At 63.5% G+C, this 55,015-nt stretch carries 62 protein-coding genes and 1 tRNA gene (1 of these 63 running past the window's edge); 34 read left to right on the top strand and 29 right to left on the bottom strand.

What is annotated here, in order from left to right:
• Positions 1-776 precede the first annotated feature (776 nt).
• The 10 genes from NEK97_RS13040 to NEK97_RS12995 all read left to right on the top strand — a co-directional run bounded on the left by NEK97_RS13040 (position 777) and on the right by NEK97_RS12995 (position 7,068).
• Positions 777-1,127: a nuclear transport factor 2 family protein gene (locus NEK97_RS13040; RefSeq protein ID WP_257370320.1), complete on the top strand. Its 351-nt coding sequence runs from the start codon at positions 777-779 to the stop codon at positions 1,125-1,127.
• A gap of 148 nt (positions 1,128-1,275) precedes the next feature.
• On the top strand, positions 1,276-1,785 hold the full coding sequence (locus NEK97_RS13035) for an amino-acid N-acetyltransferase (protein ID WP_257370319.1): 510 nt from the start codon (positions 1,276-1,278) through the stop codon (positions 1,783-1,785).
• A 160-nt stretch (positions 1,786-1,945) separates the two neighbouring features.
• Positions 1,946-3,394 (top strand): FAD-binding oxidoreductase, encoded by a 1,449-nt coding sequence (locus tag NEK97_RS13030; protein ID WP_257370318.1) that lies wholly within the window; start codon positions 1,946-1,948, stop codon positions 3,392-3,394.
• Between the two features lie 25 nt (positions 3,395-3,419).
• On the top strand, positions 3,420-3,596 hold the full coding sequence (locus tag NEK97_RS13025) for a hypothetical protein (RefSeq protein WP_257370317.1): 177 nt from the start codon (positions 3,420-3,422) through the stop codon (positions 3,594-3,596).
• A gap of 148 nt (positions 3,597-3,744) precedes the next feature.
• Positions 3,745-4,746, top strand: coding sequence for a dihydroxyacetone kinase subunit DhaK (gene dhaK, locus NEK97_RS13020; RefSeq protein ID WP_257370316.1), 1,002 nt, complete (start codon positions 3,745-3,747; stop codon positions 4,744-4,746).
• A gap of 2 nt (positions 4,747-4,748) precedes the next feature.
• Positions 4,749-5,402 (top strand): dihydroxyacetone kinase subunit DhaL, encoded by a 654-nt coding sequence (gene dhaL / locus NEK97_RS13015; protein ID WP_257370315.1) that lies wholly within the window; start codon positions 4,749-4,751, stop codon positions 5,400-5,402.
• Positions 5,399-6,088 carry a dihydroxyacetone kinase phosphoryl donor subunit DhaM gene (dhaM, locus tag NEK97_RS13010; protein ID WP_257370314.1) on the top strand — a complete coding sequence of 230 codons (690 nt, stop codon included), beginning with the start codon at positions 5,399-5,401 and terminating at the stop codon, positions 6,086-6,088. The genes dhaL and dhaM overlap by 4 nt, the downstream gene beginning before the upstream one ends.
• Before the next feature lie 89 nt (positions 6,089-6,177).
• A complete protein-coding gene (locus NEK97_RS13005; protein WP_235520350.1) occupies positions 6,178-6,354 on the top strand; it encodes a CsbD family protein in 177 nt (58 codons plus the stop codon).
• An 87-nt stretch (positions 6,355-6,441) separates the two neighbouring features.
• Complete coding sequence (locus tag NEK97_RS13000) at positions 6,442-6,702, top strand: DUF4235 domain-containing protein (RefSeq protein WP_257370313.1); 261 nt, start codon at positions 6,442-6,444, stop codon at positions 6,700-6,702.
• A gap of 3 nt (positions 6,703-6,705) precedes the next feature.
• Positions 6,706-7,068 carry a VOC family protein gene (locus NEK97_RS12995; RefSeq protein ID WP_257370312.1) on the top strand — a complete coding sequence of 121 codons (363 nt, stop codon included), beginning with the start codon at positions 6,706-6,708 and terminating at the stop codon, positions 7,066-7,068.
• Positions 7,069-7,086: 18 nt separating this feature from the next.
• On the opposite strand, the gene NEK97_RS12990 is transcribed toward NEK97_RS12995, so the two are convergent.
• Entirely contained in the window at positions 7,087-7,599 is a 513-nt protein-coding gene (locus NEK97_RS12990) for a glyoxalase/bleomycin resistance/extradiol dioxygenase family protein (protein WP_257370311.1), read from the bottom strand.
• Positions 7,600-7,684: 85 nt separating this feature from the next.
• Here NEK97_RS12990 and NEK97_RS12985 point away from each other — a divergent pair, with 85 nt between their 5' ends.
• A complete protein-coding gene (locus NEK97_RS12985) occupies positions 7,685-8,479 on the top strand; it encodes a helix-turn-helix domain-containing protein (protein ID WP_257370310.1) in 795 nt (264 codons plus the stop codon).
• Here NEK97_RS12985 and NEK97_RS12980 read toward each other — a convergent pair.
• From NEK97_RS12980 to NEK97_RS12970, 3 genes are all read right to left on the bottom strand, one after another.
• Positions 8,433-9,824: a cation:dicarboxylate symporter family transporter gene (locus NEK97_RS12980; protein ID WP_257370309.1), complete on the bottom strand. Its 1,392-nt coding sequence runs from the start codon at positions 9,822-9,824 to the stop codon at positions 8,433-8,435. The genes NEK97_RS12985 and NEK97_RS12980 overlap by 47 nt on opposite strands.
• Before the next feature lie 407 nt (positions 9,825-10,231).
• The gene (locus NEK97_RS12975; RefSeq protein WP_257370308.1) at positions 10,232-10,714 is read right to left on the bottom strand and encodes a hypothetical protein; all 483 of its coding nucleotides are present in this window, start codon (positions 10,712-10,714) and stop codon (positions 10,232-10,234) included.
• Positions 10,715-10,736: 22 nt separating this feature from the next.
• Positions 10,737-11,687: an A/G-specific adenine glycosylase gene (locus NEK97_RS12970; RefSeq protein WP_257370307.1), complete on the bottom strand. Its 951-nt coding sequence runs from the start codon at positions 11,685-11,687 to the stop codon at positions 10,737-10,739.
• Between the two features lie 136 nt (positions 11,688-11,823).
• Between NEK97_RS12970 and NEK97_RS12965 the strand changes: the two genes are divergently transcribed.
• Positions 11,824-12,531, top strand: coding sequence for a hypothetical protein (locus NEK97_RS12965; RefSeq protein ID WP_257370306.1), 708 nt, complete (start codon positions 11,824-11,826; stop codon positions 12,529-12,531).
• 40 nt (positions 12,532-12,571) lie between these two features.
• On the opposite strand, the gene disA is transcribed toward NEK97_RS12965, so the two are convergent.
• From disA to NEK97_RS12940, 5 genes are all read right to left on the bottom strand, one after another.
• Complete coding sequence (gene disA / locus NEK97_RS12960) at positions 12,572-13,648, bottom strand: DNA integrity scanning diadenylate cyclase DisA (RefSeq protein ID WP_235520341.1); 1,077 nt, start codon at positions 13,646-13,648, stop codon at positions 12,572-12,574.
• Between the two features lie 282 nt (positions 13,649-13,930).
• Positions 13,931-14,554: a Pr6Pr family membrane protein gene (locus NEK97_RS12955; protein ID WP_257370305.1), complete on the bottom strand. Its 624-nt coding sequence runs from the start codon at positions 14,552-14,554 to the stop codon at positions 13,931-13,933.
• Complete coding sequence (locus NEK97_RS12950; RefSeq protein ID WP_257370304.1) at positions 14,551-15,795, bottom strand: glycosyl hydrolase; 1,245 nt, start codon at positions 15,793-15,795, stop codon at positions 14,551-14,553. The genes NEK97_RS12955 and NEK97_RS12950 overlap by 4 nt, the downstream gene beginning before the upstream one ends.
• A gap of 83 nt (positions 15,796-15,878) precedes the next feature.
• On the bottom strand, positions 15,879-17,261 hold the full coding sequence (gene radA, locus NEK97_RS12945) for a DNA repair protein RadA (RefSeq protein ID WP_235520338.1): 1,383 nt from the start codon (positions 17,259-17,261) through the stop codon (positions 15,879-15,881).
• Positions 17,262-17,308: 47 nt separating this feature from the next.
• Positions 17,309-18,436 carry an aromatic acid exporter family protein gene (locus NEK97_RS12940; protein WP_257370335.1) on the bottom strand — a complete coding sequence of 376 codons (1,128 nt, stop codon included), beginning with the start codon at positions 18,434-18,436 and terminating at the stop codon, positions 17,309-17,311.
• Between the two features lie 237 nt (positions 18,437-18,673).
• Here NEK97_RS12940 and pstS point away from each other — a divergent pair, with 237 nt between their 5' ends.
• From pstS to pstB, 4 genes are all read left to right on the top strand, one after another.
• Positions 18,674-19,795, top strand: a complete 1,122-nt coding sequence (pstS, locus tag NEK97_RS12935; protein WP_257370303.1) for a phosphate ABC transporter substrate-binding protein PstS — start codon at positions 18,674-18,676, stop codon at positions 19,793-19,795.
• Between the two features lie 138 nt (positions 19,796-19,933).
• Positions 19,934-20,866, top strand: a complete 933-nt coding sequence (gene pstC, locus NEK97_RS12930; RefSeq protein WP_235520335.1) for a phosphate ABC transporter permease subunit PstC — start codon at positions 19,934-19,936, stop codon at positions 20,864-20,866.
• Positions 20,867-21,970, top strand: a complete 1,104-nt coding sequence (gene pstA, locus NEK97_RS12925; RefSeq protein WP_257370302.1) for a phosphate ABC transporter permease PstA — start codon at positions 20,867-20,869, stop codon at positions 21,968-21,970. It abuts the gene before it with no gap.
• Between the two features lie 62 nt (positions 21,971-22,032).
• Positions 22,033-22,812 carry a phosphate ABC transporter ATP-binding protein PstB gene (gene pstB, locus NEK97_RS12920; protein WP_235520333.1) on the top strand — a complete coding sequence of 260 codons (780 nt, stop codon included), beginning with the start codon at positions 22,033-22,035 and terminating at the stop codon, positions 22,810-22,812.
• A 95-nt stretch (positions 22,813-22,907) separates the two neighbouring features.
• Here pstB and NEK97_RS12915 read toward each other — a convergent pair whose 3' ends face one another.
• A complete protein-coding gene (locus NEK97_RS12915; protein WP_257370301.1) occupies positions 22,908-23,930 on the bottom strand; it encodes an inorganic phosphate transporter in 1,023 nt (340 codons plus the stop codon).
• Position 23,931: 1 nt separating this feature from the next.
• Entirely contained in the window at positions 23,932-24,549 is a 618-nt protein-coding gene (locus NEK97_RS12910) for a DUF47 domain-containing protein (protein ID WP_257370300.1), read from the bottom strand.
• Positions 24,550-24,747: 198 nt separating this feature from the next.
• Between NEK97_RS12910 and NEK97_RS12905 the strand changes: the two genes are divergently transcribed.
• Positions 24,748-25,479, top strand: a complete 732-nt coding sequence (locus tag NEK97_RS12905) for a hypothetical protein (protein ID WP_257370299.1) — start codon at positions 24,748-24,750, stop codon at positions 25,477-25,479.
• A 232-nt stretch (positions 25,480-25,711) separates the two neighbouring features.
• Here NEK97_RS12905 and NEK97_RS12900 read toward each other — a convergent pair whose 3' ends face one another.
• On the bottom strand, positions 25,712-26,371 hold the full coding sequence (locus NEK97_RS12900) for a hypothetical protein (protein WP_235520328.1): 660 nt from the start codon (positions 26,369-26,371) through the stop codon (positions 25,712-25,714).
• Positions 26,372-26,505: 134 nt separating this feature from the next.
• Here NEK97_RS12900 and NEK97_RS12895 point away from each other — a divergent pair.
• Positions 26,506-26,578: transfer RNA gene (locus tag NEK97_RS12895), tRNA-Lys, on the top strand.
• 95 nt (positions 26,579-26,673) lie between these two features.
• Here the strand turns inward: NEK97_RS12895 and NEK97_RS12890 are convergent.
• Together NEK97_RS12890 and NEK97_RS12885 are read right to left on the bottom strand one after the other, a co-directional pair.
• Positions 26,674-27,294: a class I SAM-dependent methyltransferase gene (locus NEK97_RS12890; RefSeq protein WP_257370298.1), complete on the bottom strand. Its 621-nt coding sequence runs from the start codon at positions 27,292-27,294 to the stop codon at positions 26,674-26,676.
• 59 nt (positions 27,295-27,353) lie between these two features.
• The gene (locus NEK97_RS12885) at positions 27,354-27,728 is read right to left on the bottom strand and encodes a hypothetical protein (RefSeq protein WP_257370297.1); all 375 of its coding nucleotides are present in this window, start codon (positions 27,726-27,728) and stop codon (positions 27,354-27,356) included.
• A gap of 212 nt (positions 27,729-27,940) precedes the next feature.
• On the opposite strand from NEK97_RS12885, the gene NEK97_RS12880 reads away from it, so the two are divergent.
• Entirely contained in the window at positions 27,941-28,348 is a 408-nt protein-coding gene (locus NEK97_RS12880) for a RidA family protein (protein WP_257370296.1), read from the top strand.
• A gap of 90 nt (positions 28,349-28,438) precedes the next feature.
• Positions 28,439-29,539, top strand: a complete 1,101-nt coding sequence (locus NEK97_RS12875) for a D-TA family PLP-dependent enzyme (RefSeq protein WP_257370295.1) — start codon at positions 28,439-28,441, stop codon at positions 29,537-29,539.
• Here the strand turns inward: NEK97_RS12875 and NEK97_RS12870 are convergent.
• Complete coding sequence (locus tag NEK97_RS12870) at positions 29,536-30,057, bottom strand: flavin reductase family protein (protein WP_235520324.1); 522 nt, start codon at positions 30,055-30,057, stop codon at positions 29,536-29,538. The genes NEK97_RS12875 and NEK97_RS12870 overlap by 4 nt on opposite strands.
• Before the next feature lie 199 nt (positions 30,058-30,256).
• Between NEK97_RS12870 and NEK97_RS12865 the strand changes: the two genes are divergently transcribed.
• From NEK97_RS12865 to NEK97_RS12830, 8 genes are all read left to right on the top strand, one after another.
• On the top strand, positions 30,257-30,559 hold the full coding sequence (locus NEK97_RS12865) for an urease subunit gamma (protein ID WP_235520323.1): 303 nt from the start codon (positions 30,257-30,259) through the stop codon (positions 30,557-30,559).
• A gap of 9 nt (positions 30,560-30,568) precedes the next feature.
• The gene (locus NEK97_RS12860) at positions 30,569-30,937 is read left to right on the top strand and encodes an urease subunit beta (protein ID WP_257370294.1); all 369 of its coding nucleotides are present in this window, start codon (positions 30,569-30,571) and stop codon (positions 30,935-30,937) included.
• A complete protein-coding gene (gene ureC / locus NEK97_RS12855) occupies positions 30,934-32,664 on the top strand; it encodes an urease subunit alpha (protein WP_257370293.1) in 1,731 nt (576 codons plus the stop codon). Before NEK97_RS12860 ends, ureC begins: the two co-directional genes overlap by 4 nt.
• A gap of 7 nt (positions 32,665-32,671) precedes the next feature.
• Positions 32,672-33,148: an urease accessory protein UreE gene (gene ureE / locus NEK97_RS12850; RefSeq protein WP_257370292.1), complete on the top strand. Its 477-nt coding sequence runs from the start codon at positions 32,672-32,674 to the stop codon at positions 33,146-33,148.
• On the top strand, positions 33,129-33,809 hold the full coding sequence (locus NEK97_RS12845; RefSeq protein WP_257370291.1) for an urease accessory protein UreF: 681 nt from the start codon (positions 33,129-33,131) through the stop codon (positions 33,807-33,809). The genes ureE and NEK97_RS12845 overlap by 20 nt, the downstream gene beginning before the upstream one ends.
• 21 nt (positions 33,810-33,830) lie before the next feature.
• Complete coding sequence (gene ureG, locus NEK97_RS12840; protein ID WP_257370290.1) at positions 33,831-34,448, top strand: urease accessory protein UreG; 618 nt, start codon at positions 33,831-33,833, stop codon at positions 34,446-34,448.
• Between the two features lie 158 nt (positions 34,449-34,606).
• Positions 34,607-35,440 carry an urease accessory protein UreD gene (locus NEK97_RS12835; RefSeq protein WP_374111534.1) on the top strand — a complete coding sequence of 278 codons (834 nt, stop codon included), beginning with the start codon at positions 34,607-34,609 and terminating at the stop codon, positions 35,438-35,440.
• On the top strand, positions 35,440-36,483 hold the full coding sequence (locus NEK97_RS12830; protein ID WP_257370288.1) for a HoxN/HupN/NixA family nickel/cobalt transporter: 1,044 nt from the start codon (positions 35,440-35,442) through the stop codon (positions 36,481-36,483). Before NEK97_RS12835 ends, NEK97_RS12830 begins: the two co-directional genes overlap by 1 nt.
• Here the strand turns inward: NEK97_RS12830 and NEK97_RS12825 are convergent.
• Positions 36,480-37,457, bottom strand: a complete 978-nt coding sequence (locus NEK97_RS12825; protein WP_257370287.1) for a serine hydrolase — start codon at positions 37,455-37,457, stop codon at positions 36,480-36,482. The genes NEK97_RS12830 and NEK97_RS12825 overlap by 4 nt on opposite strands.
• A 119-nt stretch (positions 37,458-37,576) precedes the next feature.
• Here NEK97_RS12825 and NEK97_RS12820 point away from each other — a divergent pair, with 119 nt between their 5' ends.
• The 4 genes from NEK97_RS12820 (at position 37,577) to NEK97_RS12805 (ending at position 39,694) form a co-directional block, all read left to right on the top strand.
• Positions 37,577-38,086, top strand: a complete 510-nt coding sequence (locus NEK97_RS12820) for a sigma-70 family RNA polymerase sigma factor (protein WP_257370286.1) — start codon at positions 37,577-37,579, stop codon at positions 38,084-38,086.
• Between the two features lie 59 nt (positions 38,087-38,145).
• Positions 38,146-39,120, top strand: coding sequence for a hypothetical protein (locus NEK97_RS12815; protein WP_257370285.1), 975 nt, complete (start codon positions 38,146-38,148; stop codon positions 39,118-39,120).
• A 149-nt stretch (positions 39,121-39,269) separates the two neighbouring features.
• On the top strand, positions 39,270-39,467 hold the full coding sequence (locus tag NEK97_RS12810; protein WP_235520313.1) for a hypothetical protein: 198 nt from the start codon (positions 39,270-39,272) through the stop codon (positions 39,465-39,467).
• Positions 39,464-39,694, top strand: coding sequence for a hypothetical protein (locus NEK97_RS12805; RefSeq protein WP_257370284.1), 231 nt, complete (start codon positions 39,464-39,466; stop codon positions 39,692-39,694). The genes NEK97_RS12810 and NEK97_RS12805 overlap by 4 nt, the downstream gene beginning before the upstream one ends.
• Positions 39,695-39,766: 72 nt before the next feature.
• On the opposite strand, the gene NEK97_RS12800 is transcribed toward NEK97_RS12805, so the two are convergent.
• Genes NEK97_RS12800 through NEK97_RS12780 form a run of 5 tightly spaced genes read right to left on the bottom strand, consistent with a single transcriptional unit; the run spans position 39,767 to position 44,511 of the window.
• Positions 39,767-40,810 carry a lactonase family protein gene (locus tag NEK97_RS12800; RefSeq protein WP_257370283.1) on the bottom strand — a complete coding sequence of 348 codons (1,044 nt, stop codon included), beginning with the start codon at positions 40,808-40,810 and terminating at the stop codon, positions 39,767-39,769.
• A 2-nt stretch (positions 40,811-40,812) separates the two neighbouring features.
• Complete coding sequence (locus NEK97_RS12795; RefSeq protein WP_257370282.1) at positions 40,813-41,643, bottom strand: aldo/keto reductase; 831 nt, start codon at positions 41,641-41,643, stop codon at positions 40,813-40,815.
• Between the two features lie 15 nt (positions 41,644-41,658).
• The gene (locus NEK97_RS12790; protein ID WP_257370281.1) at positions 41,659-42,690 is read right to left on the bottom strand and encodes an NAD-dependent epimerase/dehydratase family protein; all 1,032 of its coding nucleotides are present in this window, start codon (positions 42,688-42,690) and stop codon (positions 41,659-41,661) included.
• Complete coding sequence (locus NEK97_RS12785; RefSeq protein ID WP_257370280.1) at positions 42,687-43,658, bottom strand: aldo/keto reductase; 972 nt, start codon at positions 43,656-43,658, stop codon at positions 42,687-42,689. The genes NEK97_RS12790 and NEK97_RS12785 overlap by 4 nt, the downstream gene beginning before the upstream one ends.
• A gap of 31 nt (positions 43,659-43,689) precedes the next feature.
• Positions 43,690-44,511, bottom strand: a complete 822-nt coding sequence (locus NEK97_RS12780) for an aldo/keto reductase (RefSeq protein WP_257370279.1) — start codon at positions 44,509-44,511, stop codon at positions 43,690-43,692.
• Positions 44,512-44,697: 186 nt separating this feature from the next.
• On the opposite strand from NEK97_RS12780, the gene NEK97_RS12775 reads away from it, so the two are divergent.
• Positions 44,698-45,576, top strand: coding sequence for a helix-turn-helix transcriptional regulator (locus NEK97_RS12775; RefSeq protein ID WP_257370278.1), 879 nt, complete (start codon positions 44,698-44,700; stop codon positions 45,574-45,576).
• 51 nt (positions 45,577-45,627) lie between these two features.
• Here the strand turns inward: NEK97_RS12775 and NEK97_RS12770 are convergent, their stop codons facing one another.
• Positions 45,628-45,837: a dodecin gene (locus NEK97_RS12770; protein ID WP_257370277.1), complete on the bottom strand. Its 210-nt coding sequence runs from the start codon at positions 45,835-45,837 to the stop codon at positions 45,628-45,630.
• A 112-nt stretch (positions 45,838-45,949) separates the two neighbouring features.
• Entirely contained in the window at positions 45,950-46,756 is an 807-nt protein-coding gene (locus tag NEK97_RS12765; protein WP_257370276.1) for an SDR family oxidoreductase, read from the bottom strand.
• A gap of 159 nt (positions 46,757-46,915) precedes the next feature.
• Between NEK97_RS12765 and NEK97_RS12760 the strand changes: the two genes are divergently transcribed.
• The gene (locus NEK97_RS12760; protein ID WP_257370275.1) at positions 46,916-47,347 is read left to right on the top strand and encodes a universal stress protein; all 432 of its coding nucleotides are present in this window, start codon (positions 46,916-46,918) and stop codon (positions 47,345-47,347) included.
• 80 nt (positions 47,348-47,427) lie between these two features.
• Here the strand turns inward: NEK97_RS12760 and NEK97_RS12755 are convergent, their stop codons facing one another.
• The 6 genes in view from NEK97_RS12755 to NEK97_RS12730 are tightly spaced (at most 36 nt apart) and all read right to left on the bottom strand, a layout consistent with a single transcriptional unit that may run on beyond the window.
• Positions 47,428-49,104 carry a thiamine pyrophosphate-binding protein gene (locus NEK97_RS12755; RefSeq protein ID WP_257370274.1) on the bottom strand — a complete coding sequence of 559 codons (1,677 nt, stop codon included), beginning with the start codon at positions 49,102-49,104 and terminating at the stop codon, positions 47,428-47,430.
• Positions 49,101-49,877 carry a cyclase family protein gene (locus tag NEK97_RS12750; protein WP_257370273.1) on the bottom strand — a complete coding sequence of 259 codons (777 nt, stop codon included), beginning with the start codon at positions 49,875-49,877 and terminating at the stop codon, positions 49,101-49,103. The genes NEK97_RS12755 and NEK97_RS12750 overlap by 4 nt, the downstream gene beginning before the upstream one ends.
• A gap of 7 nt (positions 49,878-49,884) precedes the next feature.
• Positions 49,885-51,489 carry an NAD(P)/FAD-dependent oxidoreductase gene (locus tag NEK97_RS12745; RefSeq protein WP_257370272.1) on the bottom strand — a complete coding sequence of 535 codons (1,605 nt, stop codon included), beginning with the start codon at positions 51,487-51,489 and terminating at the stop codon, positions 49,885-49,887.
• A gap of 25 nt (positions 51,490-51,514) precedes the next feature.
• A complete protein-coding gene (locus NEK97_RS12740) occupies positions 51,515-53,242 on the bottom strand; it encodes a flavin reductase (RefSeq protein ID WP_257370271.1) in 1,728 nt (575 codons plus the stop codon).
• 27 nt (positions 53,243-53,269) lie between these two features.
• Positions 53,270-54,508, bottom strand: coding sequence for a styrene monooxygenase/indole monooxygenase family protein (locus NEK97_RS12735; RefSeq protein WP_257370270.1), 1,239 nt, complete (start codon positions 54,506-54,508; stop codon positions 53,270-53,272).
• 36 nt (positions 54,509-54,544) lie between these two features.
• Positions 54,545-55,015, bottom strand: partial view of an SDR family oxidoreductase gene (locus NEK97_RS12730; RefSeq protein WP_257370269.1) — the 3' portion only. Its footprint extends 318 nt past the window's final position; the window shows 471 of its 789 coding nt (coding positions 319-789); its start codon lies beyond the right edge, outside the window; it ends in the stop codon at positions 54,545-54,547.

Raw genomic sequence — 55,015 nt, 5'->3', positions numbered from 1 at the left:
GCCATTCACCTTCGCGTGGTGCTCACGCACACAAACTTTTCTGATCTCGGATGGCGACCCTACGCGTGGTGGATCCTGGATCAAGAGGCCAATTTGCGCCGCGTGAGTATGTTTACGAGGAACAAGAAACAGAGTCATGCCACCATAGCGAGCCAGAATGGTTACTCGACATTTCCTGACATGCTAACTGGTCATGACCGCAGGGCGGCGCGAATGGCGGCCCTCGCCACTGATCGAGCTTGGTGTTACATCAACCTCATGGCCAGCATCGAACGGTCCTGCGGGTTCTCAGCTACCTCGAGGACAATCTATGTCCGGTTGGAGTGGTTGGTTGAGGCCGCTTTGGAAGTCGCCGGCGACTTGACCAGCACGGGTGTGTGGATGCGCGCCCTTCTCGAATTGGCCGACGGGGCACGGGTGATAGGGGCCGGGGGGCGACTTCGGGCGGCTACGAGTGGTGAGACACCATTCGTCTACAGCAACGCGATAAACCTGGCGGTCTTGGCGGCTCTGCCCTCCGCGGAAGTACTTGGCGGCAAGAAGATGGAGTCCTACTGGCCAGAGGTCCAAGCTCGAATCGGACAGGCCGCAAGGAACAGCAAAAGCCCGGCGCCCCTACTCAAGCGTTTGCTTGTTCCCGAACAAGCGCGGGAGGAAGGCGCCCCTCCGTCGCCGCGATTGAGAAGGCAACTCTCAGAGGCGGGCATCCAGTACTCACAAGGCATGGCCTTGTCGCTGCACGGGTCCCTGAACCAAACGATATGAAAGGGGCGGCGGTGGCAAGTATCGATGAATTGGTTCGCAATTATTATCTGCGCGTGGATGAGGATCCCGCCACTGTGCACGAACTATTTTGTCAGGACGCCGCCTATCACCGGCCTGGTTACGGGGCGCTTGTCGGACGTGAGCGCCTGCGCCAGTTTTATGGCCAAGAGCGGGTAATAGCTTCCGGAAACCACCGGCTCAAAGAGGTCCTGATTGCCGATCAGTCAGCAGCTGTGCGCGGTGATTTTGAAGGCAAGGGGCATTCCGGTGAGGACTTGCGGGTCTCGTTTGCAGATTTCTTTACCTTCAAGGAGGGATTGATTCAGGACCGCACGACATATTTTTTCATGCCGAAGGTATAGATTCCTTCGGCTTGGAAAAAGTTCTAACGCTTCGGCAGGTTTATCCACCCACAGCACAGTGACCACCGGAACGGACGTGTTATGGGAACAGCACTAACTGGCAAGTGCGGAGGCTCAGTTGAGGTTGCGGCCTCGCTAGTATAGGGGAGTGGATTCGACCTTCAGCCTTCGCCCTGCCCGCACCAGTGACGTGGCGGCGATCAAGAGGCTGGTGGCTCCTCTGGCTGAGGAACGGATCCTCATGGCCAAGGAGACCGTGGCGTACTACGAGAGCCTGCAGGAATTCCGGATTGCCGAATCCAATACCGGCGAGGTCATTGGCTGCGGCGCCTTGCACGTGATGTGGGAGGACCTGGCCGAGATCCGCACGCTGGCCGCGGCCGACTCCTGGCGGGGCCGCGGCGTGGGCCATGTCCTGGTGGAGAACCTGCTGGAAGAGGCAAAGGCGCTGGGCGTGAGCCGGGTGTTCTGCCTGACGTTCGAGGTGGACTTCTTCAAGCGCCACGGCTTTGAAGTCATGGCGGACCAGTCGGCCGTTGATCCGCAGGTGTATTCGGAACTCCTGCGCTCGCATGACGAAGGCGTGGCCGAGTTCCTGGACCTTGCCCGCGTGAAGCCCAACACCCTGGGCAATACGCGCATGATCAAGCAGCTTTAACCTGCGCCCAAACCCCTTTTAGAACCCAGCTCCGACGGGTGGCTGGGCCCTGCCCGATTATGGGTGATTTAAACCTCTTCTCTTATCTAAAGTTGATGGATAAACTGATAACGGCTTGCTGGGGAAGCTTCCGCCACATCGGTCAATTTGAGAGAAGATCATGCAGTCCCACGCCTCGTTCCCAGATGTTTCACAACTCCAACTCAGCGTGCGCGGTCCAGTGTTCACGCCTGCCGATCCCGGCTTCGCCGCCGAAGTAGCGGCCTTCAATTTGTCCACACAGCACCAACCGGATGTTGCCTTCGGCGCCCTCGACGCAGAGGACGTTTCGGCGGCAGTCCGCTGGGCCGGAGAACGCGGAATGCCCGTCTCCGTCCAATCCACCGGCCACGGGGCCACCAACGCCATTGAGGGCGGCCTGCTCATCAGCACGCGTCGAATGCTGGAGCTCAGTATCGATCCCGTCGAACGGACGGCCCGCGTTGGCGCCGGCGTCCGCTGGAAGGCCGTCGTGGAACTGGCATCCACGTTCGGGCTCATGGGGCTCTGCGGTTCCACCACCGACGTCGGCGTGGTGGGTTACACCTTGGGCGGCGGCTTGCCCATCATGGGTCGAAAGTACGGGTTCGCATCGGACCATGTGATCGCCTTCGAGATCGTCACTGCTGACGGCACGCACCGACGGGTAACCAAGGACGAGAATTCGGAGCTTTTCTATCTCCTGCGCGGAGGCAAGGGAAACCTTGGCATTGTCACGGCCATGGAATTCCACTTATTCCCGGGCACTGACCTCTTCGCCGGTGGGCTGTACTTCGACGGTGAGCATGCTCCGGCGGTCCTCCAGCAGTTCAGCGAATGGGTTCCGTCGCTGCCCCAGGAGGCGTCGGCGTCGTTGGCCTTCCTTCGATTGCCGGACATGGAGTTCATCCCCGAACCTTTGCGGGGCAAGTTCGTCGTGCATCTGCGTTACGCGTACCAGGGCGACGCGGCCGTGGCGACGCAATTGCTGGAGCCGATGCGACGGAGTGCGCCTTTGATGATGGATGGGACCGGCCCCCTGGACTCCACCCAGCTGGACAGTATCCACCAGGACCCGGACCAGCCTGTGCCCGTGCGCGAGCGTGGCTTCCTGCTGGACCGTTTGGACGGCGGAGCAAAGAGCGCGATCCTGCGCCACTTCGGACCAGGCGTGCAGAGCCCGGTGCTGATGGCGGAGGTGCGGCTGCTCGGCGGCGCCTTGGCCAAGAGCGCCGACGGCGAGGACACGGTTGGGGCGCGCGACGCCGCGTTCAGCTTCTTCATGGCGGGCATGGCTGTCCCTCCTCTGGTGGAGCTGCTTCCCGTAGTGTTCGACGCCGTTCGCGACGACCTGCGCGATGCCTCCAGCGGCGGGACTTTTGTTAACCTCCACGGCCACTTCGTCGACGCCGAGGACAGGGAGCGGCCCTGGGGTCCCACTGTCCGCGAACGGCTCCGGAAGGCGAAAGCCGAGCTTGACCCGAAGAACATGTTCAGCTTCGGGCACGTCGTGGGTCTTCCGGTCATCGACCAGACGGTGCTTCTCGAAGACGTTGTGACCGCCGGTGGCGACGCCGTGCTGAACAGCTAGGGAGCTGACGGCAATGGACCATCGGGTGATTTTTCCTGATTTCTCTGCTTTCCAGATCGACATTCCGTATGGATCGTTGCCGAACGGGGAGTCGTGGGCGGGGGAGCGGTATCCGGATCCGGACCTCTACTCGGCCTTCTGGCCGGAAGTACGTCCCCGGGACGAATCCGCGTTGACTCCGGCGCCGGGTGCCGATGACTGACCCGTGAACAGAAGCGCAGGTGGAGGGGCGGTCGAAGGGCTGCCCCTTCCACCATTTAACTGCCGTCCCTTCGCCTCGGGACCTACCGTGGGCCCGCCCGCCGGTAGTAGGGTCAGAGCACCAGCCACAGCATGCCCAGGAGCATCCAATGAAAAAGCTCATCAATGATCCACGCGCCGTGGTGGACGAGTCCGTCGAAGGTTTTGGCATGGCCCATGCCGACATCGTGGACGTCCATCCCGACCCCAAATTCGTTGTCCGGAAGGCAGCGCCGGTAGCGGGCAAAGTTGCCCTGGTTTCCGGCGGAGGCAGCGGGCACGAACCCCTTCACGCAGGCTTTGTGGGACTCGGAATGCTCGACGCCGCTGTGCCCGGCGCGGTCTTCACCTCTCCCACACCCGACCAGATCATTCCAGCGACTGTCGCCGTGGACTCAGGTGCCGGCGTCGTCCATATCGTGAAGAACTACACCGGTGACGTGCTGAACTTCGAAACCGCTGCGGAAATGGCCCAGGCTGAAGGCGTTCGCGTCCGTTCGGTGCTGGTGAACGACGACGTCGCCGTGGAGGACTCGCTGTACACGGCAGGACGCCGCGGGGTGGGCGGAACCGTCCTGGTGGAAAAGATCGCCGGAGCGTCCGCCCAGCGCGGGGACGACCTGGATACTGTCACCGCAATCGCCGAACGTGTAGTAGCCAACGTGCGGACCATGGGCGTTGCTCTGTCCGGCTGCACTGTGCCGCACGCGGGTACACCGAGCTTTGAACTGGCCGATGACGAAATTGAAATCGGAATCGGCATCCACGGCGAGCCGGGCAGGCACAGGATCCCCATGGAAGGCGCCGACGCCATCACGGACCGGCTGCTGGAACCTGTCCTGGAGGATTTGGGGATCGCATCAGGTGACCAGGTCCTGCTGTTCGTCAACGGCATGGGCGGAACCCCGCAGAGTGAGTTGTATATCGTGTACCGCCGGGCTGCGCAGGTCCTCGCCGAACGGGGCGCCACGGTGGAGCGCTCCTTGGTGGGCAACTACGTGACGTCCCTGGAAATGCAGGGCTGTTCAGTATCCGTGCTGCGCCTGGACGACGAGATGACCAGGCTCTGGGACGCGCCCGTCCACACGGCAGCCCTGCGGTGGGGTGCCTGAGCATGGGATTGGGCGTCGACTGGGCCGTGGACTGGCTGAAACTCTCCGCCGACTCCATGGCCCGGCACCGCACGGAACTGATCGAACTGGATCGCGCAATCGGCGACTCTGATCACGGCGAAAACATGGACCGGGGTTTCCAGGCGGTTGTTGCCAAACTGGAGGAAGCCGCACCGGAGACGCCGGGTGCGGCACTCAAGGTGGCGGCGATGACCCTCATGTCAAAGGTGGGTGGTGCGGCCGGACCGCTCTATGGAACGGCGTACCTGCGCGCGGCCACCTCGCTGGGCGATCTGGCGGACGTGGACGCCGAGGCCCTGGCCGCGGCGCTCGCCGCAGCACGGGACGGGGTAGTGGCCCGCGGCAAGGCGGAACCCGGCGACAAAACCATGATCGACGCCTGGACTCCAGCTGTCGAAGCCGCACAAAAGGCAGCGGCCGCTGGCAAAGACCCAAGGGAGGTCCTGGACGCCGCCGCTGAAGCCGCCCAGGCCGGAGCCGAATCCACGGACGAACTGGTGGCCCGGAAGGGTCGGGCCAGTTACCTGGGGGAGCGCAGCGTCGGTCACCGCGACCCCGGTGCCGCATCAACAGCGCTGCTCCTGCGGGCAGCCGCAACAGCTGCCGGCAACGGCACAGGAACCGGGGACGCATGACGGTGGGAATCGTGGTGGTTTCGCACAGCAGCAAAATCGCTGAAGGTGCAGTGGAACTCGCCGCCCAGATGGCGCCCGACGTCGAACTCGTCGCCGCCGGGGGAACCGACGACGACCGTATCGGTACCAGCCTGGAGAAGGTGCTGGCCGCCGTCGAGCAGTCACTGGTTGATTCGGGTGGTGACGGGGTTGTGGTGCTCACGGACCTGGGCTCGGCCGTGATGACGGCTGAGTCTGCCGTGGAATTCGCCAGCGCTCCCGACGCTGTGCGGCTGGCCGACGCGCCCCTGGTCGAGGGACTGGTTGCCGCGGCCGTCGCCGCCCAGGGAGGGGCCGGCGTCGAGGATGTGCTCAAAGCGGCCGAAGCCGTAACTTTCAGTGGAAGTTCAGTGGCTGCACCCCAGGCTGCCGACGCAGGCACTGCTGAACCTGACGCCAGCGGGACTTTTACCCTGATCAACCCCCTGGGAATGCATGCGCGTCCGGCGGCGAAGATCGCCGGCGGCCTGTCCGGAATGGACGCGGACGTGACCGTCAACGGAGTGGATGGCATGTCCATCATGGCGTTGATGGCGCTCGCAGCGGGGCAGGGATCCGAGCTGCATGTGGAAGCCCGTGGGAAGGATGCCGAGAGGGCTGTGGACTACGTGCGGAAGCTGGTTGAAGAGGGGTTTGGCGAGCTCTAACTAAACGGTTTTTCGACCAAGATATTGCTAAGTATGCTGATTAGTGATGTTGTAGAGGTACAAGGTTCCTACGAAGAAAGAGGTGCGACATGGGTGCTGACGACAAGATCGAGAACACCGGCGAGAAGCTGGGCGGCAAGGCCAAGGAAGCTGCCGGCAAGCTGACGGACGACAAAGGCCTCGAGGCTGAGGGCAAGGGCGACCAGGTCAAAGCCGACCTCAAGGGCGCAGGCGAGAAGCTGAAGGACGCCTTCAAGAAGGACTAGGAATGTGGACAGGGCCGCTGCGGTTGCAGCGGCCCTGTCTTGCTGTGGGAGGCCTCGCTTCGAGGCACTATTTGATGGAGGATCTTCGTGAACATACTGGTAAAACTGTTCGGCATTGCTGTTAGCCTCGGCGCAGGTGCCATCGCGAACAAGACTTTGGAAGGCCTCTGGGAGAAGAAGACCGGCAAGCCCGCCCCGAAGGACGGAACGGACCTGAACGACTCCCTGCCGGGCGTCCTGGTTTTCGCCGTGGTCTCCGCCGGTGTTGGCGCAGTTGTTCACGTACTTACCCAACGGGGCACCAAGAGCGCCCTGGCCCGCATGAAGAAAACAGCAGACGAGGTCTAGAACATGGCTATTGCCAAGCACCCCAGCGTTGTCATCGACTGCCCCGACGCGGCAGCGCTCGCAGCTTTCTACGCCGAATTGCTCGGATGGCACGTTTCCAACGAGAACGGCGACTGGTACGACGTGCGCCCGGAGGACGGCAGCAACTGCATCTCCTTCCAGCAGGTTGATGTGTACCAGGCGCCCGTCTGGCCGGGCCAGACAATCCCGCAGCAGATGCACTTTGACGTCGTGGTGGACAACCTGGACAAGGCTGAAGAAGAAGTCCTTGCCCTTGGCGCCAGCAAGGCCGACCACCAGCCAGGCGAGACGTTCAGGGTGTTCCTTGATCCTGCCGGACACCCGTTCTGCCTCTGCCTGAGCTAGGGCCTGCCCTTTTTGGGCCTAGCCCTGCTGCGCCGCCCACTCGTCGACGCGACGGTTGCTCTCCTCCTCTGAAAGGTCCTCGACGCGGGTCATGATGGACCACCGGACCCCGAACGGATCCCGGATGCTGGCATAGCGGTCACCGGAAACGAAGGTGCTCAACGGCTCCCTGATGGTGGCGCCGGCTTGTTCCGCTATGCGGACCAGAGCGTCTGCATCGGAGCAGTAGAGTCCCAGGGAATAGCAGTCGTCCTCGCCCTCGGGCGACGGGACCAAGTGGTATTCGGGGTTGGGCTCGCCGAGTTGCAGGTGACCGTTTCCGAAGTCGAGCTCCGCGTGGACCACCACCCCGCCCATCTCGGTTTCGCCCACCACCCTGGCGCCGAACACGTCCCGGTAGAACGCGATCGCTTCCTTGGCGTTGGACACCGCCAGGAACGGCGTGAGGCTGGTCAACCCTTTCGGGACGCCGTGCGTGGTGTGCTCGCCGTTGGCGGCGGGGGCGGCTTCTGTGCTTGTAGTATCTGTCATGGATATGACGCTACGTGCCTGGTAGGGGCCAGCGCTTGGAGATTCGCGACGGGTTCGCGAGGGGTTGGGTTCCGGGAAGGCTCCAATGACGGATTCGTTCAAAGGCATCCTCTATCCCGCCCGGCTGCCCACCTTCCACCGCCTTCCTGCGCCGGAGCCGGTGGCGGACCTCGTCCAGTGGTTCTGGATTCCCGAGTGGGACATCGAACCCGGCCGATCGTCCCGGCAACACGTGATCGCCTACCCCACCTCCAATCTGGTGGTGCAAGGTGATGTGGTTGAATTCTCCGGCCCCACCACCCGCGCCGCTTACCGTGACCTGAGCGGAAAGGGATGGGCAGTGGGAGCCCTGCTCCGACCGGCCGCGGTTCCGCTGTTCAGTGATGCTCCGGAGACCCTCCGCGACACAGGTCTCGCGCTGGACCTGCATGACCTCCACACCGCCGTTTCAGCGGCCATGGAAACGCACGACGGCGGCACCCGCCGCGGGCGGGCAGCGGAAGCCTTTGTTGCGTGGCTGGTTTCCCTGGATGTGACGTTGTCCGAAGAGGCGCTGCTCGCGAACCGGATGATGGACCTCATTGCGACCGACCCTGAGGTTGTCAGGATCGAAGATGCGGCATCCCTCCTTGCGGTGTCCCCGCGAACGTTGCAACGGATCGCGAAAAAATACATCGGGTTGAGTCCCTCCGCCCTTATCCGTCGCCGAAGGCTGCAGGACGCGGCCGAGCGCACCCGGTCCGATCCATCAGCGGACCTTGCGGTGATCGCCGTCGAACTTGGCTATGCGGACCATGCGCACCTGACCAACGACTTCCGGAAGTTCCTGGGTTTCACGCCGAGTTCGTACCGGCGGTCAGCCGGGGCTGCGGACTGCTGAGCGTTGGCACAGTCGGTTCGGTGACTGCGTCCCCTTCCTCTGGGGTCGTGGTCTCCCCGCGGAAAGCTGCCAGCATTGCCTCGCGATCGAATTGCCCCTCCCATTTGGAGACCACAAAAGTGGCGACGCAGTTGCCAAGCAGGTTGACCACAACCCGCATGGAGTCCATGAGCCGGTCGGCCCCCAGCAGGAGTGCCACGCCTGCAACCGGGAAGATTCCCAGGGCTCCAGCGGTGGCCGAGAGGGCCAGGAAGGCTGATCCCGGGACTCCGGCCATGCCCTTGGAGGTCAGCATGAGAATGCCCAGTGCGGCCAGTTGCTGACCCAGATCCAGGTTGTGCCCGAAGGCCTGTGCGAGGAATAGGAGGGAGATCGACAGGTAGAGTGCCGCGCCGTCGAGGTTGAAAGAGTATCCGGTGGGAACCACCAGTCCCGTGGTTGCCCGGGAGCAGCCGGCGTTGGTCAGCTTGGTCATGATGCGAGGGAGGACGGATTCGGTGGACGCCGTGCCCAACGCCAGCATGAACTCTTCGCGCGAGTATTTGATGAACTGCCACAGGGGAACACGAGGGTAGGCCCAGGCCACCACAAACAATAAGCCGATGAAGATCAGGGCAGAGCCATAGCATGCTGCCACCAGAAGGGCGTAGGTGCTCAGGGAGCTGAGCCCGTATTGGCCGATGATGAAGGCCATGGCGCCAAACGCACCCACTGGAGCCACCCGCATGACCCAGGCCATGATCCTGAAGAAGATTTCCAACGTGGTTTCCATGATGTCAATGACCGGCTTGCATTTCTCCCGCCCCACCACCACGATTGCTGCTCCAAAGAAGACGGCGAAGCACAGCACCTGCAAGAGTGAGTTTGAGGCAAATGCCCCCACCACGCTTGTGGGGATGATGCCCAGCAGGAACTGTCCGGCATCCTTGGGTGGGGCCGTGGTGATTTTGGCGTTCACGGCATCCTCGGACAAGGACGCGGGGTCAATGTTCAGGCCGGCGCCCGGCTGCACGACGTTGGCCACTACCAGCCCAAAAGCAAGCGCGAAGAGTGTAGCGGCGGTGAAGTAGACCAGGGCCTTCACGCCCACCCGACCGACGGCTCTTACGTCTCCCACGGCTGAGATCCCAGTGACGATGACCAGGAAAATCAGCGGCGCGATGATCATCTTGATGAGTTGGATGAAGCCATCGCCCAGCGGGCGAAGCGCGGACCCGATGTTGGGCCACAGGTACCCGATGACGATTCCCGCTACCACCGCCATCACGATTTGGAAGAACAAGGACTTGTATAAGGGCTTCTTCGCAGCTGGAGTTGAGGCTGTTTCAGGTGCATGGATCTTCAAGGAGTGCGCCTATCTGTGCATGGGGCCGTGCAGGGTCACGGCCGGGATCACACAAGACGCTATGAGTGCCTTGTTTCCGGATTGCTAATTCCAGAGGCGCTCTGTGTTTAATATCGGAATCAAGTTTTCACGATGCGAAATTGACCGGGGATAAGGGACGGCAGCCCTCCGCGGCAACCTCCGCAGGCTTCGGGACCGGCCTATGCGCTGCGTCGAGGAAGACCCTGTAGGACACCACTCCCTCCCCGGCTGGAGGTGTGCGGTACCCGGCATCCTTCCGGTGGGCCGCGAAGGACACTGTGACGCAGGTGCCGGCAGGGGCAGGCCCGGCGGCGACTCGGGCGGAATGACACGGGAATACCGCTGGCTAAATCAAATCGCTAGAGGAACGGCGCCGTTCGATACTGCTACCCCTGCCGCAATCCCGCCGCATCAAGGACCACCGCCGCCGAAATCACCCGCCCGCACTGTTCGCCGAACGGGTAGTCGCCCCTGGGAGTGAATGTCAGGGTACGCACTGGCAAGGCGGCACCGGAAATCGATGTGCCGCTCACCGTCGCATCCAGGGGCGCTTCGGATAACGCGCTCAACTCCATGAAGCCCTGCAGGGTCCCGTCAGGGGAGGACGTCGCTGAGCAGACACCCTCCGGCGAGCAGCCCTGGTCGACGGCAGCTGAGCCCGGCTGCAGAACCAGATCCTTCTCCGTGCAGCTACCGTCCTGGCAGGCCTTCAGCCGAAGAGAACCGACGTCGCCTGCATAGGATGCGGCCACGGTCAGGGACACCCCGGTAGCCCGCGCAATGGCCGGGCACGCCACAGGCTCCGGATAACACGCGGACAGCAATCCCGCAGTGCACGCAAGCGTCAAGGCCAACCCAATTCTGCCCATGCTTCAGGGTAGGGCCCGATGCCTACGCCGGTAGCCGCAAACCGCCGTCGTGCATTTCCGCGAGACCATCGGTCAGCAAGCCGTCCAAGGCGCGTTCCAACTGTTCGGGTGCCGAGTTGAGGCGGTGCAACGCCGCGAGTGGAATGCCGACGCCGGAGGGCGCGAAGCCGAGGTCGGCGGGCGCCTGTTCGAACATCTCCCGCGGGACAGGTGTGGCAGCCTCACGGAGCACCGCCATCACGGCTCCGCGAACCTGACGGTCGGTGCCGTGCCAGGACTGGCCCTTGGGCGTGTACGACGGCGGCGGCTCACCGGCGGCGAGCCATGCACAGCTTGCGCGGACGGGACAGTCGGCGCACTTGGGGCTGCGGGCGGTGCAGACCATGGCGCCAAGCTCCATGACCGAAGCGTTCCAGCGCACGGACAGTTCCGGATCGAGGGGGAGCAGCGACTCGGCCAGGCGCATCTCCGCGGCGGTCAGCGTTGGTGCCGGAAGGGCGCTCCCGGCAAAGAGCCGTGCGTGGACGCGGCGGATGTTGGTATCCACCACGGTCTCCCGGCGGCCAAAGGCAAAGGCTGCGACGGCGGCGGCCGTGTAACTGCCGACGCCGGGAAGCCCCAGGAGCTCGTCGTAATTGTCGGGCACCGAACCGCCGTGCTGATCCCGGATGGCGACGGCGGCCGCGTGCAGCCGCAAAGCCCGGCGCGGATAACCGAGGCGGCCCCAATGGCGCACGGCTTCTCCGGACGGCTCGTTGGCGAGGTGGGCCGGTGTGGGCCAGCGTTCCATCCAGTCGAACCACACCGGAAGGACGCGGACCACGGGGGTCTGTTGGAGCATGACTTCGCTGACCAGGATTCCCCACGCGCTGCAGTCGGGTTCGCGCCACGGGAGGTCCCTTGCCGTGTCCTCGAACCACTGGTCCAGGGCGTTGTGGAGCGAGGCCAGCTGGAGGGTGTTGGGAAGTGTCATACTGCCAACAACTCTAGTGGATTCCCGCCCGGAGCCGCCCGCCCGCAATCGCATGGCCGACGTCACACAGCCCTGGATTGGGCGCCAGCGGCGTGGAGGTTAGGCACCCCGGCCGCTGCGAGCCTAGCCTAGAACCATGTCCACCAAGGGTAAGCAGCAATCCACCGCGCGCTCATCAGCGCCGGCGAAAGGTGCTGCCCGCGGTTCGTCACCCCAAAGCACCTCCACGAACCGTCGCCGGCCGAGCCCTGCCGTGTACCGCCGTCGTCGGCAGGTAGTCTTCGGTGCCCTGCTGCTGGTGATCGTGCTGCTCGTAGCTGGCATAGTTGCCGTCACCGGGGCGCTTTCCGGGAAGTCAGAACCGCAAGCGGTCGCGTCTCCCGACACAACGCAGGCACCGACGCAAGGGACCGCACCGTCGGGAACGCCGTCGCCTTCGGCTTCCGCTACGCCCGTGTGCGACTTCAACCTCATGACCGTGGCCGCGAAAACCGATAAACCCGCCTACGGTGCTGAGGAAATGCCGCTCCTGACCATGACCATCACCAACGGCGGCGCAGCTCCGTGCGAGGTCAACGTCGGAACGTCACAGATGGAATACCTGGTGATGAGCGGAGCGGACCGCATTTTCTCCTCCAAGGACTGCCAGACAGGCGGCGTGGACCTCATCAAGACCATCCAGCCAGGCAAGAGCGAAACCGCCAACTTCCCGTGGCAGCGCAACCGGACACTGGAAGGCTGCGGAGCCATCAACGCCAAGCCCGGTGCTGGCGGCGCCTATTACACGTTCGAAGCGCGGCTGGGAAACAAGGCCAGCCCCAAAGCCACCTTCCAGCTGAACTAAGCGGCCTCGCGCCTGGCAGGGTCCGACGGCGGCAGTCGCCTTAGAGGAAACGGTCCAGCAGGCTGGCTTCGGCCATGCGGCTCAGGCCCTCGCGGACGGTGCGGGCGCGCTGGTCGCCGATGCCGTCCACAGTCATCAGGTCGTCGATGGTGGCAGCCATGAGGTTCTGCAGGCCACCGAAATAGTCCACCAGGCGGTCGGCCACAGCCTTGGGAACGGACTTGAGTCCGGACAGCAGCCGGTATCCGCGGGGCTGGACTACCGCATCCAACTGTTCCACGCCGCCGGCGAAACCGATGATGTGGGCGATGCGGCTGAGGTCGATCAGCTCCGTGGGCCCAAGGTTGAGGAGGGCCTGGACGGCTTCTTCGATCTGCTCCGGGGTGGCGTCCGGGTCCGAGTAGTCGCGGATAATGACTTCGCTGCCAGGGCCGCGGCCTACCGTGAGCTCTTCCACCTGAAGGGACAACAGGCGTCCATCCTCACCAAGTTCCAGGACGTATTGGGCGATTTCTTCGGAGATGCGACGGACCATCTCCTGCCGCTGAAGCGTGACAGCAACATCCCTGACGGTGACCAGAGCCTCGATTTCGAGGGCCGAAAGCGAGCTGGTGACCTGGTCCAGCCTGGCGCTGTACCGTTCCAGCGTGGCCAGGGCCTGGTTGGCGCGGGCCAGGACCTTCTCCGAACCCTCCAACACGTGGCGCAATCCGTTCACGTACAGGGCGATGATCTGCATGGACTGGCTGACGGAAATGACGGGGACACCGGTTTGGATGGCCACGCGTTCGGCGGTGCGATGCCTGGTGCCGGATTCTTGGGTTTCGATGCTGGAATCCGGAACAAGCTGCACTGCGGCCCGGACGATGTTACTGGCATCCTTGTCGCAGATGATGGCGCCGTCCATCTTGGCGAGCTCGCGCAAACGTGTGGGGGAGAAGTCGATGCCGATATCGAATCCGCCGGAACAGATGGAGTCGATGGTCCTGTCCGATCCGAGCACAATCAAGGCGCCGGTACGTCCACGAAGGATGCGCTCAAGGCCATCACGTAACGGAGTTCCGGGTGCGACTCTGGCCAGGGTCGCCTTGAGCGACTCTTCCGGGCTCCGGGCCATGGGGTTTCCCTTCGAAGGTGCAAGCCTCGGCTTACAAACAAGCTGAATCCGGCATCAGGGGACACGCGAAGAAATGCCCCTTTGACGACTAGCACCATGATAGGGCTTCCGGACGCCATTAACCGCACCAGCAAGCCCCAAAGTGGGTCATTTCGTTATGTTCGGGCAGCCGCGGAAGAGGCTACATTCGGCTCTGCGGCGGGGCCCACTTTGGGAAAGCAGCCCGTTGACGTGGGCGGATATAACAAGTTGGTGTAGTTAATTGCGCGCGGGCCAATCCACTCAGTAATCCACTTGCCGCTTCATCTTGTTGCCCAGCCACATCATCGCCAGGCTCACCACGAGGAAACCCACGGAAATGGCCAGCGCGAAGATCACGACGCCACCCCAACCACCGGCCCGGGCAGGATCAATGAACCAGTACGGGTACCAATTGACCAAAGCTCCCCGGATCAGGCTGTAGGCCAGGTACCCAATGGGGTACAGCAGCCAATACCAGATGTGCTTCGGCCGGAGGGTGGTCCTCGGCGGCTGGAAGAGCCAGTCCGCCACCATCACCACGGGCATCAGGTAGTGCACCACGAAGTTAACCCAGGGCAGCAGGGAACCGAGGTCCTCCCCGGCCAGAAGAGCACCGAACACCAGGCCCACCACGGCCATGGCGATCGTGGCCGTGCCGCGCGTGACGTCGTCAGCCTCGCTGGGCCGCTTCCGGACCAGGACCCTGTACCCGCTGATCAGCAGCACAAGTGCCGCGAAGATGTTGGACAGGTTGGTGAAGTAGGAGAAGAAATTCCAGACGTCGTACCCCAAGCCCACATGAACCGTCAGCTGCGCACCAACAGCCACCAAGGTCAAAAGGCCAAAGAAGAAGCGTCCCCCAATAAGCACATTCCGCTTTGTCATGGACCAGTCCTTGCCGTGGGCTGGCAGGGCTGGTCCGGGCCGTACTGGAACCATTCCGGCAACGCAGCTGTGAAGGCTTCCCGCACGGCCGGCGTGTTGGAAACAGTCCAGTCAACGCGGCCCTTGACCTCGATTTCCTGCTTGTCCCATTCGAACCAGTTGATCATCTTCAGCAAGGGGAACTGCTGATGGGTTGCAGGGCTGAAGACCTGGTTCCACCAGGCCTCCTTGATGGCCAGTTCCTGTTCCCCTCCGGCCGACGGAGCGAAGAGCGCCGCCGTTTCAGGGATGGCTACCGGCTTGCCGTGCTGGACGCCGTAGACGTTGTAGAAATCGGGCAGCAGCGTGTCGTCGCCGTTGGCGCCGGAATAGGTTCCCGTGAGCTGCTGCGTGAATTTGTTGGGCTCAGGGAGTTCGTTCTCACCCCACGGATATTTGTTGCCCCAGTGGTACAGCGACATGCCCACCCAGTCCACGGCCTCATCACCCGGGTAATAGGGCGAATACGCGTCATCGTTCATCGTCAGTGCGCCGTCGCCGTTGGTGTCCAAAGCAGCGAATTCCAGGGTCCCCGGCTTGGCCTCGAACTGGCCACCGGCGAAGGGGTAACCGCCGCCGTAGTTGGGTGCCCACATCATGGCTGAACCGGGCGCGTCCCTATGTACTGCCTTGGCCAGAGTCTGAAACGCGGCCACGTATTTTTGGGGCTGCTGCGACCACGCGTACCAGGAGCCGTTCATCTCGTGCGCGAACCGGACGATGACCGGGACGCCCTCCTTGTTGAACCGCGCCAAGTCCTTGGCCAAGGCCGTGGCTGTGTCATCGGTGACGGCGTTCAAGCCCTGGGCAGGCTCCAGCGTCAGGAGCATCATGCGGCCGTCTGCGTGGATCTGCTCAACGGCCTTCTGGAGGTCTTCTTCATCCTTGGGTGTCAACGGAAAGCCGGTGAACGAAACACTGACGGCGGGTTTGTGGCCCAGGTCTTTGGTGAATGTCGCCAAGGACTTGGAATGGTAATCCAGATTGACGCCAAACAACGTCCCGTTCGCCGGGGCCAGTTCGCTTCGCGGAGTGACTTCGCAGGCCGCGGCCGACGGCGTTGCAGCTGCCTCCCGCTGGGACAGTGAGTTGGCGAAGTTAACCCCGGCTATACCGAGTACCGCCAAGCCAATCACCGTCGGCAACGTGAACGCCCTCAACAGCTCGGCGCGGTTCTCCTTGCGGGACGCGCTGTCTTCCACTGGTTGCTCCCCCAAAAACAAACACCGAGCCTTCCTGAGCTGCGCTTTCGTCCTATCCTAGGGATCCGCGGTCCGCGGCTCAATCATGATGCCTGAGTAATCAGCAACTCCAAGGCCTCTGCCAAGTGGCCCACCTCGCGCACAGAGAAGCCCTCGGGAATCACACCTGCCCCCGCCGGGCTTGCCGGAACGATCGCGTGGGTGAATCCGAGACGGTGTGCCTCCTGGATGCGCTGGTTGATTCCGGGAACAGGACGGACCTCGCCGGCCAGCCCGACTTCGCCGAAAGCGATGAGTCTCTGGGGGAGTGCCTTCCGCGACTTCGCCGAGGCAACAGCCAACGCCACCGCCAGGTCAGTGGCCGGTTCCGTCAGCTTCACCCCGCCCACGGTGGCGACGTAGGAGTCATCCTTGTGCAGCATGCACCCGGCCCGTTGTTGAAGGACCGCCAGCAGCATGGCCACCCGGGAGCTTTCCAGTCCGCTTGTTGCGCGCCGGGGCTGGGAATTGGGGCTCTCCGCGAGGAGCGATTGCACCTCGGCGAGCAGGGGGCGCCGGCCCTCCATGGTCACCGTGATGCACGTGCCGGACACCGGTTCACGCGTGCGCGACACGAAAAGCCCGCTTGGGTCCGCCAGGCCTTCAATGCCGGACTCGTTGAGGTCGAAGCAGCCGACATCGTCCGTGGCACCATAGCGGTTTTTGACCGCCCGCAGCAGGCGAAGGCGGGAGTGACGCTCGCCTTCGAACTGGCACACCACATCCACCAGGTGCTCCAGCAGGCGTGGCCCGGCGATGGTGCCTTCCTTGGTCACGTGGCCCACCAAAAGGGTTGTCATGTTTCGTCGTTTGGCAGCGGCGATGATCGAGGCAGCTACCTCACGTACCTGTGACACACCGCCCGCACTGCCCTCCACGTCTGCACTGCTGAGCGTCTGGACGGAGTCGACAATGAGCAGCTTCGGCTCAAGCTTTTCCACTTGGCCAAGGGCCTGTCCCAGATCCGTCTCAGCTGAGAGGTAGAGGGTGTGCGCGACGGCGTCAATCCGTTCGGCGCGCAGCTTCACCTGAGCGGCAGACTCCTCGCCGGTGACGTACAGGACGTCCTGGCCCGTGCGCGCGAACTTTGCCGCGACGTCCAGCAGTAGCGTGGACTTTCCGACGCCGGGTTCCCCGGCCAGGAGGATGACAGCGCCTGGCACAAGCCCTCCACCGAGTACGCGGTCGAGTTCGTCCACCCCGGTAGGCAGGAACGCGGCGGTTGTTCCATCTACCTCAGCGATACGGCGGGCCGGTTCCAGGACGGTGGCAGCCGCCGTCGTACGTGCCACTGTGGCGCCGTATTCCTCCACGGTTCCCCATGCCTGGCATTCGCCGCAGCGGCCCACCCACTTGATGGCCGTCCAGCCGCATTCGGCGCACTTGTAGGCGGGGGTCTTTGATGCGCGGGAAGTCTTTGAAGCCATGGGTCCAAGCGTAGTGGCGGGGGCCGACACTATTGGCCCAGCAGGAGCTACAGCGGTGGGAGGACCGTCCGTGCCTCTTCCGGTTCCATCCCGCTGGCCTCCAGCAGGTCCACCATGAGAGGGCGGAACAGCATGACCACGGTCTCGCCCTCGAGCCGTTGGACGTCGAGCATCTTCGGGTGGAGCCGGGCGGCGATGTCACTGAGGTCGTTCCGGGCGCGCCGCAGATGGACCCGCCGGGTACCCTCGCTTTGTTCGGCGAGCCCGATGGTCATCTCGTCTATTGCGGCCGCGGTTTCCTGCAGGACCTCGGAGATGCTGTCGATCGCTTCGTCGGAGAGTGCCGCGTGGTTGATGGCACTGGTCAGGCGTCGCGCGAACACGCGGCTGTTGCGCAAGGCCAGATCGATGTACTCCAACGAATGTTCCAGGCTTGCCAGTTCGTCACGGTGCCTCCGGTGTGCGGGAGCAAGTGTGGCTACCTCGCCGGAAGCACGCAGGGTCTGCCGCATCCTGTCCACCAACGGTTGGCAATTGCGGCCGCGGATCAGGGCGTGCCAGGCCATGGTGGAATCGCTCTCGATCATGGCGTTGGCGCATTCCCGCAACACTTCGGCGAGCTCGTGCAGGATCTGTTGGACGTCCTTGCGCGGCTCCCTGCGCGGATCCTTGGGCACCAGGATGGTCACCAGCAGCGCACACACGCCACCCACCACAGCATCAATGCTGCGCGTGAACGGCCCGCCGGCCGGAGCCGGAAGCAGCACCACCAACAACGACTGCAGCCCCAGTTGGGTAGTGAAGATGGTGCCGCTGTCCAGGAACCTGGCCAACAGGATGGAGAAGAGAAGAACGACGGCGGCCTGCCAGATCCCAGCGCCCAGCCAGTGGAGCAGCAAGTCGCCAACAACGATCCCGAGGGTGCAGCCAAGGCCCACCTCGATAACCCGGCGCAGGCGGGGGTCCCGGGAGAAGCCCAAGGCAATCAGGGACGACGTGGCAGCGAACAGGGGACCCTGGTGGCCCAGCACGTATTCGGCAAAGGCGTAGGCACCAACGGCGCACACTGTCATTTGGATTGCCGGTGTCAACGAATTCCGGCTGCGAACCAAGCCGGTCCGGACCCTGGCGCGCAGAAACCTCTTGCTTGCAGAAAATCCCTTCGCGGCAGCCATGTGCTCCAGTCTATTTGTCCTGGCATCCGCAACGACGGCAACCCGGGCGACGCTCAAGGTGGCGCGCGCCACATCACCCAATGGTCCGCCGTCGTTCATCTCCTGTTCACCTTCCACCACAGGTCCCGTTACCTGCGCTCCTTACCTTCAGTAAAGGAACAAAAAGGTCCACAGCTCGCGCACGCCGAAATCTCCGTTCGGCCCGCATCGAAGAATCCCTGGAAGGGGCACATCCAAGTGAAGGCAACTCACTTCGGCCGCAACGCGGCAATCGCGGTCATCGCAGCCGGCGCTCTCGCGCTCACTGCTTGCGGTTCAGACAACGCAACGGGCACTCCGGCCGGCACCCAGTCGGCAGCCTCCGGAACCAAGGTCACCGGCACCCTGACCGGCATTGGCGCCTCCTCCACCGGCGCAGCAATGGACGCCTGGAAGGCCGGCTTCGCCACCGCAAACCAGGGCGCCACCGTGCAGTACTCCCCGGATGGCTCCGGCGCAGGCCGCAAGGCGATCATCGACGGCTCGGCACAGTTCGCCGGCTCGGACGCCTACCTGAAGGACGACGAGTTTGCTGCCTCCAAGGCCAAGTGCGGCCCCGAGGGTGCCATCAACCTCCCGGTCTACATCTCCCCGATCGCCGTCGCCTTCAACATTCCCAACGTCAAGGAACTGAAGCTCGACGCCGCTACGGTCGCCAAACTCTTCCGCGGCGAAATCGCCAACTGGAACGACCCCGCAATCGCCGCCCTCAACGCAGGCGTTACGCTCCCGGACCTCAAGGTCACCCCGGTGAACCGCTCTGACGATTCCGGCACCACCAGCAACTTCACCGACTACCTGGCAGCTGCAGCTCCCGAGGTCTGGACCGACAAGGCTGCCGGCGTATGGCCCGCATCCCTGAAGGGCGAAAACGCCAAGGGCACCTCCGGCGTCGTCAAGACCGTCACCGACACCCCCGGCGCCGTGACCTACGCTGACGACTCCGCTGTTTCCGGCAAGCTCGGTACCGCTTCCATCAAGGTCGGCGAAGAGTTCGTCAAGATCTCCGCAGACGCTGCCGCCAAGGCTGTCGAAGCCGGCAAGCCTGTTGACGGCCGCGCCGCCAACGACGTCGCCATCAAGCTGGACCGCAAGACCACCGCAGCGGGCGCCTACCCCGTAGTCCTCGTCTCGTACCACGTTGTCTGCACCACCTACGAGACCAAGGCAGTTGCCGATCTGGTCAAGGCCTTCGAAACCTACGTCGTTTCCGACGAAGGACAGAAGACCGCAGCTGACGCCGCAAAGTCCGCACCGCTCTCCAAGACGCTGCAAGACAAGGCCAAGGCCGCTATCGAAACCATCAAGGCCAAGGCCTAAGGTTTCCCGGCGGGTTTGCTGAACCCGGCTGAACACTGAAGTTCCCTGTCCCGCACTACGGTGGCCACCGCGGCACCGGACCGGGGCAGGGAACTTAGCCATGTAAGACCAGTTCACTCCAGACTGAAGGATCGTGAAGTGACCACCAACTCCCTGACAACCTCCCAAGGCGCAGGACGCGCCGGGGACAAGGTTTTCTCCGGGGCCGCCATGGCCGCAGGGTGCCTGATTCTCGCGGTTCTCTTCGGAGTCGCGTTGTTCCTTGTGGTGCAGGCGATCCCTGCGTTGACCGCACCTCCCGAGAGCATCCAGGGCGGCCACGGCTTCTTCGCCTACATCGCCCCGATCGTGGTGGGCACGCTCATCGCGGCTGTGATCGCCCTCGTCATCGCCACTCCGGTAGCGATCGGCGTGGCCCTGTTCATCTCGCACTACGCCCCACGCCGGCTCGCTTCCGGCCTCGGCTATGTGGTGGACCTCCTCGCAGCCATCCCCTCCGTCGTCTACGGCGCATGGGGTGCGGCCTTCCTGGCCAAGGAAATCTCTCCGGCGTATGACTGGCTGGCCAACAACCTCGGCTGGATCCCGATCTTCGCGGGTCCGGCATCCGCAACCGGCAAGACCATCCTGACCGCAGGCATCGTACTGTCCGTCATGGTCCTTCCCATCATCACCTCCCTGTCCCGCGAAATCTTCCTGCAGACCCCCAAGCTGCACGAAGAAGCAGCGCTCGCACTGGGAGCAACCCGCTGGGAAATGATCAAGATGGCCGTGCTGCCCTTCGGTCGCCCGGGCATCGTCAGCGCGATCATGCTGGGCCTCGGCCGCGCACTGGGAGAGACCATGGCTGTTGCCCTGGTGCTGTCCTCCGGCGTCCTGACCGCCAGCCTTATCCAGTCCGGCAACCAGACCATCGCCGCCGAGATCGCCCTGAACTTCCCCGAAGCCAGCGGCCTCAAGGTCAACACCCTGATCGCGGCCGGCCTGGTGCTGTTCGTCATCACCCTGGGTGTGAACATGATCGCCCGCTGGATCATCACCCGGCACAAAGAATTCTCGGGAGCCAACTAAATGACCGCCACAGCAGTCCGTAAACGCTCCGCGCTCACGAAGGGCCAACTGCCCAAGTCCGCGCCCTACATTGTGCTGGCCGTCGCGCTCGTCGTGGGTGCGGCCATCCTGGCGCTGATCGGTTTCAATGCCTTCGGCTGGGGCCTGGTCTCCGCGATACTGTTCGCAGTGGGCCTCGTGTCCTGGAGCGGAGCCGTTGAAGGTGCCCGTAAAGCCAAGGACCGGCTCGCGACCTGCCTGGTTGTCGGTGCCTTCCTGATCGCGCTCCTGCCGCTGATTTCGGTGATCTGGACCGTGCTGGTCAACGGCATCCCGGGCCTCATCACCCCCGGCTTCCTGGGCACCTCCATGAACGGTGTCACCGGCGCCTTCGACAACAAAGCAGCGGAAGACGGTGCGCCCGTCCTTGGCGGTATCTACCACGCCCTGCTTGGCACCATCCAGATCACGCTTCTTGCCACGGTCATTTCCGTGCCTGTTGGCCTGTTGACCTCCATCTACCTGGTGGAATACGGCAACGACCGTCCGCTGGCCCGCGCCATCACGTTCTTCGTGGATGTCATGACAGGCATCCCGTCGATCGTGGCCGGCCTCTTCGCGGCAGCGTTCTTCTTCGCCATCGTCGGCCCCGGCACCAAGACCGGTGCGGTAGCCGCCGTCGCGCTTTCCGTCCTGATGATCCCGGTGGTGGTCCGCTCCAGCGAGGAAATGCTGAAGATCGTCCCTAACGAACTTCGCGAGGCCTCCTACGCGCTGGGCGTCCGTAAATGGCGCACCATCACCAAGGTGGTCATTCCGACGGCGATCTCCGGCATTGCGTCGGGCGTCACCTTGGCGATCGCACGCGTTATCGGCGAAACCGCGCCGATCCTGGTGACCGCAGGCTTTGCCACCACCATCAACAACAACGTGTTTGGCGGCTGGATGGCCTCGCTGCCCACGTTCATTTACACGCAGATCCTCAACCCGACGTCGCCGTCCAACCCTGGCCCCTCGGACCAGCGTGCATGGGGCGCCGCGCTGGTGCTGATCATCCTGGTGATGCTCCTGAACCTCGGAGCCCGCCTCATCGCCCGCATCTTCGCTCCGAAAACAGGACGCTAGCCGGGCCTGGCCCTTCAGGCCACGTTTACACTTCCAGAACCCCCAAGGAACAAAGGAACACCATGTCTAAGCGCATCGACGTCAAAGACCTGAATGTCTACTACGGCAATTTCCTGGCCGTTGAGGACGTCAACATCAACATCGAAGCCAAGTCCGTCACGGCCTTCATCGGCCCGTCCGGTTGCGGCAAGTCCACTTTCCTCCGCACGCTGAACCGCATGCACGAGGTCCTTCCCGGCGCACGCGTCGAGGGCGAGGTCCTGCTGGACGGGGACAACCTGTACGGCCCCGGTGTTGACCCGGTGACTGTGCGCACCCAGGTGGGCATGGTTTTCCAGCGGCCCAACCCGTTCCCCACCATGTCCATCCGCGACAACGTGCTGGCCGGCGTGAAGCTGAACAACAAGAAGATCTCCAAGGGCGCAGCAGATGCGCTGGTGGAGAAGTCCCTGGTGGGCGCCAACCTGTGGAACGAGGTCAAGGACCGCCTGGACAAGCCCGGTTCCGGCCTCTCCGGCGGCCAGCAGCAGCGGCTCTGCATTGCCCGTGCCATCGCCGTTGAACCCCAGGTGATCCTCATGGACGAGCCCTGCTCCGCGCTGGACCCCATCTCCACACTGGCCGTTGAGGACCTCATCAACGAGCTCAAGGACCAGTACACCGTGGTGATCGTGACCCACAACATGCAGCAGGCCGCCCGCGTTTCGGACAAGACCGCGTTCTTCAACATCGCCGGCACCGGCAAGCCCGGCAAGCTGATCGAGTTCGCTGACACCACCAGCATCTTCAACAACCCGGCCCAGAAGGCCACGGAAGACTACGTCTCCGGGCGCTTCGGATAAGCGGGAGGTAGGGTTCCGGCTTCTATGGGGGGAGCCGGCACATAACGACGGCGGCCGTCGCCTTGGGGGTACGGCCGCCGTCGTTTTTTCTTGCCCTAGTTAGGCAGTTTAGCGAGGGGGGAGAACGCCAATTCGAGAATGAAGGCGACGACGGCGGTCACCACCGGGGTTGCCACCCACAGCAGGAGGATCCTCCGCACCAGCCAGCGGTTGACGGTGTGGAAGCGCTGGTTGATCCCGGAACCGAGGACGGACGCCGTCAAGGTGTGGGTGGTGGAGAGCGGCAGCTGGAAGCCGATCGCACCGATGAAGAGCATGACGGACGTGAGGGTCTGGGCCACGAATCCACGCAGGGGATCTATCCGGATGAGCTTATGGCCCAGGGTGTGCGAGATCCTCCAGCCGCCCAACATCGTTCCCGCGGTGAGCATGACGGCCGTGAGCAGCAGGATCCACAGCGGCACGTTGTCCCCGCCTGACAACCCCGCGGCCACCATTGCCAGGAGAATGACCGCTGCTGTGCGCTGCCCGTCCTGGAGTCCGTGGCCGAAGGCGACTGCTGCGGTGGAGACGGCTTGTGCGCGCCGGAAACGTCTGTTCACCACATTGGGTTGCGTATAGCGGGCAGCCCAGGTGACCGGCCACACCAGCAGGTAGGCCGCCCCAAAGGCTATCAACGGGGACAGTACCAGGGGCAGGACCACTTGGGTCAGCAGGACGCCGTCCACCCCGCCGATCGAGCTTTCGCCCACCAGGATGCTTGCGCTGCCGGCACCAATCAGGCCGCCCACCAGCGAGTTCGTGGAGGACAGGGGAACGCCCTTCCACCACGCGTAGATACCCCACAAGATGGAGGCTGCCAAGGCTGAAGCGAGCATGGTCAGGCCGCCGGGGCCTGCAGGCAACGTAATCCACGATTGCGTGAAGGCGAGGATGAAGGTGCCGCTCAGCATGGCGCCCACAAAGTTGAAGATTGCCGCCAAAAGCACGGCGATGGACGGCGTCAGGGCGCGGGTCCGGGTGGACAGGGCCACCGCGTTGGAGACATCGCGGAAACCGTTGAGGAACGCGAACCCAGAGGCAAGCCCCACCACAAGGACAAGGAAGACGATGGTCACGTCAGGATTCCTTGACGATGATGCTGCCTACCTGGGTGGCGACCTTCCGCATGTCCTTGGTTACTTCCACCAGCTGGTTGGCGATGTCCCGGTGCCGTGCGTACTGCGCCGATTTCATGTCCTTGAGCATCTCGGCGACCCAGATCCGGTGGGTCCGTTCCGCGCGCTTGGCCAGGCGGAGGATCTCGATCCAGTAGTCCTCCAGCTCGTCCAGGTCTTCAAGCTTCCGCATGGCATCCACGGTGAGCTCGGCTTGGCGGCTGATGATTTCCAATTGGTCTGCGGCACGCTTGGGCAGCCGGTCCAGTTTGTAGAGGGACACCAGGTCGCCCGCGGCGTCAAGCTTCTCCATCGCCTCGTTGAGGTGGCGGGAGAGGGTGTACATGTCCTCGCGGGGGAGTGGATTCACGAAGCTGGTGCGCATGTGAGTCAGGAGGGCGAAGTGCAGGTCCAGGGACTTGGACTCGTGCTCGTGCAGTTCTTCGGCGAGGCGCTGGTGTTCGCTGGCCTGGGCTCCGAGGATTTCTGAGAGCGTCCCGGTGGCGGCCACGATGACACTGGCCATCTGCGCGAGCAGTACGAGTCCGGCGGGTTCCTGGGGGAAAAGGCGCAGCTTCATGTCGCTTCCGGGCTGGGGACGGATAGGGCGGCGGACGGCTTGACTTGACGCAGCCCGTTTCGTCCCCAACTTTACCGGTCCCGCGCGCCTGCTTGGTGAGCGCCCCGGCCCCGAAGGGCAGAGCTCCCCATCGCCGCGCCCCTTTCATCCATGCAAGACTTGGCGCGTCAATGAATTTATCCACTCAATGGGGGAATCGTGCGCATCAACAACACTGTGAAGATCACCAGCCTTGCGGCGGCGGGATTGCTCGCCTTGACCGCCTGTGGAGCTACTGCCACCAGCACGACGTCGGGTGGTTCCGAACCGTCGTCGTCCTCCTCTTCGGCGGCCTCAGCGGCCCCGTCCTCCTCCGCCTCCGCCTCGGCAGGTTCCGACGGGGCTGCAGCATCCTCGGGCTCGTACAAGGCAGCGGCCTGGGCCCTCCCGATCACGGACAAGGGCGACAAGCTTGGCAGCATGAAGGGCGACAGCTTCAGCGTCGACATCTACCAAGTGGCCACGGATGTAGCCTCCAAGGACAGCATGTTCCTGGACAAGGAAACCAAGGAAAACCTGCTGAAGAAGGGTGCGCCGATCGTCTACGTGAACTACGTGGTCACCAACACATCATCCGCTGACATCCCCTTGAGCCACTCGCTGGTCACTCCCAGCGCCAAGTACGCGGACTGGAAGTACCTCGGTGGCATGCCGTCCGACTCCAGCAGCGATGGCTTCAAGAAGTACGGGCTGAGCAGCTCAGGCATGAAGCTCAAGGAAAAGGACCCGTTCGTGTTGAAATCGGGCGAATCCTTCAATATCGCGGAGAACTTCGGCTACACGCCCGGCAAGGAGGCTGAGATCTCGGCCACCATGACTCCTGCGGCGGCGGACGGAAAGCTGGATCACGACAAGAAGGAACAGGCCAAAACCACGGTCACCCTGAAGTAGTTCGGCGCATATGCCCGGGTCCGGCCAAGTGCTGGCCCGGGCATTCTGCATCCGGGCATAAAAATGGTGCCGAACCGGATACGCCTCTCGGCGGTAGGCCGCTCGAAGCGGCTATATGTTGAAGCCCGGGGGTTTCGCGGTTCGACACCAGTTTTAGTTTTCACCGTTGGGCGGGCTAAGTCAACATTGACAGTCCGCGCCCGACGTGGGTACGTTTCGCCCCTGCTGCTGCCTAGTCGAGCTCACCCAGGCGCCATGCATTCGCGGCGTGCTCAAGGTCCTCGGCCGTTTTGACGAGCTGGTGCGAATTGCGCGTGAGCTTGCTGGCGTGGCCTTCGTTGCTGTGCTCTGCGCCGTCGGCGAGGGTCGCCTGGCCGAGCGCCACCACGCGGCAGAAAGCGGCGGAACGTTCCAGCGCGACGTCGAACTCGCCGTCGAACGCGCCGGACAAAATGGCGTCAGCCATGGTCTTCATTTCGTCTGCGCCAGGCGGCTCCGCGGCGCCCGCTACGACGTTGGAAACCTGCGCGGTGTCGCGTCCGGCCCGGAAGTAGACGGAGATCCGCTCCGGGTTTTGGATAGTGGCGGCGCGAAGGGCGTAGAGCCGCCACAGCGCGCCGGGGAGGCTTCGCGCCGGGCTCTCGGCCCACATCTCTGCGATAGCCTCGAGGCCCTGCTCGTCCGCGAGCTTAACCAAGCGGCGGGTTACTTTGGGGTCGTCGCTGTCGCGTCCGCGCTTGACCAGCGCCTGGGCAGCGAGATGCGCAGCCTCCGAAACCCGCGCGGGGTCGGCGCCACCAGCGAACGGTTCGAAATCGATGGGCGCGAAGGGCTTCGGCTTGTGATGCCGGTTTGCTCCGCCGTACGCTCGCGGTTCTGGCTGTTCGCTCATGAGTTCACCGTACTCCTGTGCTTTGGCGGGGTCGAGTAACGGTTGCTTGGACGCACGACGGCGCCCGTCACCTTGAGTTCCTCGTCTGCCTTGACGTTGGGGTACAGTATTCATGGCTGTTTCTACAGCTGGAGGGGCCTTTAGCTCAGTTGGTAGAGCATCGGACTTTTAATCCGTGGGTCGTGGGTTCGATCCCCACAGGGCCCACCCTCCAAGACAGGCCGGAGACGTTGAGTCTCCGGCCTGTTTTTTTGCCTCAAGAGCCCTCGGTAATTCGTCAGTCCCGCCGGACAACGGTGTGCTCAGGGAACCAGTGCGGGACCGGGTGTGCGGGTGGGGATGATCGACGCGTGGGGGCGCGCGTCTGGGTCTTTCCTGGAGTTTGAGCTGGTTACCAGGAATCCGGCTCTGTCGAGGCACTTCCCCATCTCCGCGACGGGCCAGAAGTAGGCGGGCATCACCGCGTGCGGGAACTCTTCGACAGTTTCGCCTTCGAAGAAGCCCATCAAGAGACTGCCTCCGGGTGCAAGGCAGCGGGCGAACTCCGCCAACACGGTGGGGATGTCGTCCGGGCTGGTGTGGATCAGGGAGTACCAGGCAAGGATGCCCGCCAAAGACTGGTCCGGGACCTGAAGTTGTTCCAGCGACCCCACACGGAATGCGGTGTTTGGATAGTGCTGCCTGGCGGATTCGATAAATTCCGGGACGATGTCCACTCCCTCCGCGTCAACCCTAAGGGCATGAAGGAAGTTGGTCCATTGCCCGGGCCCGCAGCCAGCGTCGATCACTTTGCCGCCGAGCCCGCGAGCCCACGCCGCGATCAATGTCTGATCGGCGGGATGGGTGCTTTCGATGGTTCCGAAGAGCGCTGTGTACTCCGTGGCGCGTGGTCCATAGGCTGCTCTGACGGATCCGTGTGACATGGGCACAGCCTATCGAGGCCCTCACCTGCGCAAACGTAGTGTGCCGCGACAGCAGGCAATTAGGCGATCTGCTGCGTTCCGTCGTGGAACATGGGGTACGCGGAGATAGGTGTGATCGTGGCGGTCGGGCCGGGCTCCGGTTCCTGCGCCGTGGCTGCCCCGACAGGCTCGTCAACGGTCACGATCTCCATGGATTCCATATCGAGCAGTCGTCGGCTTCCGGTCTCATCCTGAAGCCAGAAGAGCTCGGTTCCGGCCACCGTCTTCACCACGGTTCCCCGGTGGTAGAGGCGGCCGTTGTGCCAGGCCTCGATGTACTCGCCTGCGTTAAGTGCGTGGCCTTCTTCGGCAGTTCCAGGCATTGCGCCGAAGGCCTGGGCCAGGCTGGCCTGCGTCTTCAACGCCTGGAAAAGGTCCCTGTTCGCGATAGTCATGTGCGCTCCCTTCAACTGTCGCCGTCCGTATGCCCCCAGCCTTACGCATCTTTGTTGCAGGCGCGTTGCAAGGGGATGAGCGATGTGTGACGTGCCCACCGTTACTCCAAAAGTTCGATGCCGCGATGGCTTTAAGCGACCTTGTGGCCACTGGCGAAACTACGCTTGTGCAGGTCAACAAGATTCGGCGCACCACTCAAGAAAGGCCTCGCATGCCGAGCGCAGTCACCCTGATCCGTTCAAACCGGCTGAGTTCGGCCGCGCAATATGCTTATGCGGCAACCGTGCCCAAGGATGCCCGTCTGATCTTCCTGGCGGGATCGTGCCCGTTGAATGAAGACGGGTCCACGGCGGGCATCGGAGATTACAGGATGCAGGCCGAGAAGTCATTGGAAAACATGTGCGTGGCGTTGGAAGCGGCCGGTGCGCGAATTGACGACGTTGTATCCACCCGTGTCCTCGTCGCATCCGTGAATCAGGCCGACCTCGTGGCGGCATGGGAAGTAGTTCGTGACGCATTCGGCGATCACGATGTTCCGAGTACCCTCATGGGCGTCACGGTTCTGGGGTACGACCATCAACTCGTGGAAATTGAGGCCGTCGCCGCAGTAGTGGACTAAGGAATCTGGCGGCGGAATCCGCCTCGGTGCCAGCCGCCGTCGAACATGCCGGGCAGGCAGTCCGCACCCCAGGACGTTAGTGTTTTAGGCATGAACGTGATCCCCGCCGAAGTGGTTACCCCTGCCGTCCTGATCGACGCCGATGTCCTTGACCGGAACATAGAGCGCATGGCGTCGAGCATGCTCAGCCGGGGCCTGCGGCTTCGCCCGCACGTGAAGACGCACAAGACCCTGGAGATCGCCCGGAAGCAGTTGGCCGCCGGGGCTGAGGGGATCACGGTCGCCACCATCGGCGAGGCCGAGGTCTTCGCGGCGGACGGGGTGAGGGACATTTTCATCGCCTACCCGCTCTGGGTGGACGCGCCACGCGCTGAACGCCTGAGGGCGCTCGCGGCCTCAGGCCGGATCGCTGTGGGCGTGGATTCTGCGGAAAGCGCGACGGCGATGGGTCACCAGATGGGCGCGGACGCGGGGCGGATTGAGGTGCTCGTCGAAATCGACAGTGGGCATCACCGCAGCGGCGTGCTCCCTGGCGAAGCAGCGGACGTAGCCCGTGCCGCTGCTGGAGCGGGTCTGACGGTGGCGGGCGTGTTCACGTTCCCTGGCCACAGCTACAAACCGGGAATGCCCACCGGTGCCGCGAGCAACGAAAACGATGCACTGGGCCGGGCCGCGACGGCGTTGACCGAAGCGGGCTTCGAAGTGACCACCATCAGCGGGGGATCGACGCCGACGGCCCTTATCGCCGGGGAAACGGTAGCGACGGAGCTCCGCCCCGGCGTCTACGTGTTCGGCGACGCGCAGCAACTGGAACTGGAACGCTGCACGTGGGAGGACATTGCCCTGACGGTAGCCGCAACCGTCGTCAGCCGGCACGAGGCCACGGGTGGAAACGTGCGACGCGTTGTGGTGGATGCCGGCAGCAAAATCCTGGGCAGCGACCGCCCGGACTGGGCCGCCGGGTACGCTCGGCTGCCTGAATATCCTGAAGCAAAGGTCACCGCACTTTCGGAGCATCACGCCACGGTTGTCTGGCCGGATTCTGCCGAACTCCCTGCACTGGGTACCAGGCTTCGGGTCATCCCAAACCACGTGTGCCTGGCCATGAACCTGGTGGATGAGGTCACCGTGGTCCGCAATGGAACCGTGGTGGATACCTGGAGTGTGGCAGCCCGCGGGCGAAACAACTAAGCCACAGCCGGAATACCCTGGACCAGCGTGTGGAATTCGCGGTTGTGGTAGACCAACGGAGCGGAACTGGAAGCATTGGACCTGATATCCAGGACCTCCGCGGCCAGGAGCACGGAACTGCCCAGGGCTGCCCGGTGGACGATTTCGCAGCGCAGCGCCCATTGGGCCTCCCTGAGCAGGGGCTCACCCGTGGGCAGCACCTCCCAGTCCATGCTTTCGGTGAAACGTGGAGCTGCCGGGTCGGCAAAAGTCCGGACGAGGTCCAACTGGTCGGCGCTTACCAGGTGCACCACGATCGTCTGGGCTGCCGCAATGACGGAAGCGGATCGCCCGCTGGTGACGGAGAACGCCAGGGTCGGTGGATCGACCGCAACCGATGCCACCGATGATGCAGTGAGCCCTACCGCGCCGTCGGGTCCGGTAGCGGTAACTATTGCAACGCCTGCCGGATGGCCTCGGAACGCACTCTTGAAGAGCTCGCTGACTCGCGGGGATGGCACGGGTAGGGAACCGCTCATTCAAACACCTCTGGGGAACTGGCCGGGATGGCGCTGGATTTTGTGCGCGCACCGGAACTGATGCTAGGACCTCAACTTAAGTTGAGGTCAATTCCTGTAGATTCGACCAGCGGGTGAGACCATTTGGTAACCTTACCGAAACCTGCGCTCCCTAGGCTGGTTTCAACTTCATAGCCCATGCCCAGTTCCAGGAGAGCCGATGCATCTTTTGCCCCGTGAGCAAGAGAAACTCATGATCGTAGTGGCCGCCGACCTTGCCCGGCGCCGCCAAGGACGCGGGCTCAAGCTCAACTATCCCGAAGCTGTGGCGATCATCAGCTACGAGCTCATCGAAGGCGCCCGGGACGGCAAGACCGTAGCTGAGCTCATGAGCTACGGCACTACCCTTCTCCGCCGCGAAGACGTGATGGAAGGCGTGCCGGAAATGATCCATGACGTCCAGATCGAGGCCACCTTCCCTGACGGCACCAAGCTCGTCACCGTGCACAACCCCATCCGATAGGCGGCCCTCATGATCCCCGGTGAATACAGGCTCCAGCCAGGCTCCATTGCGTGCAACAGCGGCCGCGAGGCAATCGCCGTCGAAGTCGTCAACCGCGGCGACAGGCCCGTCCAGATTGGTTCGCATTACCACTTTGCAGAGGCGAACCGCGCCCTGGAATTCGACCGCAAAGCCGCCTACGGCCGCCGCCTGGACATTCCAGCAGGCACGGCGGCGCGCTTCGAGCCGGGAGACAGGAAGACTGTCCAACTGATCGAGATCGCGGGGGCCCGCGAAGTCTTCGGCCTCAGCAACGCAGTGAACGGAAAGCTCGACGGCGGAACCGGGGTTGAGGGGTCAGCCCGCCCGGGCGTCGCAGCGGAAAGGGACCACCAGTGAGCTTCGAAATTCCCCGCCGGCAGTACGCCGAGCTTTACGGCCCGACGACGGGCGACGCCATTCGGTTGGCTGACACGGAGTTGTTCCTCGAAATCGAAAAGGATTACACCCTCTACGGCGAAGAAGTGGTCTTTGGGGGCGGCAAGGTAATCCGTGACGGCATGGGCCAGAACGGACAATTGACCCGCTCCGAAGATATTCCGGACACCGTCATCACCAACGTGATCGTCCTGGACTACACCGGCATCTACAAGGCGGACGTAGCCCTCAAGGACGGGCACATCTTCAAGATCGGCAAAGCCGGCAACCCCCAGATCACCGACGGCGTGGACATCGTCATTGGGGCCAGCACGGAGATCATCGCCGGAGAGAGGAAGATCCTCACTGCCGGCGGCATCGACACGCACATCCACTTCATTTCCCCGGAGCAAGTTCCCACGGCCCTGTGCAACGGCATCACGACGATGGTGGGCGGGGGCACCGGTCCGGCTGAGGGGACCAAGGCCACCACCATCACGCCCGGCGCCTGGCACATCTCGCGGATGCTTCAGGCCGTCGAGGGGCTTCCGGTCAACATCGGCCTGTTCGGCAAGGGCCACGCGTCCGCCGTCGAGCCCCTCGCAGAGCAGATCCGCGCAGGCGCCGTCGGGCTCAAAGTCCATGAGGACTGGGGATCCACTACGTCGTCCATAGATATGTCCCTGCGTGTGGCCGATGAATATGACGTCCAGGTGGCCATCCACACCGACACCCTGAACGAGTGCGGCTTCGTGGAAGACACCATCGCGGCAATCGACGGCCGCGTTATCCACACTTTCCATACCGAAGGCGCCGGGGGAGGGCATGCGCCGGACATCATCAAGATTGCCGGACTGCCCAACGTCCTTCCCGCGTCCACCAACCCCACGCTCCCGTACACGAAGAACACCATCGAAGAGCACCTGGACATGCTCATGGTGTGCCACCACCTCAACCCGGACATTCCCGAAGACGTGGCCTTCGCCGATTCCCGCATCCGTGCGGAAACGATCGCCGCCGAAGACGTGCTCCACGACCTCGGTGTTTTCGCGATCACGTCCTCCGACTCCCAGGCCATGGGACGGGTGGGAGAAGTCGTGACCCGCACGTGGCAGGTAGCAGATGCCATGAAGCGCCAACGGGGAGTTCTCCATGATCCTTCGGGCGCTTCCCATGGCTCGCCTGACAGCGACAACTTCCGGCTCAAGCGGTACGTCGCCAAGTACACGATCAACCCGGCCATCGCGCAGGGCATGGCGGACACCATCGGTTCGGTGGAACCGGGTAAGTTCGCCGATCTGGTCCTCTGGGATCCGGCGTTCTTCGGCGTGAAGCCGGAAGTAGTCATCAAGGGTGGCCAGATCGCCTACGCTCTCATGGGAGATTCAAACGGCTCCATCCCGACCCCGCAGCCCCGCACTATGCGGCCTATGTTCGCCACCTACGGGAAAGCCCTCCAACAGTCCTCCATCACCTTCCTCTCCAAGGCAGCCATCGAGGCTGGTGTGCCGGACGAGCTCGGCCTCGAACGCATCATCAAACCCGTTTCCGGCATCCGCAACCTCACCAAAGCGGACCTGAAGCACAACGGCGAAACCCCGGACATCGCCGTCGACCCCGAAACGTACCAAGTGACGGTCGACGGCGAAGAAGTCACCTCCCAGCCGTCCGACGTGCTGCCCATGGCGCAGCGCTACTTCCTCTTTTAGGACATCCATGATCATCGAAAGAATCCTCGGCAACCTGCACGAATTACCGGGCAACGCCTACGAGGGTCACCACAAGGAAAAGGTGGTGCTCCCCAGCGCCCTGCTGGTCAAGCGCATCCAGCGCGTCACCACCGATCACGGCAAGGAGCTCGGAATCCGGCTTCCCTCGGGAACAGGGGACCTGCGCGACGGCGACATCCTGGCCATCGAAGACACCAACCTGATTGTCATCTCCGTGCTGCCCACCGACGTCCTGGTGATCGCGCCCCGCAGCATCCATGAGATGGGAGTGGTGGCACATTCGCTTGGCAACCGGCACCTGCAGGCGCAGTTCTTTGATGCGTCGTCCGAGTACGGGGCCGAAGTCATGGTGTGCCAGTACGACCACACGGTCGAAGACTATGTGAAGAGCGTCGGCGTCCCCTACGACAGGCAAGAGCGGGTCATGCCGGTGCCGTTCCGCCATGCTGAGCACTCGCACTAGCTATCAGCTGGCTCTTCAACAGCTGACTGACTCGGCGCTACCTACAGGGGCGTTTGCCCACTCCTTGGGGTTTGAGGGCTACATTGAGCGCGGCCTTGTGGGTGATGAGGGCTCATTTGGCGTTTGGTTGGGTGCCTTTGTGGGGCAGCAGCTGAGTTATTCCGATGGCTTGGCTATCCGCTTCCTTTACGAGGGGGTGGATGTTGGATTGTTGGACCGCTTGTTGTCCGGGCAGTTGCTGGCCCGGGAGGTGCGGGAGGCTTCCCTGAAGATGGGCGGCCGCCTCCTGGAGATCGGCGGTGAGGTGTTCCCGTCCACGGGGTTGGAGGCCTACCGGGAGTTGGTCCGCGGCGGCCGCGCATCGGGACACCAGCCGTTGGCCTTTGGGGTGATTGCCCGGTCGCTGGGGGTGCCCTTCGAGGAGGCGCTGTCAGCCTACCTCTTTGCCACCGTCACTTCCCTGACGCAGAACGCGGTGCGCGCCATACCGCTCGGGCAGAACGCCGGGCAGCGGGTACTTCGGGACGCGCACGACGCCGTCGCTACCGCCATCAAGGTTGTAGCACAGCTGTGCTGGGACGACTTTGGGGCTGTGAGCCCCGGACTTGAAATTTCACAAATGCGGCACGAACGGCAACGTGCCCGCATGTTCATGAGCTAACTGATGCAAAGGACAGAACACATGACAGAACCCATCAGGATCGGTGTAGGCGGACCCGTCGGAGCAGGCAAAACCCAACTGGTCGAACGCATCACCCGGCACATGAGCGGCGACATCTCCATGGCTGCCATTACCAACGACATCTACACCATCGAAGACGCCAAAATCCTCGCCGCCAACGGTATCCTCCCCGAAGACCGGATCATTGGCGTCGAAACCGGCGGATGCCCGCACACCGCCATCCGCGAAGACACCTCCATGAACACCGCGGCCATCGAAGAACTGAAGGCACGCCACCCCGACCTGCAGGTCATCTTCGTAGAGTCTGGCGGCGACAACCTGTCCGCCACCTTCAGCCCCGAACTCGTGGACTTCTCCATCTACATCATCGACGTCGCCCAGGGCGAGAAGATCCCCCGCAAAGCCGGGCAAGGCATGATTAAGTCCGACCTCTTCATCATCAACAAAACAGACCTCGCCCCCCACGTCGGGGCGGACCTGGCCATCATGGAGAGGGACTCCAAGGAGTTCCGCGGCAACAAACCGTTCTGCTTCACCAATCTCAAGACCGACGAAGGCCTAGAAGAGGTCCTCAACTGGATCCGCCGCGACGTCCTGATGCTCGATCTGGCATCGTGAGTCTGCTGGGGACGGCGGCTTCGCCGGATTTTGGGCCGTGCCCGCTTCGCGATGCCCGCCACGCCGCGGCCCAAAAATCCGGCTCTGCCGCCTCCGCTGACCACGGCCAAGGAGCGGAACCAGGGCCCGGCGCTGGGGTGGCTGTGGGCGAGGGGGCTGTGCGGGGGCGGTTGGAGCTTGGGGTTTGTGTGCGTGGGGGGCGGTCTGTTGCTGCGCGGCAGTTCCATGAGGGGGCTTTGCGGGTGCTTCGGGCGCATTACTTGGATCAGAGTGGGCAGGTTTGCTACGTCATGGTCAATCCGGGTGGGGCGTATCTGGGGGCGGATTTGTTCCTTGTCGACGTGGAGGTGGAAGACGGGGCGGACCTTCTGCTGACCACGCAGTCGGCTACCAAGATTTACCGGACTCCGGGGTCCTTTGCTGAGCAGCGGATGAACATCAGGCTGGGGGAGGGCTCTCGGTTGGAACTGGTGCCCGACCAGTTGATCGCTTACCGGGAGGCGAGCTACCGGCAGAATTCGCGTATCAGTCTCCACCCGTCGTCGTGCCTTGTCATGGCGGAGGTCGTAACGCCGGGATGGTCGCCGGACGGTGCTGCCTTCAAGTATGAAGAGGTGCGCCTGCGCAACGAGATCTGGATCGAGGACGACGCCGGGTCGGCGTTGTTGGCGCTGGACAACCTTTTGATCCGCCCGCCTGTAAACGACGTCAGTGGGATGGGGTTCATGGAGGGTTTCAGTCATCTGGGCTCGTTGGTAGTGGTGGACCCACGGGTGGGCCAGGAACTTGCTGACGAACTGAGCCACTTGGCTAGTGACTTTGACGCGTATACGGGTGTTTCCTTGACGCAGACCCTTGCCGGGAGCACCGGGCTTGTGCTGCGATCGTTGTCGAACAGCACTGGGGAACTCAACAATTTACTGGGTGCCTGCACCAGCGTTCTGCGGGAACGTTGGTTCGGCCAGGCGCCTTTGAACCTGAGGAAGTACTGATGACCGCGCTGACTGAGTTCGCCACCATGTACCGGGAGCGCGAGAACCTTTCCCTGCGGACCCGATTGCTGTTCACCTTCGGTGCCGTAGCCGGGTTGCATGCCGCCGCCGTCGTTCTTCTGCTGGCCGGCGCTGCCGGTGGTGCCCAACCGTTGGCGCTGGGTCTGGTGGTCACCGCCTACGTGGCGGGCATTAAGCACAGTTACGACTGGGACCATATCGCCGCGATCGACAATTCCACCCGGAAGTTCGTCGCCCAGCATAAGGACCCCGTGAGCGTGGGTTTCGCATTCAGCCTGGGCCATAGCTCGGTGGTGGTGCTGGCCGGATTGCTGGTGGTGGCGGGAGCCACGCTGGTGGGGCAGTTCATGGAGGACGGCACCACAGGCAACAGGGTGCTGGGCTTGATCGGGAGCGGCGTCTCGGGGCTGTTCCTGCTGGCGATGGGCCTCTTCAACGGCTCGGCCTTCGTGCGCGCCACCAAGCTGTACCGGGACGTGCAGGCTGGCGGCGAGGTCCGCCACGAAGACCTCGAAGCGAAAGGCTTCGTCGCCAGGCTCCTGGCCAAACCACTGTCCAAGGTGGAGCGGCCGCGGAACATTTACGTGATCGGCTTCCTGTTCGGGCTGGGCTTCGATACCGCCACCACCATCGGGCTGCTGGTGATAACCACGACGGCGTCACTCGCCGGAGTATCGCCGCTCGCCTTGATGGCGCTGCCGCTAGCGTTCACCGCAGCCATGACCCTGTGCGATTCCGCCAACGGCGTGGCCATGATGAAGATGTACAAATCCGCGATCAACAATCCTCAGCGCAAGCTCGGTTTCAATGCGCTGATAACAGGTATCTCGGCTGTGTCGGCCCTGTTCATCTCCGTAATCACACTTGGCGGGTTCGCCAATGCCGCTTTTGGGCTGGAGGACCCGCTGACTTCGTGGCTCGGCGAAGTGGACCTCGGCGACGCGGGCCTGATCCTCGTGGCATTGTTCGCCATGGTGTGGGCTGTGTCCGCATGGCGGGGACGGGTTGCCCGCAGGGATTAGGAAGCTGCCACTGCGTTGAACAACGCTGTGGTGTCCACTCCCAGGTCCGGGGTGTCCAGGACGTTCGTCAGGAACACCACGCAGCGATCCTGCTCAGGGAACATCCACCACTCCGTTCCTGACCAACCGGGATGGCCGTAGATTCCCCGTGCGATCAACTCGGACTCGTTGGCCGGCAATTGGAATCCCAGCCCGGTGTGGCGAAGAGGCTTGGGACGGGTGGTGATGTGTGAAAGCTCCGTGGTCCGTGGACGGCGCATGGCTGCCAGGGTGGCCGGTTGGACGGCCTTGCCGGAATCCCTGAGCAACTCCGTTCCGAGATTGAGCAGGTCCGTGGCTGTTCCGAAGAGTCCCGCCCCCGGATGCCTTTGCTGGAACATGGCCTCGGCGTTCAGTCCCTCCGCCTCGGTTCCGTGCACCGTGTGCGGGTTGCAGTCCGTGCTGAAAGTGAGGCCGCTTGCGCCGGTGTCTACGGCCAGGGACAGAACCTGCTCCTCAAAAGGACGCCCATCAGCCCACTCGGCCATGGCTGCTGCGCCCTCGAAAGCGATGTTGCAGTACTGGACCAAGGATCCCGCGTAGAAGGTCTGGCCCGCCGAGGTGAGGGCGTCGCGGAGGGGGACACCGTCGTCGAGCTCCGGGTCGGTGATCCCGGACCGGTGACTGAGCAGGTGCTCCAGCGTTACGGTGTCGGTGCGGCCGGCGCCGAAACCCGGAACCGCCGTCGAGAGCGCGTTGCCCAGCGATAGCTTTCCCAACTCGACCTGGCGCATGACGGCCAGGGCACTGATGGGCTTTGAGACGGAGAACAGCGCGAAGTGGTTGTCGACGGTCGCTTGCCGGCCGCCGTCGGACCCGAATGCTACGACGTCCTCAATCCCGTTGCTGGACGCGATCCCCAGAACCGCAAGCGGCACGCGGCCGAGGTCTACCTGCTGACGCGCCCACTCAACTGACGCTCCTGTTTTCACCATGACTCGAAACTATCGCAGGGATCACAGCAAAAACTTTTTCGCCGCGTGTAACCGTGGCGACCCGGCCGGAAACTAACCAAGTATCCTGCAGGTCCGGGTTCTATATTCAGGGGGAAATCGTGCTTTCCGAGCGCGAATTGGCATTCATCGCCATTCACAAAGACAGCTATCCATCCGTCTACAAGTTCGTTTGCCGACGCGTTGAATCGTCGCATGTGGCGGAGGAGATAGCAGCGGATGTATTCCGCGTCGTGTGGCAAAAATGGGTGGACGACTCACGCCCGGACCTCGCCTACTTGTTGACCATTGCCCGCAACCTGGTGGGCAACGCGTACCGCAGCCGCGACAGGCGGCAGGCGCTGCAGGAGAAATTGCGCACGACGGCGGTCCAGCGGTTTGGCGACAACTCGGAAAACGTTGCCGTTCAGGAAGCGATGGACCGCCTTCGCGAGAAGGACCGTGACATATTGCAGCTGGCCTACTGGGACGACCTGGGGATCGCCGACATCGCCGCTGTGCTGCAGTGCAGTGAATCAGCAGCGAAAGTCCGTCTCCACCGGGCACGCGCGGCCTTCCGGAAGCAGATGCCTGCAGGGGCCGACCCGACTACAGAGAAGATGGGGGTCTGAAGACAATGGATCCGATCAAGAACCAAATTTCAGCTGTTGACCCGCTCACTATCGATCCAGTGACGGAACCGAACGGCGAAGAAGCCCTGCACAAGATCCTGTCGGGATCCACTGTGTACAGCGACAGCAGCCCACTGGCCGGGGTCACGTCCCTGGAAAACCGACGGCGCCGCAAGGCCCAGATCGCCGGCGGGCTCCTGCTCGGCGCAGCCGCCGTCACCGCCGGGGTGCTTGTCGCCGCGAACTTCGGGACCGTGACTTCAACCCCGGCGCCCGCGAACCCGGTGACGTCGACGGAGGCGACCCCCACACCCAGCGCGTCCGCAACGCCGACTCCTACGGCGACGCCGTCCGCAACGCCCACGGCAAGCCCGACGCCCACAACCACTCAGGCGCCGACCCCCACCGTGCCTGCTGCACCGACAACCGCTCCGGTGGTCCCGCCGGTGCAGGTTCCCACGAGCCAGACCTTCACCTTCCCGGACGGGCACCTGTCCTTCACGTACCCGGTGGGCTGGAGTGTCCGGGCGGAACAGGGGCCGTACGATCCGCCCGGGACCGCGGAAGCCTCACGCATTGTGACTGTTTTCGATGCCGCTGGGGCCGAGGTAGCGCGCGTGTTCAACGGAAACTACGCGGATGGGACGGGCGGCTGGGTGAAGCGAACCGTCTACGACCGCGCCACAGTACCTGGAGTGGTTTCCACAACCTCAGCCAGTGATCCCGTGCAGTTCGGTTTCTTTGCCCATCAGGCGGCCATGATGGTTCACCCGGGAGAAACGCCTTCGACCGCGGAGCTGGATCAGACGCCCACATACATCATGGATGTCCGCCTGGCCTCAGAGATGCAATCCGGGGAAACGGGCTCAGGTATCAATCAGGTCCGTGTGCCCAACGGAATCATGAGTGCCTACGCAATCTTCGACCCCGCCAAGCAGCCGGCCTTCGCCACTCCAGAGGCAGCCAAAGCCTGGATGAAGACCACGCAATACGCGCAGCTGAAGGCACTTTTTCTTAGCCTGAGCTACAAGTAGCCGGGGCCACGCAGGGTTCCTGTGCAAAAGCACTGTGCCGCAGGAGAACGTTATTCATTTGTCCATAACGATCATCGCTTGAGTTTCATAGGGTTGAGGAGATCTGCTTCACAAAATCCCCCCGAACTACCCAAGGATGAGTTTCAACGATGAAGAGCATCGCCCTCCTGCGCGAACGAGCCACCCGCGTCATGCCTACCGGTTCCCACTGCCCGGCGTCGGGCCTGTGGAGCCCGGACTCCGACCCGGAAGCAGTCCAGGTCTTCGCAGAGGGCAGTGTTCTTCCGTCCTACCAGGGCACGCCCACGGTTTGGCGGCGGCGATCCACGGCTGAAGTCCCGGCATGACCAGCACCATCCTGAACAGGCCCGCCGATTACCGCCACGTCCCGTCGGCGGAATGGTCTGAGCTCAGCGCCGGTGATCCCGTGTGGATTTACGATGTCGCGTGGGGCGCAGGTGTAGGTCGCGTCGACGACGTTTCCAAGCACCAGGAGTTGCTCTGGGTCGTCCTCGAACCGACGGGCCGCAAACTCATCTGCGGCACGGACGACGTCGAGGTCTGGACCGCCTGAAAACTCGCCGGGATGGCACATGATGACAATGTCTGAGCGGATGATTGTCATCAAGTGCCATCTCGGTGTCAGTTAACCCGCCGGGACAAGGACGCTGGGAGAACCCGTCTCCACCCGGCCCACCGGGCCGTCCGGGAGGCCCGTTTCCGGGTCCAGCCTGAAGCTCACGACGTCGTCGGAACCTTCGTTCGCGACGTACAGCCAGCCTTCGCGGACCAAGTGGTGGCGCGGCCATTCGCCACCACACGGCGCGTCCGCCAGGGGTTCGATTTCGGTGCCGTCCTCGGAGACCGCAAGCACGCAGATGCGGTTGGTTCCGCGGACGCCAACGTAGGCGAAGCGGCCGTCCGGAGAAAGGGCGATTTCAGCTCCCGCGTCGCCCTCCTCTGCGCCGTTGGTGCTTGCCGGAACCATCGCAGTCAGCTCGTACGTGCCTTCGGGCTGCATGCGGACTGCGGCCACTTCCACCGAGTACTCCGTATCCACGAACACTGTGCCGCTGTGGTGGCGGGCCATGTGCCGGGGGCCGGATCCTTCCGGCAGGACCACTTGATGATCGATCACCAGTCCCTCACCCACCGTGTACTTCCAGATGCGCACCAGGTCATGTCCAAGGTCAGTGGTCATGACGCGGCCATCGGGAAGCATCAGGCTCGAATGGGCGCGGCTGGGCCGGCCCGGCTCCGGAGCCACTGCGGTGTGGGGATCGACGGCGGCTTCCGCGCTGGTGCGCGAGGTGATGGCGCCGTCGTCGTCCAGTTCGTACAGGATGACCTGGCCGTCGCCCCAGCAGGTGGCCACGATGAAACGGCCTTGGGGATCCGCAGCGACGTGGCACGTGGCCTCGCCCGCGGGCCACGGTTCCCCGAAAGCCTCCAGCTCAGCGGCACCCGTCCTGCGATAGGCCTGCACAGTCTTGCCCTCCTCCGCCACGGCGTAGAGCACCGGGAGCGTGGGGTGCAGCGCAAGGAACGACGGCGAGTTTGCCTCGATGGCGAGACCGACCGAGGTTAGTTGGCCGTTGTCATCGGCGGAAAGGGCTGTGATGCCCTTCCCGTTTCCGTTCCTGTCGGCAGTGTAGGAGCCGGTCCAGATGAGTGTTTCTGCTGTTTCCATGGTCAGTGCCCCTGAACGTCCGAGTCGACGCCCGCGTCCGGGCCGGCGTCGAGTGTTTGCAGTTTGCTGAGGTCATCCTGGTCCAGCTCGAAGTCGAACACCTCCAGGTTCTCCTTCATCCGTTCCGGGTTGGCGGTCTTGGGAATGGCAACCAGGCCCTGCTGCACGTGCCAGCGAAGCACAATCTGGCCCGGGCTCTTTCCGTGTTTCTCGCCAACCGCAGCCAGGACAGGGGCGTTCAATAACTCGCTGCTGGCCCCCAATGGACTGTAGGACTCGGTGATGATGCCGTGGCGTTCGTTGAAAGCCCGTGCGGCGGGCCGGGGAATGGAAGGGCTGACCTGGATCTGGTTGACGGCGGGAACCACGCCCGTTTCCCGGAAAAGGCGGTCCAGGTGCGCGGGCTTGAAGTTGGAAACCCCGATGGAGCGTGCTTTGCCGGACGCCCGGAGTTCCTCGAAGGTCTTCCACGTGGAGACGAATTCGTCGCGGCGGGGGAGCGGCCAGTGGATGAGGAGCAGGTCCACGTAGTCCAACCCCAGGCGTTCCAACGAGCCATCCAGACCAGCAACGGCCTTGCCGGAACCTTGGAATTCCCCGTCCAGCTTGGTGGTGATGAAGAGGTCCCCGCGGTCCACCCCGCAGGCCCGGATGCCGTTGCCCACGCCCTTCTCATTGCCATACTTCACGGCGGTATCGATATGGCGATAGCCGCGGGATACAGCCTCCACAACGGCATCCGCCACCTGTGCGTCATTCAGGGGCCACGTGCCCAGTCCCAGTTGGGGAATCCTGTTGCCGTCGTTGAGCTCGATGAGCGGGGCAAATGTCATGGCCGTCTGTTCCTTTCATAGAGCCTCATGGAGCCGATCGCTGAGCTCCATGTAGTCCTCGTTCACCACTTGAAGCTCAGGATGCTGATCATGCCACGCCACGATCTCCCTTGCACCGTCCGCGAAGGGGATTGTTGCCCGATAGTCCGGAACGAGGGCTTTGATCTTGGAGTTGTCGAAAACCACGGAGTGGGAGCGGTCGCCCAGCAGATTGGGCCCCAGCTCCGGGCTGTGGGCGGCTATGGTTTCGGAGGATACGTGGAAAAGCACGGGCTCCGGAACCCCGGCCGCCCGTGCAAACAAGCGGTAGATCTGGTTCCACGGCAGGTACTCGTCGGAGGTGATGGTGTAACTTTCGCCAACAGCCTGTGGCCGTCCAAGGAGGCCCACGAAGGCCTTGGCGAAATCGCGGCTGTGGGTCACAGTCCACAGCGAGGTGCCATCACCATGGACCATGACCGGCATCCCCGCACGCATACGGTGGATATCCGTCCAGCCACCCACCATGGCAATTTTGGTCCGGTCATAGGTATGAGAAGGCCGCACCACCGTCAGCGGGAAGTCCTGCTCACGGTACGCCTCGAACAGCACTCCCTCGCAGGCGATCTTGTCCCGCGAGTACTGCCAGAACGGGTTCTTCAAGGGCGTCGATTCCCTGATGGGCAGTGTGGTGGGCGGCTTCTGGTACGCCGAAGCGGAACTGATGAACACGTACTGCCCCGTCCGCCTGCGGAACATCTCCACGCCGGCCAGCGCCTGGTCCGGGGTGTAGGAGATAAAGTCCGCAACGGCGTCGAACTTTCTTCCCTGAAGTACCTCACGCACAGCCTGGGGATCGCGGATGTCGGCATGCAGCACCTCAGCGCCATCAGGGACCGGCCGGCCGGCTGACCGTCCCCTGTTGAGGATGGTCAGCCGGTGGCCCAGTGCGACGGCGCGTCCAGCCGCTGACGCACTGATGACCCCGGTCCCACCGATGAACAGGATGTTCCGTGGTGCGACCGTATCCGCAGTTTGGCCGAGACTGTTTAGGAGGGGGCTGCTCACCAGGCGTAGTCCTCAGGGGCGGGACGGTGGCCCGGGAAGACGTCATCGAGCCGCTTGAGCGCGTCCTCGTTCAGTGTTACATCCAGTGCCCGGATGGCGGCGTCCAACTGTTCCTGCGTGCGGGGCCCCACGATCGGTGCCGTCACGGCGGGCTGGTGGAGCAACCAGGCCAGTGCTACGTCGCCAGGGGCGTGGCCGAGCTCGTCCGCGAAATCCTCGTACTGGCGGATCTGGTCCTCATGCTTCTTGAGGGTTTCAAGCGCACGGCCCTCTGTGCGGCGCACACCCTGCTCTTCCTTCTTCAGCACGCCGCCCAGCAGGCCACCCTGCAACGGTGACCAGGGGATCAGGCCAAGGCCATATTGCTGTGCGGCCGGGATGACTTCCAGCTCCAGTTCGCGCTTGAACAGGTTGTAGATGGACTGCTCGCTGACCAGTCCGGTGTAGTTCCGCCGGCGCGCGGCCTCTTGCGCCTGCGCGATGTGCCAGCCCGCGAAGTTGCTGCTGCCCGAGTAGAGGATCTTGCCCTGCTGGACCCCGACTTCGATCGCCTGCCAGATCTCGTCCCAAGGCGTATCGCGGTCGATGTGGTGGAACTGGTAGATGTCGATGTAATCCGTCTGAAGCCGTTTCAGGCTGGCATCCAGAGCCCGGCGAATGTTCAGCGCGGACAGCTTGGATTCGTTGGGACGGTCCGTCATGGTGCCGTAGAGCTTGGTGGCCAGGACGGTCCGTTCGCGGCGCTCGCCACCCTTCGCGAACCAGCGGCCAATGATTTCCTCGGTCCAGCCGCGGTGCTCGGCTCCGCCGTAGACGTTGGCGGTGTCAAAGAAGTTGATGCCGGAATCCAGTGCGGAATCCATGATCGAGTGGGCGGTCGCTTCGTCGGTTTGCGGACCGAAGTTCATGGTGCCCAGGCAGAGACGTGAAACTTTCAGGCCGGAGCGGCCCAAGTGGGTGTACTGCATAGCTGCGGGGTCCTTTTGTCTCGTTGAGTGGCTACATTTGGGTGAAAGCGGCGACGGCGGGATCGGAGCCGATTCGGGCGCCCGCCTCCAGTGCGGTGATTGCTGCCAATTCCGATTCGGTCAGGGTGAGGTCTGCCGCGCCGAAGTTCTCGCGCATGCGGGTGGAGTCAGCGGACTTCGGGATCACGATGGTCCCTTGGGCCAGGTGCCAGGCCAGGATCACCTGGGCAGGAGTGGTGCCGTGCGCCGCCGCCACCAACGCCACCTGCTCGGCGTTCAAGTCCTTGCCCTGTCCCAGCGGACTGTAAGCCTCGACGGCGATGCTCAGATCGCGGCACTTGTTCGCCAGATCACCCTGCTGATACGTGGGGTGGAGTTCGATTTGGTTGACGGCAGGCACCACCTCTGTTTCCCGGAGGAGGGTGTCCAGATGGTCGGAGAGGAAGTTCGAGACGCCTATCGCCCGGATCTGCTTGTCCTGGTACAGCTTCTCCATCTCCTTCCATGCCTGCGTGTAAAGCCCCTGTGACGGGACGGGCCAGTGGATCAGGTAGAGGTCTATGACCTCCAGGCCCAGTGCGTCCCTGCTGCGCTGGAACGCGTCGTAAGCCTCGCCCTGCTCGCCGTTGCGGAGCTTGGTGGTGATGAAAAGTTCCTCGCGGGGAATCCCCGAGGCCGCGACGGCCGCGCCGACTCCGGCCTCGTTGCGGTACGCGGCCGCGGTGTCGATGTGGCGGTAGCCGGCGTCCAATGCATCTTCCACCACCTTCTGCGTTTCATCCGCAGGCACTTGGAATACACCAAATCCCAGCTGTGGGATGGTGACGCCGTTGTTCAATGTCAGCTCTGGCATGACGGTCTCCTTTGACTGGATGGTTTGGGTGGTGACACTCCAGAAAGCGTTTTCGGGGGCTCGATACTGAGCCTATGCAGTTTTGGGGGCTGAGTCAGCAATCCTGCCTGATCCTGTTTTTCCTAGGTCTGGTAGTCCTACCCAAAATGGTGGTCTTTCAAGCACCCGGAACGGCAGAATGGACGGATGGGTCAAAGCGCGGAGTTCGGTAAATTCCTCAAAGTCATGCGTGCCCGCCTCTCACCCGACGACGCCGGAACGGACGAGTCGGGCGGTTCCCGCCGCGTCCCCGGGCTCCGCCGCGAGGAGGTCGCCAGGCTCTCGGGCGTCAGCACCGACTACTACACGCGGCTGGAACAGGGCCGCAACATCCACCCCTCCAAGGCAGTCCTGGAGTCCGTCGCACGGGCGCTCCGCCTTGACGCGGGGGAGCAGGCACACATGATGGACCTGCTGGAACACTGTGCCAGCTCCTCCGGCAACCCGGGCCCGGTGCAAAAGGTGCGTCCGGCGTTGCGGCAACTCCTGGACGCCGTCGGCGATGTTCCTGCAATGCTGCTGGGCAGGCGGGCGGACGTCTTGGCCGCCAACCGGATGGCGCACCTGCTCTTCACCGATTTCTCCGCGCTGCCCGCACCCGAACGCAACCTGACTCGGTGGATCATTCTGGATCCAGCAGCGGGGAGCCTGTTCAGGGACTGGAAAACGGTAGCCGCCGAAGCCGTCGGAGCTCTGCGGATGGACGTCGGCAGGCATCCCAACGATCCCCAAACCAACCAGCTGGTGGGTGAACTTGCCGTGCACAGCGAACACTTCCGCCAATGGTGGGCCGGTCACCGTGTGGCCACCAGGTCCGCCGGCACAGTCCGGCTGCACCACCCCGTGGTGGGGGACCTGGAACTGAACTTTGAAACCCTCAGTCTCCCGGACGACCCCGACCAGCTGCTAAGGGTGTATTCGGCGAAGGCGGGTTCGCCGTCGTCGGACGCTTTGACGTTGCTCAATTTCGGCGACATGGGCACCGCCTCGCAGGTGCCCGAGCCTGCGCGCCGAGATGACAGTTAATGCCAATGTTCCTCCGAAACATCGGCATTAACTGTCATCTCGCAGAGCGTTTCAGCGCTCCAGGCGGAAACCAAGCTTGATGGTGACCTGCCAGTCGGCCACTTCGCCGTCCTCGAGGTGACCGCGGATCTCCTTGACCTCAAACCAGTCCAGGTTGCGCAGGGTCTGGGATGCGGTGGCGATGCCGTTCTTGATCGCGTCGTCAACGCCTTCGCTGGAAGTTCCTACAATTTCGGAAACGCTATATGTGTGGCCAGCCATGGTGCTCCTCATCAACGTCTTGCGAATATATGGAAGGAAAATCTGGCCCGCCAAGCAGGCCGTCCAAGCAGACTAGCCCACTGGCCTCCGGGCGGCCAGAGCCAGCCGGGGCTTAGCCTTCGCGCCAGTCGTTGCTGGTGATGTGCGATCCCGCCTGCGGTCCCATCTGCAGCATTCCGCCGTCCACAGGCCACGATGCGCCATTGACGTAACTGGCTGCCGGGGACGCCAAGAACGCGATGACTGCGGCGATCTCCCTGGCATCTCCTGGCCGTCCCAGGGGTACTCCGGGCCGTTCCTCCTGCTCCGGGTCCTGGTCGGTTTGCCCCGTCATGGGGGTCGCAATTTCGCCGGGTGCGACGTTGTTCGCTGTGATCCCATGCTCGGCCAGTTCCAAGGCCATGGTCTTAATCAGCCCACCCAGGCCATGCTTGGAGGCGTCATAGGCCGAGGCTCCCACCCGGGGTTGGAACTCGTGCACGCTGGTCACCGCGATGATGCGTCCGCCGCGTCCCGCTTTGACCATGCATTTCGCCGCAGTCTGCATGGCAACGAATGCGCCGTTGAGGTTGGTGTCCAGGGTGGACATCCAGGTGTCGTAGTCGAGCTCCAGGAACTTGGTGCCGTCGCCGGTGCCGGAGTTGTTGACGAAGACGTCGACGCCGCCGAGCTCATCGGCCAGCTTCCCGATGGCGGCTGCCGTTGCGCGAATGTCCGTGGTGTCCAACTGTTGGACGACGGCTTTGCGGCCCAGTGCGCGGACTTCCCCCGCGGTTTCTTCGGCGCCCTGCTGGTCCGAATGCCAGGTAATCCCTACATCCATGCCGGCCTGGGCCAAAGCCACCGCGGTAGCCCGTCCGATGCCTGAATCCGATCCCGTGACGATGGCGGTCTGCGGGGAAAATGGTGCGTCGCTCATGGTCCTGCCTTTCGGTCGTGTGATCGTTCCGATGACCTATCCCTACCCGGACCAGCCGCGCCGTAAACACCCGTGTGCCAGTACTTGCCCCGGCGGATGAGGATGGAGTGTAGATTTCTTGCAGCAGCACCCAGTAAATCCCCTGAACCAGGAGTACTCATGTCAGAAGTAATTGTGGTCGGCGTCGACAACAGCGAAACAGCCAAGCGGGCGGCAGTGGCAGCAGCGAAGCTCGCCACCGCGCTCGGTGCCGAACTGCACGTGATCAGCGGTTTCTCCGATGACCGCATTGAAGAATTCGGAAGCGGCAGCGACCGCATCACCGTCTCTTCCGCGGACTCGGCAGAATACGTTGCCCGCAAGGTCTCCGAAGAGTTGGACATTCCCGCCGGTAACGTCAAGTACTTCGCTGCCCGCGGCACTCCGGCCAACGCCCTGATCAACTACGCCGAAACCAACAACGCCTCGTTGATCGTGGTCGGAAACAAGCGCATGAAGGGCCTGGGACGCGTCCTGGGCAGCATCGCAAACAGCGTTGCCCACGGTGCGCCGTGCGATGTCTACATCGTGAACACGGACGTGGACGCATAACCCGCCCATGTAAGCAGTAGAAGAGGCCGTTTTGAGCGTTCAAAACGGCCTCTTCTGTACCCGCGTGGACACCCCGGTACTTAGTGCCCCTGGAACGCCTCCGCCAGCCACCACGAGCCGCCGTCTGAGGCGATCTTTGCGTCGATGACCAGTGGCCGGTCCTGGGTCCCGGCTTCGTAGGCTGCGATCCATGGGCGCACGGCGTCCAGGTCCGCTTCGGTCCTGACGGTGACTCCGTGAGCCCCGAAGCCGCGTGCAATCGCGGCGATATCCGTGTCCGGGAACACCACGCTGGACAGGTCCTCCGGCGAATGTTCTGACGCAAAGTGGTGCACTTCGGCCCCATAGGCGGCGTCGTTATAGACGATGCACACCAGCGGCAGCTTCATCCGGACTGCTGTCTCCAGTTCGCTGATGCCCATCAGGAAACCGCCATCGCCGGCCCCCAGGACAGGCAGCCGGTGCGGTTGGGCAACAGCCGCGCCGATCGCCGTGTACAGCCCCAGCCCGATGGCTTGGAACGCTTGCGTGAAGCAGAAACCAAACTCGTCCGGCACCGCCAGGTACTGGCTGGGATAACCCATGAAGTTTCCGGAGTCCACGGCCACTACCCGCTCTGTTGGGAGCATGGAATCGAGTTCGCGGGTCAGCACGCGCGGATCAATGGACGTGGCGGTGGAGAGGTCTTCGGTGGCGACATCGCGCCACCGCGCACCCTGTTTGATGGCCAAGGCGTTGGCTTCGGTGCGGTACTTTTCGGCCGGCTCGGGCTGTGCTTGCTTGAGCGCCGCCAGGGCGTCGGAGGCAGTGAGCGCGGAATCGCCGAGTACTCCCAGCGTGATGGGCCGGTTGGCGCCCAGCGCAGCATCTTCGACGTCGACCTGCACCACTTTCGCATCGGCAGAAATCAACCGCCCATGGCGCATTGTCCACATGTTCAGCGCGCAACCCCAGCCCACGATCAGATCCGCGCCGCTGATCAGCTCTGCTGTCAGCGGCGAAGAGAACCCACCCGAAATTCCGAGGTTGTGGGAATCGCCGTTGAACAGGCCGTTGGCTACCGCCGACGTCGCCACCAACGCGCCGGCATGCCGGGCCAACTCCAGGATTTCCTCCCGGGCGCCGCGCCCACCACGTCCGGCAACAAAGACCGGGCGTTCCGCCGCGGCGATCAGCGTCGCCAGTTGTTCAACTCCGGCGGCGTCCGGCCGCACCTTCAGCGGTTGAGGTACGACGACGGCATCCACCTCGTCTCCGGCGGCTCCACTTTGGATGTCCAGCGGCAAGCTCAGGACCACCGTGCGGCGCTCATTCACAGCAGTGCGGAAAGCCCGGACGGTGTCCGCGACGGCGGTGGCGGGGGAGTGGATCCGTTCCGCGACTGCCCCGACGCTGCGGGCCAGGGCATCCTGGTCGATCTTGAAGTTCGATCGGATCGCGGCGGCCTGGGTATCTGCAGTGAGCACGATCATGGGGGTGCGGCTCTTGGCCGCCTCGCCAACGCCGGTGATGGCGTTCGTGAGGCCACAGCCCTGGTGCGTCGTCACCACGCCAACCTTGCCCGACATTCTCGTGTAAGCGTCCGCCATGGTTGCCGCGCCGCCCTCGTGCCGGGCCGCGGTGAACGGGACTCCGGCCTCCATGAGCGTGCTGGTCACATCGAAATTGCCGCTGCCCACTACTCCAAAGACATGCCCGACGCCGAGCTTCGCCAGCGTCCGCCCGACGAGTGTTGAAACCCTTGGCTGCTCGCTCATGCGCGCTCCACCAAGGCGTACACGCGGCTCGGGCTGCCTGTGCCGCCGACGATCGGCAGCGGGGCAACAACCATGGTGGCCCCCGTGACCGGCAGGCGATCCACGTTGCGAAGGGACGTTACCCCGTACTTGTCTGCTCCGAGGAGGAACGAGTGGACAGGGAACATCGGGTCCAGTGCACCCGCCTGACCTGCGTCGATGCCCACCGTCTCCACCCCGAAGCCACTGAGTGAGGCGTTGCCGGCCAGCCACTTGGCACCTGCCGCAGAGACCCCCGGAGTGTGCGGTCCGGCGTCGTCCGCGTTGACGAAAGCCGCAGCGTCGGCGCCCCGGGCCGACCATCCGGTGCGGAAGACGATCCAGCAATTCTCCGGGAACGCGCCATGCTCTTCCTGCCACTGCTCGAAGTGTTCAGGTTCCAGAAGGAAATCGGGGTTGGCAGCGACCTCCGCTGTCTTGTCGATCACCGCGATGGGCCCCACCAGACGGTGGGGTTCGATCTGGTCCACGGATTTACCGTCCTTGCCGGTGATCCAGTGGACGGGAGCATCCAGGTGCGTCCCGGCATGCTCGCCAACGGTGACGTCGTTCCATGCCCAGGCCGGACCGGCGTCGTCGAAATTACTCACTGGCGAGACGGACAGCCCAACCGTGTTCGCGAAAGGTTGCGGCAGGTTCAGGATGGGGGTTTCGGAGCTGAGCGGGGTGGTGAGGTCGATGATTTCCACCGAGCCATTCGAAAGGGCTTCTGTGAGCCCGGCCAGAACAGACATTGTTCTCCTATCGCTTGCGTGGTTTCAGTGCTTTTTTGATCAATTTTTGTGCCACCAAATGCCCGGAGCCGCCCGACAGTCCCGGCCCGGGGTGGGTGGACGCTCCGATGTGCCAGAGTCCCTTGACGGCAGTTTGGTGTCCTGCCGCCGCGGGGAAGGGCCGCCACAAAAGGTTCTGGAACAGCTCGGCCGATCCGCCGTAGGGGTCGCCCTTGACTGCGTTGGGATTGGTAGCGGCCAAGTCCGTGGGTGCCAGGATGTCCGAGGCGAGGACGGTGTCACGGGTCCCGGGCGCGAACGGTTCCAGCCGGTCAAGAACCCGATCCAGGTAGGCCTGCTTCAGCTCGTCCGTCCAGCCTTCACTGACATCAAGCTTTCCCGCAGCGTCATCCACCGGAGCAAATGGCACTTCCTGCAACTGCAGCCACAGCGTCGCCTTGCCTTCCGGTGCCCGCGACGGATCCAACACACATTGCTGGCCCACCACCACTGTTGGCTCAGCTGGCAGCAGTCCGGCTTCGGCTTGGGCGCAAGCGATTCCCGTGCTGTCTGAGCCATTGCTGAGATGCACCAAGGGAACCTTGTTCAGGCGCGCGTCCAGCCATTCAACAGGCTTGTCCAGGGCGAGGTGGATCTGCATGGCACCCCGGCCGTTCTGGTATTTCCCAGCCGCCGCGGCAGCAGCGGCGGGTGGCCGGCGGAGGAGCTGCGTGTACAGCGCCTGCGGTGAAACATTCGCCAAGACAGTGTCGGCTGCAACCACGCCATGCGAGGTCCGAACACCCTTAACCGACCCTGCTCCGACAAGGACCTCTTCTGCCTCAGTACCCAGCATGATCTGCACTCCGTTGTCCTTCAGGAGCGACTCGAACGCCGCAACAAACCGCGAAGCACCGCCCTTGACCACCGGAAGTCCAAAGCCGTGCATGCTCATGGCCATCACCGGCAACATGACGCCGCCGGTCGCCTGGTCCGGGCCGAGCCCTGCGTGGAGGAGCCATGGCGACCACAGCTGGTCGGTTTCCCAGCCATCAAAACGGCTGCGGACGTAGTTCCGTCCGCTCATCACCGAGTCCCTGAGGAAGGCTTCAGTCCCTGCCAGCCGGCCCCGCAGCAAGGCCCCGAACGCGATCTTCGCGACCTCATTGAAGGAACGCAGCTCCGCGCCGAAGGCTCCGAAGACCGTCCCGGCGTTGCTGCCCAAGTCATCCAGCATGGCCAAGTACGCAGCCTGATCCGAGGCGACCTTGAACGTCGCAGCCGTTTCCGCCGGGTCCCGCTGCGCGATGACCACGCGATGGGCTCCGGTGGCCGGGTCCGTCGCTACGCTCGCCGTCACGGGCCCGGTGGTGTTGCAGTACTCCAGGCCCCTGGCCTGCAGTTCCTTGCCCAAGGTTGCGTAAGCGCCGCCGGAAACGAACAGGGGATGCCAGGAGGAGAAAGTGTCGTGGATGAAACCCGGAAGGGTCCGCTCGGATGAGTCGATGAAACCACCCAGCCGCTCCGAGCGCTCGATGACACACACGCGCTTGCCGTCCAGGGCAAGTTCGGCTGCGGCGACCAGGGAGTTGATGCCCGAACCAATGACGGCGACGTCAACGGGATCGTTCATGCGGGACCGCTCCTTTCGGGAGTTATCAGAAATCCGGGTGGTTGGCAGTTGCGTGGTACTTGCCGGCATGGAACACCAGGGGAGCGCCGCCGTCGTGGTTGTAACTCTCCACTTCACCTACATAGATGACGTGGTCACCGGCGTCATGCCGGGAGACTGTCCTGCATTGGAACGTAGCGACGGCACCGTTGAGGAGCGGCACACCGGCGATGCCCTCGGTGGTTTCCGTCCCCGCGAACTTGTCCGTGGCGGGCGTTGCGAACTGGCGGGACAGGACGTGCTGGTCGCTGGCGAGGATGTTGATGGCGAAGTGCGTGGCATCCTCAAAGTCGCCCAGGCTGGGCGCCCGCTTGCTGGGGCACCACAGCACCAGCGGGGGTTCCATGGAGACTGACGTGAAGGAGTTCGCGGTCATGCCTACCTTCCTGCCGTCGGCGGCAACAGTGGTCACCACGGTAACGCCCGTGGCGTACTGGCCCAAGGCGCCCCGGAAATCGCGGAGGTCGAAGGCGGAGGTATCGTCCTCCTTCCGGGCTTGCATGAAGTCCGCGGCGGCCGTGGGGTCGAACCACCAGGGGTATGAGGTTCGGGGGTCGTCGAAGCCGGCCACAATGCTTGCCGCCAGTGCGGGGTGCTCGGCGGCCTCTGCCAGAAGTGTTTTCTGGTGGTCCCTGCGTGGCTTGAGCAGATCGTTGGTCCACTCCACAGCCCATTGGCCCCATCCGCGCCAGAACTCATCGAAAGTGCGCTCCATCCATGCGCGGTCAAAGGGCTGCTGGCCCCGGCGGACGATTGAGTCCAGGTAGTACTTTGCGGCCAGGGTTGCATTGTTGGAGCCCTGCCCGGTGAGGGGATCGTTGAGGACCACGGCGTCGCCCAGGCCGAACACCAGGTCCCCGTTCCCGAGTTCCCCGACGGCGGACCGCACGGTCGGCGTGATGCGCCCCAGGAGCGTGGCCCCGCTATCGGTCAGTTGCGCGTTGGCGAAATTTTCGGCCTCATGCGGGAAGTGTTCACGCAGGATCTGCAGGGAGCGTTCCAGCTGCTCTTCGGGGCTTCCGACGTTGGTCCAGCAGTCCATGGGGCCGCCCACCACGCCTTCGAAAACCATCATGCGGCAGGGGCCGGAGACGGTCAGGCCCGGGAACGTAAAGAACTCGCCGATGCCGGGGGCCATGGACATGCGGATGGCGTCTCCGTGGGTGTCCATGCTGTCGGAAGACGTGACGTAGTTCAGGGCCAAGACCCGCTGTGGGCGATCGAAGGGCGACTTTGCCTTGTCCCGCGGAAAGATTTGGCCGATTTCGCCCTTGCCTGTGCTCACAATGACCAGCTCGTAATCCCGGGCGAGTTCTTCCAGCATGCGCGGGGTGACTTTCTCGATCCGGAAGTCACCGCCGTTGGCAACAAACGTCTCGATCCACAGGGCGCTCTTGATCCGCTGGTCGATGGAACGGGCAGGCCCATCCAGGAGTGCCTCCCATTCAATGGCTTGTTCGGCCCGGACGTGTAGCCGGATCGACCTGATGCCCGGGACGGCCCCCGACTCATAAAATTCCGTGAGCGCCGTGCCCATCTGCGCTTCGGCGTCGAGGGCCGTGGAGAACATGCACTGGCTGGACATGACCTTGCCCGTGCGGATCTGCGCGGCCGAGCGGTCGGACAGCAGCGTCACCTCATAGCCGGCCCGTTGCAGGCCAAGGGCCAGTTGGGCGCCGGATTCGCCGGCCCCGACGATTGCTATTTTTCGCATGGTTGAATCCTTGCTGGCAGGGGTGTGCTACAAAACTTTGGCGGTGGCGAGTTCGGCAAGGTAGCCGGCTGCCTTGTCGGGGTACATGAACCACTCCTGGAATTCCGGTGGATGGTTGAAGCCGTTCGCGAACCGGTGGGCGATGGCGGGTTCCTGGTTGGCCGCGCCCAGAAGCTCCAGGACGTGCGGCGGTGGCGGGGCCAGGAGCGCATTGGTCCAGTGTGCAACGTGCTGGGCGTAATCCCAATAGCGCTCGAACGTGGCCTGCATGAACCCGGCGTCGAAGGCGCCACTGTGCTGGACGATGCTGTCCAGGTACGACGCCGCGCACTTGCTGGCGTTGTTGGACCCCTGGCCCGTGATGGGATCGTTGAGAACCACGACGTCGGCCAGGCCCAGTACCTGCCGACCGCTCGGGAGCGTGGCGATCGGGTGCCGGACCGTGGGCGCGAATCGGCCTTGGAGGATGCCGTTGGGATCCGTGAGTTCCACGTCCGTGGCGCGCTCGGCTTCCCACGGCAGGAAAGTCTGCAGGATGTTCTTGGAGTTCGCCAGGTGCTCCTCAGGCGTCAGGCCTTTCCACGTGTCCATCGGGCCGCCGGGGACGCCCTCGAAAACCATGATTTCGCAAGGGCCGGTGGTGGTGAGTGCAGGGAAAACGAAGTACTCCCCAACACCGGGGATGAGGTTGAACGACACTGCCGAGTAGTCTTCCCGTGGTGTCAGGCCCTTCACGTAGGTCAAGGCCAACGCCCGCTGCGGTGCGTCATAGGTGCTGCGTTCGGCGTCGCGGGTGAAGAGCTGCGCGATCTCGCCCTTGCCGGCGGCCACGATCACCAGGTCCGAGTTCAGCGTGTACCTTTCCAGCTCGTCAACCCCCGCATCTTCGAAGACCAGCTCGCCGCCGCGCGCCACGAACTCTTCCATGAAGCGCGGGAACTTCACCCGTTGGTCGATCGACTTGGCGTGATTGTCCAGGCGGGAGGCCCAGCTGATGGCCTTCTCGCCAGGCACCTCGGGGTGGGGGATGGTGAATGAGATCCCGTCCACGGTGGGTGAGTCCGGCCAGAAATCCAGCCCCAGCGCCCGCTCATTTTCCAAGGCGTCATGGAAGATGCACTGGCTGGAAGCGACTTTGCCGTCCCGGATTTGTTCGGGTGTGCGGTTGGAAATGGTGGTGACCTGGAAACCGGCGTCCAGCAGGCCGATGCCCAGCTGTAGTCCGGACTGGCCGGCGCCGACGATGGTGATGTGGCGTTGCGTCATGGTGGTGTCCTCTTCTGTTGGTTCGGATCGCTGTTGTCAGTTGGCTGCGAGCAGCGGGATGGTCTCTTCGGCGCGTTCGGGCCCCAAAGCGGAGTAGCCGCCGTCGACCGCCCAATCGGCTCCCGTCACGAAACTGGCCTGGTCGCTTGCAAGGAAGGCGACGACGTCGCCCACCTCATGCGGGCGGCCGACCCGCCCCAGTGCGTGGAACGGGGCCGCGACGGAGTCCGTCTTTTCCAGGCTGCCGTTGCTCAGGGAGTCCATGATGTTGCTCCATACCCAGCCCGGGCTGACGGAGTTCACCCTGATGCCGTCGGCCGCGAAGTCCACGGCCATGCTGCGGGTGATCTGGACCAAGGCTGCCTTGCTGGCCGGGTACAGCCAGCGGCCGGTCTGGGCTACGGAGCTGGAGATGGAGGTGAAGTTGATGATGGCTCCGTGCCCGGATTTTGCCAGGTGAGGCCGGGCCGTGTTGGCCGCCATTACCGCGCTCACCAGGTTGACGTT

The sequence above is a fragment of the Paenarthrobacter sp. UW852 genome (assembly GCF_024608385.1).
Taxonomy (GTDB): Bacteria; Actinomycetota; Actinomycetes; order Actinomycetales; family Micrococcaceae; genus Arthrobacter.
This window is presented reverse-complemented; position numbering and strand designations above follow the sequence as displayed.

Bases quoted from the DNA above. Each gene is read 5' to 3' on its own strand.
- NEK97_RS13030 (WP_257370318.1), top strand. From the start codon at position 1,946: ATGCAGTCCCACGCCTCGTTCCCAGATGTTTCACAACTCCAACTCAGC.
- dhaK (WP_257370316.1), top strand. From the start codon at position 3,745: ATGAAAAAGCTCATCAATGATCCACGCGCCGTGGTGGACGAGTCCGTC.
- dhaL (WP_257370315.1), top strand. From the start codon at position 4,749: ATGGGATTGGGCGTCGACTGGGCCGTGGACTGGCTGAAACTCTCCGCC.
- dhaM (WP_257370314.1), top strand. From the start codon at position 5,399: ATGACGGTGGGAATCGTGGTGGTTTCGCACAGCAGCAAAATCGCTGAA.
- NEK97_RS13005 (WP_235520350.1), top strand. From the start codon at position 6,178: ATGGGTGCTGACGACAAGATCGAGAACACCGGCGAGAAGCTGGGCGGC.
- NEK97_RS12995 (WP_257370312.1), top strand. From the start codon at position 6,706: ATGGCTATTGCCAAGCACCCCAGCGTTGTCATCGACTGCCCCGACGCG.
- NEK97_RS12990 (WP_257370311.1), bottom strand. From the start codon at position 7,599: ATGACAGATACTACAAGCACAGAAGCCGCCCCCGCCGCCAACGGCGAG.
- NEK97_RS12985 (WP_257370310.1), top strand. From the start codon at position 7,685: ATGACGGATTCGTTCAAAGGCATCCTCTATCCCGCCCGGCTGCCCACC.
- NEK97_RS12975 (WP_257370308.1), bottom strand. From the start codon at position 10,714: ATGGGCAGAATTGGGTTGGCCTTGACGCTTGCGTGCACTGCGGGATTG.
- NEK97_RS12970 (WP_257370307.1), bottom strand. From the start codon at position 11,687: ATGACACTTCCCAACACCCTCCAGCTGGCCTCGCTCCACAACGCCCTG.
- NEK97_RS12965 (WP_257370306.1), top strand. From the start codon at position 11,824: ATGTCCACCAAGGGTAAGCAGCAATCCACCGCGCGCTCATCAGCGCCG.
- disA (WP_235520341.1), bottom strand. From the start codon at position 13,648: ATGGCCCGGAGCCCGGAAGAGTCGCTCAAGGCGACCCTGGCCAGAGTC.
- NEK97_RS12955 (WP_257370305.1), bottom strand. From the start codon at position 14,554: ATGACAAAGCGGAATGTGCTTATTGGGGGACGCTTCTTCTTTGGCCTT.
- radA (WP_235520338.1), bottom strand. From the start codon at position 17,261: ATGGCTTCAAAGACTTCCCGCGCATCAAAGACCCCCGCCTACAAGTGC.
- NEK97_RS12940 (WP_257370335.1), bottom strand. From the start codon at position 18,436: ATGGCTGCCGCGAAGGGATTTTCTGCAAGCAAGAGGTTTCTGCGCGCC.
- pstA (WP_257370302.1), top strand. From the start codon at position 20,867: ATGACCGCCACAGCAGTCCGTAAACGCTCCGCGCTCACGAAGGGCCAA.
- pstB (WP_235520333.1), top strand. From the start codon at position 22,033: ATGTCTAAGCGCATCGACGTCAAAGACCTGAATGTCTACTACGGCAAT.
- NEK97_RS12910 (WP_257370300.1), bottom strand. From the start codon at position 24,549: ATGAAGCTGCGCCTTTTCCCCCAGGAACCCGCCGGACTCGTACTGCTC.
- NEK97_RS12900 (WP_235520328.1), bottom strand. From the start codon at position 26,371: ATGAGCGAACAGCCAGAACCGCGAGCGTACGGCGGAGCAAACCGGCAT.
- NEK97_RS12890 (WP_257370298.1), bottom strand. From the start codon at position 27,294: ATGTCACACGGATCCGTCAGAGCAGCCTATGGACCACGCGCCACGGAG.
- NEK97_RS12885 (WP_257370297.1), bottom strand. From the start codon at position 27,728: ATGACTATCGCGAACAGGGACCTTTTCCAGGCGTTGAAGACGCAGGCC.
- NEK97_RS12880 (WP_257370296.1), top strand. From the start codon at position 27,941: ATGCCGAGCGCAGTCACCCTGATCCGTTCAAACCGGCTGAGTTCGGCC.
- NEK97_RS12875 (WP_257370295.1), top strand. From the start codon at position 28,439: ATGAACGTGATCCCCGCCGAAGTGGTTACCCCTGCCGTCCTGATCGAC.
- NEK97_RS12870 (WP_235520324.1), bottom strand. From the start codon at position 30,057: ATGAGCGGTTCCCTACCCGTGCCATCCCCGCGAGTCAGCGAGCTCTTC.
- NEK97_RS12865 (WP_235520323.1), top strand. From the start codon at position 30,257: ATGCATCTTTTGCCCCGTGAGCAAGAGAAACTCATGATCGTAGTGGCC.
- NEK97_RS12860 (WP_257370294.1), top strand. From the start codon at position 30,569: ATGATCCCCGGTGAATACAGGCTCCAGCCAGGCTCCATTGCGTGCAAC.
- ureE (WP_257370292.1), top strand. From the start codon at position 32,672: ATGATCATCGAAAGAATCCTCGGCAACCTGCACGAATTACCGGGCAAC.
- NEK97_RS12845 (WP_257370291.1), top strand. From the start codon at position 33,129: ATGCTGAGCACTCGCACTAGCTATCAGCTGGCTCTTCAACAGCTGACT.
- ureG (WP_257370290.1), top strand. From the start codon at position 33,831: ATGACAGAACCCATCAGGATCGGTGTAGGCGGACCCGTCGGAGCAGGC.
- NEK97_RS12830 (WP_257370288.1), top strand. From the start codon at position 35,440: ATGACCGCGCTGACTGAGTTCGCCACCATGTACCGGGAGCGCGAGAAC.
- NEK97_RS12825 (WP_257370287.1), bottom strand. From the start codon at position 37,457: ATGGTGAAAACAGGAGCGTCAGTTGAGTGGGCGCGTCAGCAGGTAGAC.
- NEK97_RS12810 (WP_235520313.1), top strand. From the start codon at position 39,270: ATGAAGAGCATCGCCCTCCTGCGCGAACGAGCCACCCGCGTCATGCCT.
- NEK97_RS12805 (WP_257370284.1), top strand. From the start codon at position 39,464: ATGACCAGCACCATCCTGAACAGGCCCGCCGATTACCGCCACGTCCCG.
- NEK97_RS12800 (WP_257370283.1), bottom strand. From the start codon at position 40,810: ATGGAAACAGCAGAAACACTCATCTGGACCGGCTCCTACACTGCCGAC.
- NEK97_RS12795 (WP_257370282.1), bottom strand. From the start codon at position 41,643: ATGACATTTGCCCCGCTCATCGAGCTCAACGACGGCAACAGGATTCCC.
- NEK97_RS12785 (WP_257370280.1), bottom strand. From the start codon at position 43,658: ATGCAGTACACCCACTTGGGCCGCTCCGGCCTGAAAGTTTCACGTCTC.
- NEK97_RS12780 (WP_257370279.1), bottom strand. From the start codon at position 44,511: ATGCCAGAGCTGACATTGAACAACGGCGTCACCATCCCACAGCTGGGA.
- NEK97_RS12775 (WP_257370278.1), top strand. From the start codon at position 44,698: ATGGGTCAAAGCGCGGAGTTCGGTAAATTCCTCAAAGTCATGCGTGCC.
- NEK97_RS12770 (WP_257370277.1), bottom strand. From the start codon at position 45,837: ATGGCTGGCCACACATATAGCGTTTCCGAAATTGTAGGAACTTCCAGC.
- NEK97_RS12765 (WP_257370276.1), bottom strand. From the start codon at position 46,756: ATGAGCGACGCACCATTTTCCCCGCAGACCGCCATCGTCACGGGATCG.
- NEK97_RS12760 (WP_257370275.1), top strand. From the start codon at position 46,916: ATGTCAGAAGTAATTGTGGTCGGCGTCGACAACAGCGAAACAGCCAAG.
- NEK97_RS12755 (WP_257370274.1), bottom strand. From the start codon at position 49,104: ATGAGCGAGCAGCCAAGGGTTTCAACACTCGTCGGGCGGACGCTGGCG.
- NEK97_RS12750 (WP_257370273.1), bottom strand. From the start codon at position 49,877: ATGTCTGTTCTGGCCGGGCTCACAGAAGCCCTTTCGAATGGCTCGGTG.
- NEK97_RS12745 (WP_257370272.1), bottom strand. From the start codon at position 51,489: ATGAACGATCCCGTTGACGTCGCCGTCATTGGTTCGGGCATCAACTCC.
- NEK97_RS12740 (WP_257370271.1), bottom strand. From the start codon at position 53,242: ATGCGAAAAATAGCAATCGTCGGGGCCGGCGAATCCGGCGCCCAACTG.
- NEK97_RS12735 (WP_257370270.1), bottom strand. From the start codon at position 54,508: ATGACGCAACGCCACATCACCATCGTCGGCGCCGGCCAGTCCGGACTA.